The 57,224-nt window shown below is 64.1% G+C and carries 56 protein-coding genes; 21 read left to right on the plus strand and 35 right to left on the minus strand.

Translation table 11 applies throughout. The features are described 5' to 3' along the window. Positions 1–27 precede the first annotated feature (27 nt). The 4 genes from LBW94_RS25030 to LBW94_RS25045 all read right to left on the minus strand — a co-directional run bounded on the left by LBW94_RS25030 (position 28) and on the right by LBW94_RS25045 (position 4,372). Positions 28–825, minus strand: a complete 798-nt coding sequence (locus LBW94_RS25030) for an enoyl-CoA hydratase-related protein (RefSeq protein ID WP_225061518.1) — start codon at positions 823–825, stop codon at positions 28–30. Beyond that, positions 822–1,586 (minus strand): SDR family NAD(P)-dependent oxidoreductase, encoded by a 765-nt coding sequence (locus tag LBW94_RS25035; protein ID WP_225061517.1) that lies wholly within the window; start codon positions 1,584–1,586, stop codon positions 822–824. The genes LBW94_RS25030 and LBW94_RS25035 overlap by 4 nt, the downstream gene beginning before the upstream one ends. 38 nt (positions 1,587–1,624) lie before the next feature. Continuing rightward, a complete protein-coding gene (locus LBW94_RS25040) occupies positions 1,625–2,812 on the minus strand; it encodes a thiolase family protein (protein ID WP_225061516.1) in 1,188 nt (395 codons plus the stop codon). 159 nt (positions 2,813–2,971) lie between these two features. Further along, on the minus strand, positions 2,972–4,372 hold the full coding sequence (locus LBW94_RS25045) for an aldehyde dehydrogenase family protein (protein ID WP_225061515.1): 1,401 nt from the start codon (positions 4,370–4,372) through the stop codon (positions 2,972–2,974). Positions 4,373–4,661: 289 nt separating this feature from the next. Between LBW94_RS25045 and LBW94_RS25050 the strand changes: the two genes are divergently transcribed. Then, positions 4,662–5,396: a GntR family transcriptional regulator gene (locus tag LBW94_RS25050; protein WP_225061514.1), complete on the plus strand. Its 735-nt coding sequence runs from the start codon at positions 4,662–4,664 to the stop codon at positions 5,394–5,396. Between the two features lie 30 nt (positions 5,397–5,426). Here the strand turns inward: LBW94_RS25050 and LBW94_RS25055 are convergent, their stop codons facing one another. The 6 genes from LBW94_RS25055 to LBW94_RS25080 all read right to left on the minus strand — a co-directional run bounded on the left by LBW94_RS25055 (position 5,427) and on the right by LBW94_RS25080 (position 12,844). Next, positions 5,427–5,969: a carboxymuconolactone decarboxylase family protein gene (locus LBW94_RS25055; RefSeq protein WP_225061513.1), complete on the minus strand. Its 543-nt coding sequence runs from the start codon at positions 5,967–5,969 to the stop codon at positions 5,427–5,429. Positions 5,970–6,017: 48 nt separating this feature from the next. After that, positions 6,018–7,502, minus strand: a complete 1,485-nt coding sequence (locus tag LBW94_RS25060) for an aldehyde dehydrogenase family protein (protein ID WP_225061512.1) — start codon at positions 7,500–7,502, stop codon at positions 6,018–6,020. A gap of 55 nt (positions 7,503–7,557) precedes the next feature. Next, on the minus strand, positions 7,558–9,126 hold the full coding sequence (locus LBW94_RS25065) for an AMP-binding protein (RefSeq protein ID WP_225061511.1): 1,569 nt from the start codon (positions 9,124–9,126) through the stop codon (positions 7,558–7,560). Between the two features lie 51 nt (positions 9,127–9,177). Then, positions 9,178–10,437 carry an acyl-CoA dehydrogenase family protein gene (locus tag LBW94_RS25070; RefSeq protein ID WP_225061510.1) on the minus strand — a complete coding sequence of 420 codons (1,260 nt, stop codon included), beginning with the start codon at positions 10,435–10,437 and terminating at the stop codon, positions 9,178–9,180. 41 nt (positions 10,438–10,478) lie between these two features. Continuing rightward, positions 10,479–11,819, minus strand: coding sequence for an acyclic terpene utilization AtuA family protein (locus LBW94_RS25075; RefSeq protein ID WP_225061509.1), 1,341 nt, complete (start codon positions 11,817–11,819; stop codon positions 10,479–10,481). Between the two features lie 146 nt (positions 11,820–11,965). Beyond that, on the minus strand, positions 11,966–12,844 hold the full coding sequence (locus tag LBW94_RS25080) for an SDR family NAD(P)-dependent oxidoreductase (RefSeq protein WP_225061508.1): 879 nt from the start codon (positions 12,842–12,844) through the stop codon (positions 11,966–11,968). A gap of 46 nt (positions 12,845–12,890) precedes the next feature. Between LBW94_RS25080 and LBW94_RS25085 the strand changes: the two genes are divergently transcribed. From LBW94_RS25085 to LBW94_RS25120, 8 genes are all read left to right on the plus strand, one after another. Further along, positions 12,891–13,754, plus strand: a complete 864-nt coding sequence (locus tag LBW94_RS25085) for a sugar phosphate isomerase/epimerase family protein (protein WP_225061507.1) — start codon at positions 12,891–12,893, stop codon at positions 13,752–13,754. Then, positions 13,751–14,746, plus strand: coding sequence for a TIGR03621 family F420-dependent LLM class oxidoreductase (locus LBW94_RS25090; protein WP_225061506.1), 996 nt, complete (start codon positions 13,751–13,753; stop codon positions 14,744–14,746). The genes LBW94_RS25085 and LBW94_RS25090 overlap by 4 nt, the downstream gene beginning before the upstream one ends. Before the next feature lie 34 nt (positions 14,747–14,780). Continuing rightward, positions 14,781–15,257 (plus strand): carboxymuconolactone decarboxylase family protein, encoded by a 477-nt coding sequence (locus LBW94_RS25095; RefSeq protein WP_225061505.1) that lies wholly within the window; start codon positions 14,781–14,783, stop codon positions 15,255–15,257. A gap of 29 nt (positions 15,258–15,286) precedes the next feature. Continuing rightward, entirely contained in the window at positions 15,287–16,285 is a 999-nt protein-coding gene (locus LBW94_RS25100; protein WP_225061504.1) for an aldo/keto reductase, read from the plus strand. Between the two features lie 37 nt (positions 16,286–16,322). Next, positions 16,323–17,315, plus strand: coding sequence for a PDR/VanB family oxidoreductase (locus LBW94_RS25105; protein ID WP_225061503.1), 993 nt, complete (start codon positions 16,323–16,325; stop codon positions 17,313–17,315). A 32-nt stretch (positions 17,316–17,347) separates the two neighbouring features. Further along, positions 17,348–17,797 carry a VOC family protein gene (locus LBW94_RS25110; protein WP_225061502.1) on the plus strand — a complete coding sequence of 150 codons (450 nt, stop codon included), beginning with the start codon at positions 17,348–17,350 and terminating at the stop codon, positions 17,795–17,797. Between the two features lie 42 nt (positions 17,798–17,839). Next, entirely contained in the window at positions 17,840–18,640 is an 801-nt protein-coding gene (locus tag LBW94_RS25115; RefSeq protein ID WP_225061501.1) for an SDR family oxidoreductase, read from the plus strand. Between the two features lie 141 nt (positions 18,641–18,781). Continuing rightward, positions 18,782–19,408, plus strand: coding sequence for a TetR/AcrR family transcriptional regulator (locus tag LBW94_RS25120; RefSeq protein WP_225061500.1), 627 nt, complete (start codon positions 18,782–18,784; stop codon positions 19,406–19,408). Here LBW94_RS25120 and LBW94_RS25125 read toward each other — a convergent pair whose 3' ends face one another. From LBW94_RS25125 to LBW94_RS25140, 4 genes are read right to left on the minus strand one after another with little or no spacing between them, the layout of a single operon-like run. After that, positions 19,409–20,011, minus strand: a complete 603-nt coding sequence (locus tag LBW94_RS25125; RefSeq protein ID WP_225061499.1) for a GTP-binding protein — start codon at positions 20,009–20,011, stop codon at positions 19,409–19,411. Continuing rightward, a complete protein-coding gene (locus LBW94_RS25130; RefSeq protein WP_225061498.1) occupies positions 19,992–20,360 on the minus strand; it encodes a DUF742 domain-containing protein in 369 nt (122 codons plus the stop codon). The genes LBW94_RS25125 and LBW94_RS25130 overlap by 20 nt, the downstream gene beginning before the upstream one ends. Further along, positions 20,357–20,782 (minus strand): roadblock/LC7 domain-containing protein, encoded by a 426-nt coding sequence (locus LBW94_RS25135; RefSeq protein WP_225061497.1) that lies wholly within the window; start codon positions 20,780–20,782, stop codon positions 20,357–20,359. The genes LBW94_RS25130 and LBW94_RS25135 overlap by 4 nt, the downstream gene beginning before the upstream one ends. Beyond that, positions 20,760–23,186, minus strand: coding sequence for a nitrate- and nitrite sensing domain-containing protein (locus LBW94_RS25140; RefSeq protein ID WP_225061496.1), 2,427 nt, complete (start codon positions 23,184–23,186; stop codon positions 20,760–20,762). Before LBW94_RS25140 ends, LBW94_RS25135 begins: the two co-directional genes overlap by 23 nt. Positions 23,187–23,418: 232 nt before the next feature. Here LBW94_RS25140 and LBW94_RS25145 point away from each other — a divergent pair, with 232 nt between their 5' ends. From LBW94_RS25145 to LBW94_RS25155, 3 genes are read left to right on the plus strand one after another with little or no spacing between them, the layout of a single operon-like run. After that, on the plus strand, positions 23,419–23,889 hold the full coding sequence (locus tag LBW94_RS25145; RefSeq protein WP_225061495.1) for an acyl-CoA thioesterase: 471 nt from the start codon (positions 23,419–23,421) through the stop codon (positions 23,887–23,889). Positions 23,890–23,939: 50 nt separating this feature from the next. Continuing rightward, on the plus strand, positions 23,940–25,517 hold the full coding sequence (locus LBW94_RS25150; RefSeq protein ID WP_225061494.1) for a class I adenylate-forming enzyme family protein: 1,578 nt from the start codon (positions 23,940–23,942) through the stop codon (positions 25,515–25,517). Continuing rightward, positions 25,514–26,626: an alcohol dehydrogenase catalytic domain-containing protein gene (locus LBW94_RS25155; RefSeq protein ID WP_225061525.1), complete on the plus strand. Its 1,113-nt coding sequence runs from the start codon at positions 25,514–25,516 to the stop codon at positions 26,624–26,626. Before LBW94_RS25150 ends, LBW94_RS25155 begins: the two co-directional genes overlap by 4 nt. A 3-nt stretch (positions 26,627–26,629) precedes the next feature. Here the strand turns inward: LBW94_RS25155 and LBW94_RS25160 are convergent, their stop codons facing one another. From LBW94_RS25160 to LBW94_RS25175, 4 genes are all read right to left on the minus strand, one after another. Beyond that, a complete protein-coding gene (locus tag LBW94_RS25160; protein ID WP_225061493.1) occupies positions 26,630–27,277 on the minus strand; it encodes a TetR/AcrR family transcriptional regulator in 648 nt (215 codons plus the stop codon). 854 nt (positions 27,278–28,131) lie between these two features. Further along, on the minus strand, positions 28,132–29,652 hold the full coding sequence (locus LBW94_RS25165; protein WP_225061492.1) for a class I adenylate-forming enzyme family protein: 1,521 nt from the start codon (positions 29,650–29,652) through the stop codon (positions 28,132–28,134). 52 nt (positions 29,653–29,704) lie between these two features. After that, the gene (locus LBW94_RS25170) at positions 29,705–31,219 is read right to left on the minus strand and encodes a flavin-containing monooxygenase (protein WP_225061491.1); all 1,515 of its coding nucleotides are present in this window, start codon (positions 31,217–31,219) and stop codon (positions 29,705–29,707) included. Between the two features lie 46 nt (positions 31,220–31,265). After that, positions 31,266–32,054, minus strand: a complete 789-nt coding sequence (locus LBW94_RS25175) for an alpha/beta fold hydrolase (protein ID WP_266272019.1) — start codon at positions 32,052–32,054, stop codon at positions 31,266–31,268. Between the two features lie 295 nt (positions 32,055–32,349). Between LBW94_RS25175 and LBW94_RS25180 the strand changes: the two genes are divergently transcribed. Next, on the plus strand, positions 32,350–33,183 hold the full coding sequence (locus LBW94_RS25180; RefSeq protein ID WP_225061489.1) for an IclR family transcriptional regulator: 834 nt from the start codon (positions 32,350–32,352) through the stop codon (positions 33,181–33,183). Here LBW94_RS25180 and LBW94_RS25185 read toward each other — a convergent pair. The 8 genes from LBW94_RS25185 to LBW94_RS25220 all read right to left on the minus strand — a co-directional run bounded on the left by LBW94_RS25185 (position 33,168) and on the right by LBW94_RS25220 (position 40,390). After that, positions 33,168–33,674, minus strand: coding sequence for a DoxX family protein (locus LBW94_RS25185; RefSeq protein WP_225061488.1), 507 nt, complete (start codon positions 33,672–33,674; stop codon positions 33,168–33,170). The genes LBW94_RS25180 and LBW94_RS25185 overlap by 16 nt on opposite strands. 59 nt (positions 33,675–33,733) lie before the next feature. Continuing rightward, on the minus strand, positions 33,734–34,225 hold the full coding sequence (locus tag LBW94_RS25190) for a (2Fe-2S)-binding protein (RefSeq protein ID WP_225061487.1): 492 nt from the start codon (positions 34,223–34,225) through the stop codon (positions 33,734–33,736). Beyond that, entirely contained in the window at positions 34,222–35,061 is an 840-nt protein-coding gene (locus LBW94_RS25195; protein WP_225061486.1) for an FAD binding domain-containing protein, read from the minus strand. Before LBW94_RS25195 ends, LBW94_RS25190 begins: the two co-directional genes overlap by 4 nt. Before the next feature lie 10 nt (positions 35,062–35,071). Next, positions 35,072–35,800: an enoyl-CoA hydratase gene (locus tag LBW94_RS25200; RefSeq protein WP_225061485.1), complete on the minus strand. Its 729-nt coding sequence runs from the start codon at positions 35,798–35,800 to the stop codon at positions 35,072–35,074. Next, on the minus strand, positions 35,797–38,181 hold the full coding sequence (locus LBW94_RS25205; RefSeq protein WP_225061484.1) for a xanthine dehydrogenase family protein molybdopterin-binding subunit: 2,385 nt from the start codon (positions 38,179–38,181) through the stop codon (positions 35,797–35,799). Before LBW94_RS25205 ends, LBW94_RS25200 begins: the two co-directional genes overlap by 4 nt. Beyond that, positions 38,130–38,897, minus strand: a complete 768-nt coding sequence (locus LBW94_RS25210; RefSeq protein WP_225061483.1) for an SDR family NAD(P)-dependent oxidoreductase — start codon at positions 38,895–38,897, stop codon at positions 38,130–38,132. Before LBW94_RS25210 ends, LBW94_RS25205 begins: the two co-directional genes overlap by 52 nt. Positions 38,898–38,899: 2 nt before the next feature. Continuing rightward, entirely contained in the window at positions 38,900–39,712 is an 813-nt protein-coding gene (locus tag LBW94_RS25215; RefSeq protein ID WP_225061482.1) for an MBL fold metallo-hydrolase, read from the minus strand. A 75-nt stretch (positions 39,713–39,787) separates the two neighbouring features. Beyond that, complete coding sequence (locus LBW94_RS25220) at positions 39,788–40,390, minus strand: SRPBCC family protein (protein ID WP_225061481.1); 603 nt, start codon at positions 40,388–40,390, stop codon at positions 39,788–39,790. A 612-nt stretch (positions 40,391–41,002) separates the two neighbouring features. Here LBW94_RS25220 and LBW94_RS25225 point away from each other — a divergent pair. Then, positions 41,003–44,311 carry a serine/threonine-protein kinase gene (locus LBW94_RS25225; protein ID WP_225061480.1) on the plus strand — a complete coding sequence of 1,103 codons (3,309 nt, stop codon included), beginning with the start codon at positions 41,003–41,005 and terminating at the stop codon, positions 44,309–44,311. 103 nt (positions 44,312–44,414) lie between these two features. Here LBW94_RS25225 and LBW94_RS25230 read toward each other — a convergent pair whose 3' ends face one another. From LBW94_RS25230 to LBW94_RS25245, 4 genes are all read right to left on the minus strand, one after another. Then, positions 44,415–45,533, minus strand: coding sequence for an acyl-CoA dehydrogenase family protein (locus tag LBW94_RS25230; protein WP_323137924.1), 1,119 nt, complete (start codon positions 45,531–45,533; stop codon positions 44,415–44,417). 36 nt (positions 45,534–45,569) lie between these two features. Next, the gene (locus LBW94_RS25235) at positions 45,570–45,875 is read right to left on the minus strand and encodes a hypothetical protein (RefSeq protein ID WP_225061479.1); all 306 of its coding nucleotides are present in this window, start codon (positions 45,873–45,875) and stop codon (positions 45,570–45,572) included. Positions 45,876–45,924: 49 nt separating this feature from the next. Then, positions 45,925–46,743, minus strand: coding sequence for an enoyl-CoA hydratase/isomerase family protein (locus LBW94_RS25240; protein WP_225061478.1), 819 nt, complete (start codon positions 46,741–46,743; stop codon positions 45,925–45,927). An 86-nt stretch (positions 46,744–46,829) separates the two neighbouring features. Next, a complete protein-coding gene (locus tag LBW94_RS25245) occupies positions 46,830–48,098 on the minus strand; it encodes an amidohydrolase family protein (protein ID WP_225061477.1) in 1,269 nt (422 codons plus the stop codon). Between the two features lie 250 nt (positions 48,099–48,348). On the opposite strand from LBW94_RS25245, the gene LBW94_RS25250 reads away from it, so the two are divergent. The 5 genes from LBW94_RS25250 (at position 48,349) to LBW94_RS25270 (ending at position 51,973) form a co-directional block, all read left to right on the plus strand. Next, on the plus strand, positions 48,349–48,801 hold the full coding sequence (locus LBW94_RS25250; RefSeq protein WP_225061476.1) for a limonene-1,2-epoxide hydrolase family protein: 453 nt from the start codon (positions 48,349–48,351) through the stop codon (positions 48,799–48,801). 5 nt (positions 48,802–48,806) lie between these two features. After that, positions 48,807–49,676, plus strand: coding sequence for an SDR family NAD(P)-dependent oxidoreductase (locus LBW94_RS25255; protein ID WP_225061523.1), 870 nt, complete (start codon positions 48,807–48,809; stop codon positions 49,674–49,676). Between the two features lie 115 nt (positions 49,677–49,791). Then, positions 49,792–50,241: a cupin domain-containing protein gene (locus tag LBW94_RS25260; protein ID WP_225061475.1), complete on the plus strand. Its 450-nt coding sequence runs from the start codon at positions 49,792–49,794 to the stop codon at positions 50,239–50,241. 29 nt (positions 50,242–50,270) lie between these two features. Then, on the plus strand, positions 50,271–51,479 hold the full coding sequence (locus LBW94_RS25265) for a cytochrome P450 (protein ID WP_225061474.1): 1,209 nt from the start codon (positions 50,271–50,273) through the stop codon (positions 51,477–51,479). A gap of 89 nt (positions 51,480–51,568) precedes the next feature. Next, positions 51,569–51,973 carry a cupin domain-containing protein gene (locus LBW94_RS25270; protein ID WP_225061473.1) on the plus strand — a complete coding sequence of 135 codons (405 nt, stop codon included), beginning with the start codon at positions 51,569–51,571 and terminating at the stop codon, positions 51,971–51,973. A 61-nt stretch (positions 51,974–52,034) separates the two neighbouring features. Here the strand turns inward: LBW94_RS25270 and LBW94_RS25275 are convergent, their stop codons facing one another. Continuing rightward, positions 52,035–52,304: a hypothetical protein gene (locus tag LBW94_RS25275; RefSeq protein WP_225061472.1), complete on the minus strand. Its 270-nt coding sequence runs from the start codon at positions 52,302–52,304 to the stop codon at positions 52,035–52,037. 19 nt (positions 52,305–52,323) lie between these two features. Between LBW94_RS25275 and LBW94_RS25280 the strand changes: the two genes are divergently transcribed. Then, the gene (locus LBW94_RS25280; protein WP_225061471.1) at positions 52,324–52,827 is read left to right on the plus strand and encodes an NUDIX domain-containing protein; all 504 of its coding nucleotides are present in this window, start codon (positions 52,324–52,326) and stop codon (positions 52,825–52,827) included. A 33-nt stretch (positions 52,828–52,860) separates the two neighbouring features. Here the strand turns inward: LBW94_RS25280 and LBW94_RS25285 are convergent, their stop codons facing one another. After that, positions 52,861–52,995: a hypothetical protein gene (locus LBW94_RS25285; RefSeq protein WP_255635072.1), complete on the minus strand. Its 135-nt coding sequence runs from the start codon at positions 52,993–52,995 to the stop codon at positions 52,861–52,863. 155 nt (positions 52,996–53,150) lie between these two features. Here LBW94_RS25285 and LBW94_RS25290 point away from each other — a divergent pair, with 155 nt between their 5' ends. Continuing rightward, positions 53,151–54,335: an ISAs1 family transposase gene (locus tag LBW94_RS25290; RefSeq protein WP_266272027.1), complete on the plus strand. Its 1,185-nt coding sequence runs from the start codon at positions 53,151–53,153 to the stop codon at positions 54,333–54,335. A gap of 84 nt (positions 54,336–54,419) precedes the next feature. Here LBW94_RS25290 and LBW94_RS25295 read toward each other — a convergent pair whose 3' ends face one another. From LBW94_RS25295 to LBW94_RS25305, 3 genes are all read right to left on the minus strand, one after another. Continuing rightward, positions 54,420–56,291 (minus strand): M20 family metallopeptidase, encoded by a 1,872-nt coding sequence (locus LBW94_RS25295; RefSeq protein WP_225060561.1) that lies wholly within the window; start codon positions 56,289–56,291, stop codon positions 54,420–54,422. 195 nt (positions 56,292–56,486) lie between these two features. After that, positions 56,487–56,846: a hypothetical protein gene (locus LBW94_RS25300; protein WP_225060560.1), complete on the minus strand. Its 360-nt coding sequence runs from the start codon at positions 56,844–56,846 to the stop codon at positions 56,487–56,489. Between the two features lie 27 nt (positions 56,847–56,873). Then, positions 56,874–57,005 (minus strand): hypothetical protein, encoded by a 132-nt coding sequence (locus tag LBW94_RS25305; RefSeq protein ID WP_255634854.1) that lies wholly within the window; start codon positions 57,003–57,005, stop codon positions 56,874–56,876. Between the last annotated feature and the right edge of the window lie 219 nt (positions 57,006–57,224).

Below are 57,224 nucleotides of genomic sequence, written 5' to 3' on the forward strand. Positions count from 1 at the left end.
ACCGGGAAGCGTCTCGACGTGCTGCGGTCAGCGACCGGACCAGACGGCGGGGCGTTTCTCGGCGAACGCCGTCGCCCCCTCCTTGGCGTCCGCACTGGTGAAGACCCGTCTCATCGCTGCGGCATTGAGGTCCCAGACCTCGGCATCCCACGACGACCGGTGTGCCGTCCGGTGCAGCAGTGCCTTGGATTCCCGAACCGCCATCGGTGCATTTCCCGCGATGGCGTCGGCCAGCTCCAAGGCCACGTCGAGTGCCGTGCCCGCGGGTGCGACGCGATTGATCAGGCCGAGTCGCTCCGCCTCGGACGCTGCGATCGGTTTTCCGGTGAACACCAGCTCTGCGGCCAGTTTCGGTGAGATCTGGGACTGCAACCGCAGAACTCCGCCGCCCGCCGCGAACAGGCCACGAGATACCTCCGGTAGGCCGAGTTTCGCGGACTCGTCGACTACAGCGAGATCGCTTGCGAGCACCAGTTCGGTGCCACCACCCAGGGCGAATCCGTTGACCGCGGCGATCGTCGGCTTGTCGATCCAATGCCGCACATACCCCGCGAAACCCCATTCGGGGTGGTCGGGGGCATCCAGGGGAAGTCCTGCCGCGACCGCCTTCAGATCGGCACCGGCACAGAATGCCCGCCCGGTGCCAGTGAGCACGACGACCCGGACGTCGGGATCGGTAGCAGCTTCCTCGAGCAGGGCGCCGACCGCAGCCGACAGGTCCGCGTTGACAGAATTCAGCGCTGCGGGCCGGTTCAGTCGAATGATCGCCACAGGGCCACGCCGCTCCCCGACCGCAGGCGGTTCCGGCGCGGACGCGGCGGTCATCGGGGGGCCATCCGCAGCGCTCCGTCGAGCCGGATCGTCTCGCCGTTCAGGTAGTCCTGGCCGATGATCGCCAGCACCAGGCCGGCGAATTCGTCGGCTGTGGCGAGCCGCTTGGGGAACGGCACCGATTCGCTGAGAGCCGCGCGGAACTCCGGTCCGACAGTGGCCAGCATCGGGGTGTCGACGATTCCGGGTGCGATCGTGTTGACCCGAATTCCGAACTGCGCCAGATCACGAGCGGCCGGAACCGTCATCGAGTGCACGCCACCCTTCGATGCCGCGTACGCGATCTGGCCGATCTGGCCTTCGAAGGCCGCCACCGACGCGGTGTTGACGATCACCCCGCGCTGACCGAGGGCGTCGACCGTCTCGGTACGGGCCATCACGTCGGCGGCCAGGCGCAGCACGTTGAACGTGCCGAGCAGGTTGATCCGCAGCACCGTCGCGAACAGGTCCAGATCGTGCGGCCCCTTGCGGCTCAGCACCCGTTGAGAGGGCCCGATTCCGGCACAGTTCACCACCACTCGTAAGGGCACGCCGGCCGCCTCGATCTCCACGATCGCGGCGGCGACCTGATCGGGATCGGTCACGTCGGCGGCCAAGAAGGTGATCGCGGCATTGGGTTCCTCGATCTTCTCGATGGCGTTCGGCAGATCCAGGCCGAACACGGTGGCGCCGGCGCGAGCCAGCGCTGCGGCTGTCTCCGCTCCGAGACCCGAGGCCGCGCCGGTGACCAGCGCGGCTGTTCCATTGACATCCATGTGTTGCCTTCAGCTCCTTGTTTCGATGAGTCGATCAGTCAGTCGCGGACGCGAATCACCAGCGCGCCGGCGGTGTCCCCGGCAGCACAGCCGGTGAACAGGCCGGTGCCGCCCCCGCGGCGGGTCAGTTCGGTGACCAGTTCGGCGATCGCGCGAATCCCGGTCGGAGCTTGCGGATGTCCCCAGATCAGACTGCACCCGTATGCGTTCATCCTGGACAGATTCCAACCGGTCTGCCGGGCGAACAAAACGTCGTTGACCGCGAACGGATTGTGTGTGGTCACCGCATCCACCTGGTCGAGGCCCAGGCCCGCGTCGGCCAGAGCAGCCATTGCGGCCGGCACAGGAGCCTCCGGCATATGGCTCGCGGCGACCCGCGCGAATCCGGTGGCCAGAATCTCGATGACACCGGACCCCGACAGTTCTCGTGCCCGCTGGGTCGTCGTCACGATCGCGCCGGCCGTTCCGTCGGCGGGATGGGTCTGGGTAGCACCGGTATGCACGGCGCCGACGCCGGCCGTCGGCAATTTGGCGATTCGATCGCGGTCGATCGGGCGGATCCCGTCGTCTTCGCTCACGGTGACGGACTTCTTGCCACCTCCCACCACGACGTCCACCAGATACTCACGCTGGAATGCGCGGTCATCGGCGAGAGCTCGCTGGTACTGCTCGTACCGCAGTGCCGCGATATCGTCGAGTTCGGTCCGCTCCACACCCTGCTCGGCCGCGACGATTTCCGCCGCGTCCAGCATGGATGTGCAGGCCCATGGATCCCGGGCGAAGTTGTCCTGCACGACATTCTCGATGGTCGGTGACCCGCCGGTAGCCCTCGTCGACGGATACACCAGGTTGGGGCCGTTGCTCGTCCGGTCCGTGGTGACCACCAGCTTCACCCCGTTGCCCGCGCACTGTACCGAGGTCGCGGCAGCATGGAGTGCGGCGACGCCGGTCGCGCAGGCCTGACTGACCATCGGGCCGGTCACTCCCTGCATGCCGAGACGCGCCGCGAGCGTCGGCGGGGCGAAGAACGAGCCCTGCTGCGGAATGGTGATCCCGAGTACCAATTCGTCGATGATGTCGAGCTCGATCGATCGGCCGGCCAAGGCACGGTCGGTCACGGCTTCGGCGAGATCGATGCTCGATACGTCGGCCAGGGCACCTTGCCAGCGGACGAAGGGCGAGGACCAGACCGCGCCGATCGGAACGGCGACATTGTCGTATTTCATCGCAGTTCCCTCACAGCCGAATTCGCCGACCCGGCTTCGCACCGGCGAAGCGGCATCGAGCCACCATTGACAGCACTCACGTCCAATCGTCCTTTCATTCGCTCAGAATCGGGACGGCCGACGTCGGCCGTACCGGCAGTTGCGTCCGCGACGCGGGCCTCACAGCTGTACCGCCTTCACCTGAAGCATCCGGTCGATGCCGTAATCACCCATCTCCCGCCCCAGACCGGACTGCTTGTAACCGCCGAACGGCGCGCGCGGATTGAATGGCGCGGCGTTGACATGAACCTGCCCGGTCCGGATGCGCGCGGCCCAGTCCAGGGCGCGGTCGTCATCGCCCACCCACAGCGCACCGCTGAGGCCGTAGATCGAGTTGTTCGCCAATTCGATGGCATGGTCATCGGACTCGGCCGCGAGTATCGAGAGCACGGGTCCGAAGATCTCGTCCTGCGCCAGCCGGGAGTCGGGTTCGACCTCGCTGTAGACCGTCGGAGTGACGTAATAGCCGGTCCGGGGAAGCTCGAGCGGCGCACTGACAACCCGTGCCGTCGCCTGCTCCAGATAGCTCTCCACCGCAAAGCGGCGACCCGCGGAGATCAGCGGGCCGAGCCGTTCACCCGGCACGTACTCCGCGGCCGCGGCGGCGGCCAATTTCTCGACCTGGCCCAGTCGCGCTCGGGGCACGATGAGCCGCGAGAGAGCACTACAGGTCTGACCGCCGTTCAGAAAGCAGTTGGCCACCGTCGCCTGCACCGCGCGAGCCAGAAGTTCGTCGGAAACGTCGGACAACACCACACTCGCCGACTTGCCGCTGAGTTCCAGCGTCACGCCCTTCACCGTCTCCGCCGCCGCGGCGGCGACCCGGCGGCCGACAGCGGTGGATCCGGTGAACGAGACGTGATCCACCAGTTCGTGCCGGACCAGGCATTCGCCCACGTCACGTCCGCCGCCGGTCACCACATTGAAGACACCCGGTGGAAATCCGGCCGCCTCGACCGCGCGTGCGAATTCGAAGGCGGTCAGGGGGGTCAACGTGGCCGGCTTGAGTACGACCGTGCATCCGGCGGCGAGGGCCGGCACCACCTTCGCCACGATCTGATAGAGCGGCAGATTCCAGGGCATGATGGCAGCTACGACTCCGACAGGTTCCCGCAGGATGACCGAATCTCCCTGCCGCCCACGGAAAGCGAAACCCGCCAGGGCGTCCACCGTACTGGCGATGACCCTCAGTGGCAGATCGACGTGCAACTTCCGCGCGAGGTATGGGGGTGAACCCTGTTCCCGGGTGATCAGCGCGGCGAAGCGGTACGCACGGCCGGTCACAGCGTCGTACAGTCGTCGGAGGGCATCGATCCGGGCGGCGACCGGGGTCGATGCCCAGCTGTCGAATGCTCCACGAGCGGCAGCGACCGCTCGGTCGATTTCCGCATCGGCCGCCTGCGTCACGACACCGGTCGTCTGCTCCGTCGCTGGGTTCTCGACCGCACATTCGCCGCCGCTCCCGGCGATCCAGTCGCCGCCGATGTAGAGCGCCGGCTCACGGATCAACGCGCTCACCATCGCTCGACCTCCTCGTTGTCGGACCGGAACGGGCACGATCGGGAGGACGTTCGCTTACGCGTTTCGAAGCCGACGCTACGGCTGGGAAGTTGTCGTCACCACCCGGATCTGTCGGCGAGCCCTGTGCCTCCCCCGGCAAAATTCCAGGTGGGGGCCAGTGGACAATCCCGACCACCGAACCTTATTAATGTTAGTTCGTAGCGTATGGGCGCCCGAATCCAGAGTCAACAGGCCCTTCGAAATAGGATCCTGGGTACACCATCCTGGCCACAGCCCTTATACTCGGCGTATGGAGGATCCTGTATCCGCAGTCAAACCTGTCGGGCGCGCACGATTGGTGGACACTGTCGTCGACCATCTGCGCACTCTGATCCTGTGCGGCGACCTTCCACCGGGCCAGACCTTGCTGCAGATCGAACTTTCGCAACGGCTCGGCGTGAGCCGTACTCCGCTTCGCGAAGCATTCCGAATCCTCGAGCACGAGGGCCTCGTCCGCGTATCGAACGGCAACAAGACCCTGGAAGTCGTCGATCTGTCGGTCAAGGACATGCTTGAGCTGTACGAAATCCGCGAAGTGGTCGATGGTCTGGCTGCACGCCTCGCCGCAAAACATCGAGACGAGAGCAGGTTCGACGAGTTGGCGTCGATCCTCCGCGAGATGAACCTGGCGGATATGGCCAATGACGTGCCTCGGCGAACGACGCTGCACGCCGATTTCCACGCCGCTATCGCGGAGCTGTCGGGTAACAAGCACGTCATCGCACAGGTGCCGATGATTCGACTGACAGCTCAGATGTTGTCGCACAAGATGCGCACGATGCGGATCGAGTTGCCCACCGTTCGCGCAGAGCTGATCGAACAAGGGGAACAGGACCACCGGGAAATTCTGGAAGCCTTGCGATCCGGCGACGAACGCCGGGCCGAGAACGCGGCACGCCGGCATATTCGAAAGACCATGCGTTCCGAGTTGCTCAAGCCTGATCGGCATGTCGAGTACTCGATGCCGGAGGAAGCGGCGGGGTAACACTCCGCCGCTTCCTCCGGGGAGCGCTGGTCACATACCGGCGTCGTCATCCGGCACGATGTCCAGCGTGGTCGTGGTAGAAGCGACCATCTGATAGAACGCGATCGTCAAGATCAGCTCGAGGGCTTGTTCCGCTCCGAATCTCCGCTGGATTCCGTCGACGATTTCGGCCGTCGCTTCCTGCCCGAGCATCGATTCCGCGAGCTCCAGAACCAGACGCTGATCGGTGTCGAACAGTTCGGACGTCGCCCATTGTGGTACCGCTTCGACCTGCTCGGCGGACAATCCCTCTTCGAGCGCCATACGTGTATGCGCGGACAGACAGTAGGGTGCCTTCAGCCGGTGTCCCACGACGAGGATCGCCAATTCTCTCAGTCCTCGCGACGATTGGCAGTCATGGCGTAAGGACCATGCGAAATCGAGCCAGCTCGAGAGCATCGGGGGTGAGTTCCCCAATACGCCATACAGCAACGGCAACTGCCCTTCGGCCCGCAGCGAGAAGGCGCCGTCCCGAAATCGAGAAGTCACCTTCGGATACAGGTCGTTCGCCGCGACCGGGTCCAGTCTGGCCACAACAGCCTTCCTTCGTCTGTCAGTTGATCACAACCACCGCACCGACCCTCATCGGATCGAGGCGACAGAGGGCACACCGCTCAATTCGAGCTCGCGCGCCATTTCCTCCGAAATGAGAATCGCCTTCGGCGACAAGAATTCCAGAAATCCTTCGGGACCATGCTCCTGTCCGATTCCCGAAGATTTGACTCCACCGCACGGAGCACAGGACCGCGCACCGTGCAAATTTACCCCCGTAGTCCCGGTCTCCACCCGGAGTGCGATGTCCAGTCCCCGCCGCTCATCTTTGGTGAAGACCGCACCGGACAAACCGTATTCGGAGTCGTTCGCGATCGCCACCGCTTCGTCGACGCTGTCGTACGGAATTACCGCGACCACCGGTCCGAAGATTTCCTCACGAACGAACGTCATGTCGTTCGTGGCATCCGCGATCACCGTCGGTTCGTAGAAATAGCCCTTCGTCAGGCCCTCGGGTCGCCGACCGCCGCACACTACCCGCGCCCCCTCCGCAACGGCAATGTCCACATACGACTGGACGCGATCGCGCTGAGCCGCACTGATCAGCGCGGGCATGTTGGTGCCCGGTTCCGCCGGGTCCCCCGGCACGACCGATTTCGCGGTTCGCACCAGGGCCTCGACGACCTCGTCGTAGCGCCGACGCGGCGCGAGCACCCGGGTGAGCGCGCGGCAATATTGGCCGGCACTGGTGAAAGCCGATCCGATCACTCGGGCAGCCAGATCGAGGTCGGCGTCCTCGAGGACGATCCCGGCCGACTTTCCACCGAGTTCCATCGAGATCCGCTTCAACCGCTCGCCTGCGGCCGCGGCGATCTTCCGCCCGACCGCGGTACTGCCGGTGAACGACACCATGTCCACCGTGGAGTGCGATACCAACATGGCACCCGCCTCGGCTCCACCGGTGATCAGATTGAACATCCCGGGTGGCAACCCCGCTGCCGCGAGCGCGTCAGCCAGGACGAACGCACCCAACGGTGCGAGCTCCGAAGGTTTGAGTACCACCGGACACCCCGCGAGCAGCGCCGGGGCTGTCTTGAGGATCGCGATGGTCAGCGGTCCGTTGAAGGGAACCAACGCCGCGACCACACCGATCGGCTCCTCGGCGACCAGCACGGCGCCCGCGCTGTCCCGGCGCACCTGACGCTGCGGAATCGACCTCGCACAGTCGATCGCGGTTCGGATCATCCTGGCTGCTGTCGGTACCAGCGCTTTCCGGGCATTCTCCAGCGGCGTGCCCATATCGGCCGACAGAACCGGGGCGATCTCAGACGCCCCGGCCTCGATATACGCCGCCGCCGCTTCCAGCACTGCCGCCCGGGCCTCGAAGTCCATCGCCGCCCACGGCCCGGTCCGGGCGGCACCGGCCGCCCGGACAGCAGCGGCCACATCATCCGCGCCGGCCGCCGGGACGGTGCCTATGACCTGCTCGGTCGAGGGTGAGAGAATTTCGATCACTGCATCGGACACCGGGGGCACCCATTCGCCACCGATGAAGAACTCGTGCCGTCCGTACACGTCTACCTCCAAATTCCGGGTTCGAACCACAGCCGGGACGATCCGGGCCACCTGGTCAGATGCTCCGGTCGCGGTTCTGCCAGTAACCGTCCCGGATCCGGCGCTTGTAGAGTTTGCCGTTCTCCGCTCTGGGCAACGCCTCCACGAAATCGATCGAGCGTGGCACCTTGAAGCGAGCCACCCGGTCGCGCACGTAGTCGATCAGTTCCTGACCGACCTGTTCGTCGCCCGCAATACCGTCCCGCAATTGCACGACGGCCTTGACTTCTTCACCCCACTCTGCATTCGGCACACCGATGACCGCCACATCGTGCACGAGTGGATGGCTGCTCAACGCGGCCTCGATCTCCGCAGGGTAGATGTTGACACCCCCCGAGATGATCGTGTCGGCGGAGCGGTCACAGAGAAACAGATATCCGTCGTCATCGACGTAACCGATATCGCCGACTGTGAAATAGCCGTCCGAGATCGCCGAAGCAGTTTTGTCCTTGTCCCCCAAATATTCGAAGGGCCGGTTCAGCTTCATGAAGACACGTCCGGGCTCATTCGGTGGCAGCACGGTGCCTTCGTCGTCGAGGATGCGGATACCACCGGTGGTGGTCGGCCGGCCGACAGTGCCGGGCCGTTGTAGCCATTCCTCGCTGGTCACCCTCGTGCCACCGCCTTCGCTGGCAGCGTAATACTCGTTCAGTATCGGACCCAGCCACTCGATCATGGCCCGTTTGGTCCCGGGCGCGCAGGGTGCGCCCGCATGCGTCACCGATTGCAACGACGAGACGTCGTAGGACTTCCGGACGTCTTCCGGCAGCTTGAGAAGGCGCTCGAACATGGTCGGCACCATGGTCGTGGACGTCACCCGATAGCGGCTGACCGAATCCAGAAAGCCTTCCGGCGTCCACTTACCCATGAGCACCACAGTCTGGCCCAGATGCAACGCGCCGACCGCGGACCCGAGCGGTGCGCCGTGATAGAGGGGGCCGGGTACCAGGACCGCACCGCTGCCGTCCGGGAAACGGCCGGTGTCGGCGAACAGCTTCTTCGCTGCGGCAACGGCAGCTGTGTCCACGTCGTCGGCGGTCGGCATGGGGCGCAGCACACCTTTCGGGCGGCCTGTCGTCCCCGATGTGTAGTACATTTTTTCGCCGGGCATCAACCGATGAGGCCGGTCCTTCGATTGCGCCGCGAGGAGTTCCTCGTGCGCCGAGTAACCATCCATCTCGCCGATCGCGACCAGGGCGTTACCCGACAGACCCGAAACCTCGGCGACATGCGAACCGACCTCGGCCAGCTCTTGGTGCACGATCAGCATCGCGGCGGCCGAATCCGAGACAATGTACGCGATCTCTTCCCCGGTCAGGTGAAAGTTCACAGGAACGCACCGGACCCCGATCTGCAGGCAGGCGCCGACGACCGCGAGCCATTCGAAGCAATTGGGCGACGCCAAGGCCACGCGAGCACCCGGTGGCACTCCCACCTCGAGAATCGCATTCGACCACTGGTTGATCCGCTGCTGCAGATCACCGTAGGTGAAGACCTTGCCGTCCGGTTCCACCACCGCGCGCCGCTCGGGTTCGAACGATCCACGCTGCCACATGGACGCGTCTCGTGTCGCCGTGACCGTCACCGTGCCTTCTCCTTCACGCCTTGTTCTCCTACTTCTTCACGAAAGGCCGTTTCAGCCACGGGGCAGATCCCGGAACGGGATTCCCGTGTCGGCCGCGGGCTCGCGGGCGAGGCCGAGAATGCGCTCCCCGACGATCGATCGCTGTACCTCGTCGGTGCCGCCGCCGATGCTCGCCGCGGGCGAGGCCAGGCAGGCGCCCGCAGCATGGGCGGCAACCAGATCGTCGTCGTCCCAGGCAATCGCCCGCATCCCGATCAGCCGCATGCGAGCGTCGGCCACGCCCTTCTGCAGGCGGGTGTTCAACAACTTCGCCACAGAACCCTCGGGTCCCGGCGGCAACCCGGCCTCGCGCGCCGCACGAGCGGTGGCCTGCAATTCCTGCAGAGCGAGGTCCCAGCTGTAGAGCCGGACGAGCAGATCGCGTAGCAGCGGATCTCGCACGCCACCCATTTTCTTGGCCAGCTCGATCAGCGGCACGACGATGCTGGTGTTGCCTTGACGACCACCTGCGACGGCCAAGCGCTCGTTGGACAATGTGGTCCTCGCGACGGCCCAGCCTTCATCGACGTTACCGACGAGAGCCTCTGCCGGCAGGCGCACGTCGGTCAGGAACACCTCGTTGAAGTTCGCCCCACCGTCCATCTGCCGTAGCGGGCGAATTTCCACGCCGGGCGCGTTCATCGGGACGATGAGCATGCTCATTCCCGCATGTTTGGGCACACCGGTGTTCGACCGCCCGAGGAGAAGCCCGAATTGGGCGTGATGAGCGACCGACGACCATACTTTCTGACCGTCGACCACCCAGCCGTCACCCTCCCGCCGGATTCGGGTCCTGACCGAGGCGATATCCGAACCCGCGGCGGGCTCCGAAAACAATTGGCACCAGATCTCGTCACCACGCAACAGTGGCGGAAGATAGCGAGCCTTCTGCGCGTCGGTACCGTGAGCCAGAATGGCCGGACCGCACATACCGAGACCGATACCCACGATCCTGCTCGTGACCTCGAATTCGGCCGCTTCCTCGTTGAAGACCCGCTGATAGACCGCGCCCAGTCCCTGGCCACCGTATTCGACTGGCCAGGTCAGGCCGGCAAGGCCCGCGTCGAACAACTTGGCTTGGTACGACTTCACTGCGGTGACGAAATCCGCGGTGGAGGAATGTACCCCACCGGTCGCCACCCCTTCGTCCTCCGGAGCGGGAGCGCGGCGAGGCACGTTGGATACCAGGAACTCACGCACCCGACTTCGGAAGCGTTCGACCGGCTCGGGTGGCCGAACGGCCTCTCCGACGGATTGCGTAGCGACTGACACTCGATTCCCCTTGGCGTAGAACGACTTCGGCCCGACCCGGATCAGACCGTGATGACCTCGGCGGTCAACTTGAACTGATCGCGCGGGAGGTACACCGGGGTCGGAGCGATATGGCGGGAGTTCTGGGTCAGACCGGTCCCTCCCTGCCCGACCGTCAGCCAGACGACCTGTTTGCCGACCTCCTCCGCGATCGCGTCGGCAGCCTCCTTGTCCCGCACCAGAACCGAAGCGCGCAACATGATTTCGGCAGGCTCGACAGTCGTGAAAGCATCGCCGTACAGGGCGTTGTACCCGATATAGCCGAAATGGGTCGCCAAGATCGCATCCCCGTAGCGCTCGAACCGCTTGCGAAGAATTTCCTCGGTGAACTTCGCCCGTGCCAGGGCGTTCGGCCCACCCATCATGGTGTGTCCGATCACTCGGTATCCCCAGTCGACACCGACGAGCACCTTCAACAGGTCGGGGCGTTGGGTACCGGAGATCCCGCTGACCCGTACTCGGTCGTCGCCCAGATCTTCGATGACCGCTTCCCGCAGATTCGCGGTGACGTCGGGAGTGAGGTATCGAGCCGGATCGTGGATCTCGTAGCTGAGCTGGGCCCGCACGGTATCGCGTGTCACGCCGCCACCGGTATTCGGCGTCTTGGAGACGATGAACGTCCCGTCCTGCGATACCGTCGCGTACGGGAAGCCCAGCTTCTCCATGCCGGGCAGCATGCGTTTGCCCGGATCGACGAAGTTGCCTCCCGTGACATGCTGGCCACACTCCAGGAGATGGCCCACCGCGGTCGCGATGCCCACCTTCTCCCAATCGTCCAGGGCCCAGCCCAGTTCGTGACAAATCGGGCCGACATAGCAGGACGGGTCGGCGAGACGTCCGCCGATGACCCAATCCGCACCCTGCTGGAGCGCCTCGACCACCGGCTCAGCTCCGATGTACGCGTAAGCGCCCACCACACGATCGCCCAGTTCGCCCACAGTGGAGCCGATCTCGGGAAGCTCCAGGTCCTGACTTCGCACCAGATCCAGACAGTCGTCGCCGCGAACGATCCCGACCTTGATTCCTTCGTAGCCGAGCTTGCGCAACTCGTCGACGATCATATTTCCGGCCGCTTCGGGATTCGCACCACCCTGGTTGGTGACAATCCGGCCGCCGCGCGATACATACGGACCGAACGCCGGGATGGTCCTCGGCAGATACTCGTTGTAACCGGCGGCTGGGTTGGCCATTTTCCGGGCATGGGCGAAGGCCATGGTCCGCTCGGCCAGCGAATCGAAGCCCATGTACGACACCAAACCGGATTCGGCCAGCTCCACGGGCCAATCGAGCCGCTCGGCGGCGTCCGCCGACCCACATCCGATGCTGATGGACTCAACAGCCATGTTGTCTCCTCGGGTTGCGGCAGCCCGCCGCGTAAGCGTGAATTCTGGATACGAAATCTGGGTTCGCGGAGCCGTCCGCGAGCGGTAGGGAAGTATCCTGAATCCAGGATATCACGGCCGATCGCGCCTGAGCAGCCCCGATGGTGTCACTTGGCCGGAGCCGGGCGCCAATGCCCTGCCGCCATCCCGCCATCCACGGTGATCACTTCACCGTTGATGAACGAGGCGGCGTCGGAGACGAGCCACCCGACGGCGTCGGCCATGTCATCGGCTGTAGCCAGTCGGCCCAACGGCACCTGGGTGGCGGCACGCGCGAGAAATTCCGGATCCGAGGCGAGATGCGCGACCCGCTCGGTCGGCACAAACGACGGCCGGATCGCGTTGACACGCACGCCACGCGGCCCCAGTTCCAGGGCGGCCACCCTGGTCACCACTTCGAGGCCGGCCTTGGCGGCGGCATACGGGGCCGCAAACGGAGCGGCATCTCGCACCGACATGGACGAAATATTCACGATGGCGCCGCTGCCGCGTTCGGCCATCTGCCTGCCGATCGGCTGGATCAGCCGCACCGCTCCGCGCAGGATGATGTCCAGTTGCAGATCCCAGGCCGCATCCGTGGTAGCGAGGAACGAATCGCGTCCCTGACCGGGTGCGGCATTGTTGACGAGGATGTCCACCACGCCGGCGGTCGCGGCGAACTGCGCGATCGCTTCCGCGTCGAGCAGATCGATCAGCGCATGGTCGGCTTTGCCACCGTCCTGCTCGATGGCCGCCGCGACTCGCTGCATTCCCGGCTCGTCGTTCGAGGCCAGAAGTATCGACGCACCCATCGCAGCGAGCCTCCGCGCGATCGCCTCACCGATACCGCGACTGCCGCCGGTGACCAGAGCCCGCCGGCCGATCAGGGCGTCGTTCCGATATGTCGACATAGCTTCCCTTCCGTCAGATTCTTGCATCCTGCATCCTGCCTTATTACGATCCGGAGGGAAAGGCCCTGGCTGATCAGCACATCCAACGGGCGACATCGGCTCCCTCGGACGCAGAGGCAGCGCAGTAGAAACGATGGACGATATGACGACACAACCGCCGCTGGGTCGTAACGACCTTCTGGCCTCGTTCTACACACTGTCAGGAGCACCGAACGGCGAGCGGGCGCGACACTCCTTCGACGACCGGATCCGGGCGGCGAGCGCGGCCGGCTACGCGGCGATCGGGATGACCTTGTTCGACGTCGAGGCATCGACCGCGGACGGCCGCAGTCTCGAGGACCTCGCGACGGTCGCCGCAGGGCACGGCATCTCCGTCGCCGAGATCGAGACCCTCGGTGTGAGTCCCGTACTCACCGACACCGAACGCATGGCAGCACGCTCGATGTTCGAGGCAGGCGAACGGCTCCGGGCCCGGCACGCAAACGTCGTGATCGCCCGGCCACCGGGGACGGACATCGACCTCGACGCGGCCGCGGCCACCTTTGCCGAACTGTGCGACATGGCGGCTGACCACGACCTGCGCGTCGCCTTCGAATTCATGCCGTTCATGGCGGTCGCCACGATCGATCAGGCATCCGCCATCGTCGACCGGGCCGATCGGCCGAACGGCGGCCTGGTGGTCGACGCCTATCATTTCTTCCGCGGCGGATCCCGCTTGGCGGACCTCGAGAAGGTTTCGGCGGATCGCTTCGTGACCCTGCAGATTTCCGATGCCGTCGCCGAGCCCGCGACCGATCTGATCGTCGAGACACGCACCGCCCGACGCGTGCCGGGCCGGGGCGCGCTGCCGCTCGAATCCCTGCTACGCGCGATCGATGCCACCGGGTCCGACGCGACGATCGGTGTCGAGATCCTGTCCGATGAACTTCGCGCCCTGCCTCTGGACGAAGCGGCGGCTACCACGGCGGCGGCGACCCGTGAGCTACTTCGGCAGGCTCGTCGATGACATCGCGACCGAACAGTACGACCCAGCCGTTCAGATTCGGTGTCCGGGCCGGAAGCGCTTCCACGGCAAACGAACTCGTCGACGGAGCGCGCCGTGCCGAGGACCTCGGTTACTCGTCGCTGCTGTACACGGACCACTACCCGGGGCCGGGAGCGGCCATGTCAGCGGCGAACCACCCGGCCCAGCCGCTGGCGGCAATTCCCGCCGTGACGGCGGCCGCCATGTCGACATCCACGCTCCGAATCGGATTTCGCGTGCTGTGCGTCGACTACCACAATCCGGTGGTATTGGCCAAGGAAATGGCGACGATCGATGTGCTGTCCGGCGGCCGGCTCGAGGTAGGCCTCGGTGCGGGCTGGATCGAGTCCGAATATCGGGCGATGGGGGTCACTTTCGATCGGCCGGGGGTACGTATCCGCCGTCTCGGTGAGGTGATCGACCTGATGCACGCATGCTTCGCGGGCGGAGCCGTCGGCGTGAACGGGACGGCCGGCGTGCACGCCGACGGATTCGAAGCGCTACCCGCCCCGGTACAGCGGCCACGGCCGCCCATCGCGATCGGCGGCGGCGGCAGAAAAGTACTGTCACTCGCTGGTAGCAAAGCCGACATCGTGGCCTTCAATTTCAACAACGGCTCGGGCCGACTCGACAGCGCCGGTCCGCGCTCGTCGACGGCCGACCTGACCGATGAACGCGTCCGCTGGGTGCGACAGGCCGCCGCTGATCGTGCCGACCAGCCCACTCTGGAAATCGGCATCGCAGCCCTGAACGTCACCGCGTCCAGGCTGGCCGGCGCCGAACGATTCAGTGATTTCTTCGGGCTCGGGCCCAGCGACATTATCGACCATCCGCATGCCCTCGTCGGAGACGTCGACGCGATCTGCGACGACTTGCAGAAGCGGCGAGAGCGCTACGGGTTCAGCTACATCACCGTCCGCGATCAGGCGATCGCTGAGTTCGCACCGGTCGTCGCCCGACTGGCCGGAACCTGACCGGACAACCCGACCCACCCACAGAGGAGGAACAATGGATTTCGATCTCGACTCGGATGAGCTGCGCAAGTGGATCTTCGGTGACGAGGTATCGCTGCGGCGATTCCTGGCCCGGCGGGCCTCGCCGCTGTCCGTGCCGCACAGCGAAATCATGAACGACCCGAATCAGAAGATCTGGGCCAGGGACGAGGTGCTCGATTTCCCGACCAAAGCCCTGGTCAATCTGGCTATCATGTCGGCGCTCAATCGGCCGCACGAGCTGGAGACCCGGGTGCGCGGACTGCTCCGCGGTGGAATGCGGCCGGAGGTCATCGCGGAAGTCTTCTTGCAGACCGCGTTCTACTGTGGGAACCCGGCGGGTGTCGAGGCGCTCATCATCCTGGTGAACGCTGTCAACGACATGCGTGAGCGCGGCACCCTTGTTCATGAGCCGACCGGCCCGCTACCTGTGGTCGCGCCGAGTTCCCTGCCCGGAGACCCACAGGACCCGCCGAGTCGAGCGGACGTCTAGTGCGGTATCGCCCGCTGGGCCGTACCGGCATGCTGATCTCCGAGCTCGTACTCGGCACCGCGACATTCGGGGACACCGTCGATGCCGCAACCGCGGCGGACATCATCGCCGCCGCGTCCGATTCCGGAATCACGGCCATCGATACCGCCGACGTCTACGCGCAGGGTCGCAGCGAGGAAATCCTCGGATCAGCGCTGGGTGCCAAACGCGATCGGTTCGTGCTGTGCACGAAAGTCGGATCCCGCGTCGGCGATACCGAAAGCGCGCTGCGGACAGCGGCGAATCCGCACCTCATCGATCATTCCGCGCGGTGGCAGAACGGAATCGCCCCGACCGATCGTGGACTGTCCCGTAAACACATCGTGGCCGGCATCGAGAGCAGCCTCCGCCGATTGCGAACCGACTACGTCGACCTGTACCAGGTTCATCTCTTCGACCCGATCACACCGATCGAGGAAACCCTCGCGGCCGTCGATGATCTGGTGCGCTCCGGCAAGGTTCGCGCCGTGGGCTGCTCGGGCTGGGCAGCCTGGCAGCTGTATCGTTCGCTGTGGCTGTCGGATGCTCGGGGATTGGTACGGTTCCAGTCCCAGCAGATCCCGTACAGCGTGCTCAGTCGTGGGGCCGAGAGCGAGTTGCTTCCGGCGGCCGAGGCCGCCGGCGTCGGAGTACTGGCGTTTCAAACCTTGGCCGGTGGGCTGTTGTCCGGACGCTATCAGGACGGCGTCGCCCCTGACGCCTCGAGTCGCATGGGCTCGCGAGCCGTCTATCGCGAACGGTTCTTCAACACACCGATGCGCGAGGGTGCGAGCGTCGTCGTCGAGGAGGCAGCCCGCCGCGATATCAGCGCCACCACATTGAGCATTGCGTGGGTTCTCGCCCAGCCGGCGATTACCGCCGTCCTCGTCGGTACATCGCGCGTCGCGCAATTGCAGGATGCGGTAGACGCCACCGAACACCCCTTGGCAAGCGACGAGGCCACCGGCCTCGCGCGCCGGGTTCGAGAGCGCGTCGAAGCGACGCATTGAACTCCGGCCCGACAATTCGATGTACTCGGAGCACGATATGCAAAGTTCTCAGGCCGTTCAGGAAGATCCCGCCGCCGGGTTCGGAACGGAATACGAAATCGATCTCGTTGTCACCACGCGTGACGACACCACCGAGGACGTGTCCGTCCTCGAATTACGGGATCCCCAGGGCAACGAGCTCCCCTCGTGGGAACCGGGTGCACACGTGGACTTGATCCTCGGCGATGAGCTGGTGCGACAGTATTCCCTCTGCGGGGATCCCGCCGATCGGTCGGTCTGGCGAGTCGCAGTCCTTCGTGAACCGGCGAGCCGCGGCGGGTCGATCGCCGTGCACGAAAACTTGCATCCCGGCCGGACCGTGCGAATTCGCGGGCCGCGCAATCACTTCGAGCTCGTTCCTGCGCCTCGATACCTGCTGATCGCGGGTGGCATCGGTATCACTCCCATTCTCGCAATGGTTCGGGAGCTCGATCGATCGGGCGCGGACTGGCAGCTGTTCTATGGCGGGCGGCGGCGGGCGACCATGGCCTTCCTCGCCGAACTCGAGCAGTACGGGTCGCGAGTCACGGTGCAGCCGCAGGACGAGTCCGGAATTCTGGACCTCGATTCGATCCTCGGCACGCCGCAGCCGGAAACTCTCATTTATTGCTGTGGCCCCGAAAATCTACTCACAGCCGTCGAACAGCGCTGCGATTTCTGGCCCGGCGACGTGCTACACCTGGAGCGCTTCACAGCCAAGCCGCTCACCGAGCCGATTCGCAGCGATTCGTTCGAGATCCATCTCGAACAGAGCAATCTGACCTTGACGGTACCTCCGGGCAAATCGATCCTCCAGGTTGTGGAGGCCGCAGGCCTGGACGCACTTTCCTCCTGCGAGGAGGGGGTCTGTGGTACCTGCGAGACGGTTGTGCTCGAGGGGGAGCCCGATCACCGTGACTCCATCCTCAGCGACGCGGAAAAGGCACGCAACGACTGCATGATGATCTGCGTGTCACGCTCACGTGGGCCACGCCTCGTCCTGGACCTCTGATTTCGCTATCCCGCCTACCGGAAGAGAACGACATGGCCGTTACCGGCGTCTCCCACATTGCCATCGGTGTCCGCGACATGGAGAAATCCTTGGCGTTCTACCGCGATGCGCTCGGATTGAGCCTCACGGTCGACCGACGCGAACAGAGCGGCGGCGAGCATCCGAAGGACCGTCGCGCCTGCTACCTACGATGGTCCGAAGGGCCCGGCTCCTCCTACATCGTGCTGGATTCCCACTTGGATCGCGCCCCGTTCGGGCAGCCGGCCGAACTCTTCCAGGTCGGGGTTCACCATTTTTCCTTCCTCACCGACGATCTGCCGGACATGGTCCGTCGTATCCGCGACGCCGGCTACGAGGTCTGGGGCGACGGTAGCCTCCGCGACGGACAGGCCAACGCCGAGCCCGAGGGCGATCACGAGGTTCTCACCGTCATGAGCGTCGACCCGGACGGCAACATCGTCCAGTTCGATCAGTGGCTGTGAGGTACCGAGTGCCGACGACCACCAGCGGAGACAAGGGCGAAAATGTCGTCTGATCATATCGAACGGCCGACCCCGGCCGATGCGTTCGTACCCGGACTTCTCGCCGGCCGCGTTGCGTTCGTCGCCGGCGGTTCGAGCGGTATCAACCTCGCCATCGCGCAACGCTTCGCCGAGAAGGGTGCGCGGGTGATGCTCATGAGCCGCTCGGCGGAGAAGCTCGACGAGGCGACCCGTAGCATCACCGAAGCAGGCGGCGTCGCCGATTTCGCAGCGGGGGACGTGCGAGACCCGGCCGCCGTGGCTGCGGCACTTGCGGCCTGCCGGGAGCGCTTCGGCACGATCGATATCGTGCTGTCGGGTGCGGCCGGAAACTTTCTCGCTCCCGCGAGTGAGCTTTCGCCGAACGGATTCCGGACGGTCATCGAGATCGACCTCATCGGTACGTTCAATGTCCTCCGGCACGCACACGAGCACTTGCGAACGCCCGGCGCGTCGATTATTTCGATCACGGCACCTCAAGCGGTCAAGCCGATGGTCGAACAGGTGCACGCCGGCGCGGCCAAGGCCGGTGTCAACATGCTCACGAAGGTTCTGGCAGCGGAGTGGGGACAGCACGGAGTGCGGGTCAATGCCATTTCGCCGGGCTTCATCGCCGGCACCGAGGGAACCCACAGGTTGATCGACACGGCCGCCAAGAAGGAGAGCCTGCTAGCGACGATCCCACTCGGCCGCCTCGGTCAGCTTCGTGAGATCGCTGATGTCGCGCTGTTTCTGGCGAGTGATCACTCTTCCTACGTCACCGGGTCGATCTTCGAGTGTGACGGCGGACTTCTCGTCGGCTGACCGCGGCGTCGAGGGCTGCCGGGTCGGAACCGCCTGCGAAACAGTGCGGTTCGGGCCCGGCGCCGCGCTGCCTTACCATGTCCCGAGCGAACGCCGAATCCGGCATGAAGTGACAGTTTCGGCATCGGATACCCTGAAGCAGTGGACTCCGACGAACCGATGGGCCTCCGCGCCCGCACCCGCAACGCAGTGCGCGAGGAATTGATGGCCGCCGCTTTGGATGTGTTCGCTGCCAAAGGTTACGACTCCGCGACAGTCGAGGAGATCGCTGCGACGGTCGGGCTGTCGAAGCGGAGCTTCTTCCGCTACTTCGGTTCCAAGGAAGATGTCGTTCTCGGCAATCTGGAAGCGATGGGGCAGTCGCTGGCAGCACGTCTAGCCGAGCGGCCTCCGCACGAAAATCCGTGGCGCGCATTGCGTGAGACATTCGCCATCATCGTCGAGCACAACGATCGCGATCCGCAACGCACACTTCCTCTTCTCCGCATGCTCGAGGAGGCCCCGGCCCTCAAGGCCCGCCATCTCGAAAAGCAATCACGATGGTGTGAGCTTCTGGCGCCGGCCATCGCTTCGAGACTGCCCGCCTGGACCGATTCGGGGCCTGATCCGCGGCCGGTCGCGTTGGCCGGCGCGGCCCTCGCCTGCCTCGACTCGGCGCAGGCCGCCTGGCTTGCGCAGGGCGGAACCACCGCTCTGTCGCCGATACTGAACCGGACGATGGCCGCCGTGGCACCGCTGGAACCAGCCGCACCCGAATCACGTGCCTGATCAGCGGCGAGCCGAATCGGGAATCTGAACGCGGCTGATCAAGTACTCCATCAACGTGATGAGGATCGATTTTGCTGAGTTCCGGTCTCGCACGTCGCACAGTTGTACGGGTACGTGCGGATCGAGGTCGAGTACCTCCCGGACCTCCTCAGCCATGTAACGGGGTGCACCCTCGAAGCAGTTCACCCCCACGACAAATGCCAGACCGCGACGTTCGAAATAGTCGATGGCCGCGAAAGACGAGGGAAGACGCCTCGTGTCCACCAGCACGACCGCTCCGAGGGCGCCGGTGGACAATTCGTCCCAGAGAAACCAGAACCGCTCCTGCCCAGGAGTACCGAACAGGTAGAGAACCAGTTCCCGATCGAGGGTGATACGACCGAAATCGAACGCGACGGTTGTGGTCGACTTTTCCTGCACACCGGTCAGATCGTCGACACCTTCGCTCAACTCGCTGATGATCTCCTCGGTGCGTAGCGGGGTAACCTCGCTTACTTCGGCGACCATTGTCGTCTTGCCGACCCCGAAACCTCCGGCGACGAGGATTTTCACCGACACTGCCGGCACCGCGGGTGCGGCAGGGTCATAGTTTTCTGATGCCATTCAACACTGCCCACAACATATCGATATCGGTACTGGGGTCCTCTGCCGCGGTCCGGAAAACCAGGTAACCATCAGCGATCAGGTCCCCGACGAGGATTTTTGCCACCATCAGGACCAGATGTAATCGCGCGGAAATTTCGGCTATCGACTGCGGGCGCTCACACAAACGGACTATCTCACGATATTCGGGTTCCAGCCGGCGCAGATCCGGCTCGACCTGAGTCGTCATCACCTGTGTCAGCATCCCGAGATCCGGTCGTACACTGCGAGTGCGCCCGCGGGTCACGGCAAACGGCCGTACCAGCGGGCCGGCCGCCTCGTCGAACCATGGTTTGCGCGGATCGATCATGGCACACCCGAGCCCGGGTGCCGGTCCGCCGGAACACGCGAGGCTGTGGCCAGGACCGCACCCACCCGCTTCACCGTCTGATTCAACTCGTACGCGATCATGCCGAGGTCCGCGGAATCATCGGCCAATAGCGCCAGGCAGGCATTGGTCCCCGCCGTGGTGACGAACAACATCGCATCGTCGAGCTCGACGACTGTCTGCCGGACCGCTCCACCGCCGAATCGACGGCTCGTACTGCGCGCAAGTCCCTGCAGCGCGGAAGCCAGAGCACACAGATGTTCGGCATCCTCGCGGGACATCGCGGTGGATTGCCCGAGCAGCAGTCCATCGGTGGACAGCACAACCGTGTGCCGAACGCCGGCGAGCTGCCGCACCAGTTCGTTCAGTAGCCAATCGAGATTAGTGCCGCGGGAAGAAGTCACCGTTGTTCTTTCGCTCGTCGCTGTTGCCGACTTGATGCCCGCGCTGCCCCGGCGTCTGGGGATGGCGGCCCTGTTTGGTCCCGGTAGCGATTGCAGACCACCGATTGCGCGCGTCATCCGGCGACCGATCTTCGGCCTGTCCGGTCGGCTCGAGCATGGACGGCGGTTCGGAATCGGCCAGTTGCGGTGCGAGGCTTGCCTGCCGACGGCGCCGCGGAAGCGGCGGCCGGCCGTCGCCGGGAAGCCAATCCGGCTGGTCCGGCGGCTCGGTCTGCCCGCGGGTCCGATGCTGCGCGGGCGGTTCGAACACCGGTTCGGCGGGGATTGCACGGCGGGCGTCCTCGAGGGCGAGCGAACGCGTACGGCTGGGCCCCGGGTCCGCGGCGTGCCCGTAATCGTGGTCGTCGGGACGGATACCGGCGGGTGGAGACCATCTCACAGCCGTCGGGGTGGGATCATCGAAGCGCTGTTCGGGTGCATCCGTTTGGACGACCAAAGGGGTGGGGATCAACACGATCGCGCGAATACCACCATAGTCGGATTCAGCGAGACGAACTCCGACGCCGTGGCGGGCAGCCAGTCGGGCGACGACGAACATGCCGAGCCGGGAATCGCTGGACAGTTCGGCGATGCCGAAATCCGGCGGGCGGCTGAGCATTGCGTTGATGCGATCGAGATCGTCCTGAGGCATGCCCAGCCCTTGGTCCATGATCTCCAGGGCCACACCCCGGCCGACGAGACTGCCGGAGATCTCGACGCGAGAATTGGGTGGTGAAAAAGACGTCGCATTGTCGATGAGCTCGGCGAGAAGGTGAATCAGATCGGCCACCGCCGTACCGGCCAGGCGCACCTCCGGCACCCGGCCGAAGCGAACGCGGGCAAATCCCTCGGTCTCGCCGACCGCACTGCGAGCGATCTCGAGCAGGGCCACCGGATTACGCCATTGCCGTCCCGGCCGTTCGCCACCCAGGATGATCAGATTTTCCGCATTGCGTCGTCCACGGGTTGCCAGCTGGTCGAGCTGGAACAGGACGTCGAGGATGACCGGGTCCTCTTGCTGGTTCTCCGCGCCGTCGAGCAGAGCGAGTTGCTGATGGACGATCAACTGGCTGCGATGAGCGATGTTGAGGAATACTGCTCGTACCCCCTCGCGTGTCTTGGCTTCAGCCACCGCGGCGGCCACCGCCGCCCGATGAGCCCGACTGAACGCATTTGCGACCTGGCCGATCTCGTCGCGGCCGAAATCCAGTTCGGCAACCTCGGCATCGAGATCGATCGGCTTGCCCGTCCCGGCACGCCGCATCAGATCCGGCAGTTCGTCCTCCGCCAGCGCCAATGTACGGTTCCGCAGTCGGCGTAGCCTGCGAACCAGTCGATCCGACAACCAGAGCGCGATTCCGAAGGCGAAGGTCGCCAGGATCACGATCACGCCACCGCCGAGCAGTGAATTGTTCATCGTCCGGGTGCCCGAATCATTGGCGAATCGCATCGCGTATTTCACGTGCGATTTCCATAGTTCCAACAGTCCGGAGTTCACTGTTTCGGCCGCACTCTGCCATTCGGCGGTGGTGATCGGTAGCTCGACGGGCTTCCCCCCGGCACCGTGCTGCAGCAAGGCATCCTCGACCTGGCTCAATTGCTGCCAGGATGTTTCGGTTTCGAGCTTTTCGAGCTGCCTGTGCTCATCGGCTGTGAGTTGACCGGAGAGGCTGTCCACCTCGGCGTGGTAGTAGTCCACCAGGCGGCTGTACCTGGAGAACTGCGGCGCCGAGAGCGGCCCGTTCAACGTGCCGGCGGCCGCCAATGCATTGCTGTGCGACATCGCTTCGACGACATTCGCCAGCCCCGTCGCTGTGGTCAGATGCACAGCTGTCGCCGGGTCCGGAGCAATCAGTTCGATGGACTCGGTCGCCGCGATCGAGATGCCGACCAGTTGCGTGTAGAACTGGTCAGCCGCATCGATCGACAAGCCGTTGGTATCGATCTGAGTTCGTACGTTTGCGAGTCTGTCTCGGGCAGCGATATAGGACGAATTTGCGTCCTCCGCGGCTCCCGGTTCGATCTCCGCTACAGCGGCCCGGGTGGATTCGATCGCGGACAGCACGCCGTCGAGCCGATGGCGCTGCGACTGGAGGTCGTTCCGATCCACCGCGCCACCACTGAGCAACAACAACGACAATGAGCGTTCACGCTGGGCGGCGTTGATGAACTCCAGCCCGGGCTGAATCCCGCGCTCGATGTCGCCGGACCAGTCTCGCGCATGCAGGCCGCGTTCGACCAGGATCCACGCACCGGCGACACCCAGGCCGAACAGCGCCAGACTCGGAATCAACACGATGACCAGGACACGCGCCCGAACGGTGAGCAAGGCCCTCGACCAGACCTCGAGTCTGGTGATGTTCACGGTTCAGTCCCGTCCTTTCGAGGTGGTTCGACGTCGTTCGGCGAGGCGGCGGGATGTCGTTCGCACGAGGGTCCACGACGTTCCGAGCTCGCGGCTCGGTCGCGGGATCGCCTCGGGAACGTGTTGTGCGGTTCCACAGCTGGACCTAACTAATAATCGTTAGGATGCGACCGTACGTCGCGTCGAGACGACGTGTCAACAGGTCGGAACGAGCAGATGGATGGGTGAGAACATGACCTCCGAAGTGCGCAATGGAGAGCGCGGCGACAGCCTGGCCGACTTCGCCGTGGCTCAGTCCATGACCACACGATGGTCCGATTACGACATGTACGGCCACCTCAACAACGCCGTGTACTACGAACTCTTCGACGCGGCCATCAATCGGAACTTGGTGATCGAGCAGACCGGCTTCGACCCCGTGGCCGGTGACGTAGCCGGGGTCGTGGCCGAATCCTGCTGCCGCTACCTGCGACAGGTCACCTTCCCCGACGATGTGCTCGTCGGACTACGCGTCGAACGCTTGGGCAACTCGAGCGTGACATACGATCTCGGCCTGTTCGATGTCGAAGATCCGCTGCGCCCCGATCTCGCACAGATCGCGGCACGCTGCCGGTGGGTGCATGTCTACGTCGACCGGGAGAGCGGCCGGCCGACGCCGATTCCGCCCGGCATCCGAACGGCTCTCGAACGTTATGACCACTGAACCAACACTTCGCCTTTACGAACAAACTATAGTTAGTAAGAGGATCCACGGTGTTTCGTTCCGACGTCATCGAGCCGATCTCGACTCTGTTGGCGCAGCGCGCTGAGCAGCATCCCCACGTCACAGCTTTCTGTGACGACCGCACCACGATCAGCTATGAACAGCTCCTCCACCGAACGGCGGCCGTGGCTTCGCAACTGGCGGACCGAGGCCTCCACGTGGGAGATCGGATCACGATGTTTCTCGACAACTGTGTCGAGGCAGTCGAGGGCTATCTAGTCGCACCTCGTGCAGGCATCGTCACCGTATGTGCCGATCCGAACATGACCGCACCGGAGCTTGCGCATGTTCTGCGCGACTCCTCCTCGCGGGCGGTGCTCACAGATGCGTCACACCTGGATGCCACCCTGTCCGTCATAAACGCCGAGCACCTGGCCGTGGCGCTGGTCATCGTCGTCGGCGGGCACGACCACTCTTCGGCTCCGGTCGACGCCCGGATAGTCCGATACAGCGACCTGCTGGTCCCGATCGCCGGCCTCGCACCTCGTGACCACACAGATCTGGACGAGTGGTGCTGGATGCTGTATACATCGGGCACGACCGGCCGGCCGAAAGGGGTTCGGCTGTCCCAGCGAAGCTGCCTGTGGGTGGTCGCCGCCTGCTGGAAACCGATTATCGACCTGCGCACAGGGGACACCGTGCTGTCCGCGCTGCCACTGTTCCACTCCTACACACTCGTTCTGTGCGTGCTGGCTGTCGTCGCGACCGGAGCGACCACTCGATTGATGACCCGGTTCTCGACCTCGCAGGTTCTCGATCGCCTCGAAGATGCGGCCGTGACACTGTTTCCCGGTGTCCCGACCATGTTCCGGTATCTACTCGACGCCAACGGGCCGAGGAAACTCCACGCGCCCGGGTTGCGGCTCTGTATATCTGCCGGCGCGGTCTTGACTGCGCCACTGAACAGGGAATTCGAAAGTTTTTCTGGCGTTCGGCTACTCGATGGCTACGGCATCACCGAAACCTCCACCATGGTAACCATGAGCCCGCCGGACAGCGAAAGTCCCGCAGGGTCGTGTGGCCTGCCGCTTCCCGGGGTGTGTGTCCGGCTCGTCGACCCGGCTACCGGCCGAGATGTCGACGGCGACGCCGAGGGCGAGCTCTGGACACGAGGGCCGAATCTGATGCTCGGCTATCACGATCTGCCCGAGGCCACAGCCGCGGTGCTCCACGAAGGCTGGTACCGGACCGGCGATCTCGCCCGCCGCGACCGGAACGGATTCCTGTTCATCAGCGGCCGTACGAAAGAACTCATCATCCGAGGCGGCGAGAACATCTATCCGGCCGAGATCGAAGGTGCACTGAGCACTGCGGCGTCCGTCGCCGACGTGGCAGTGGTCGGCGTGCCCCACCCTGCACTCGGGGAGGTCCCGATCGCCTTTGTCGTGCCTGCCTCCGGCACGAACATCGTGCCTGACGACCTCCGCGATCATTGCCTGCAGCAACTAGCTCGCTACAAAATTCCGGTCGATTTCGTCGAAATATCGGAGATCCCCCGGACCGGATCCGGAAAAATCCGCAGGCATTTGCTGAAATCATCCCGAGAGAATATGTCGGAGCAGAAATGAAGATCTCAGGCGCCGTCCTCCAGGACATGGGACGCGAACGACCCTACGCCCAATCCCGGCCCCTTACCGTTGTGGAGCTCGAACTGGACCCGCCGGGACCGGGGGAAGTGCTGATCCGCATGGAATGTGCCGGCATCTGCCATTCGGATCTTTCAGTGGTCGACGGGAACCGTCGCCGCCAGGTCCCCATGCTGCTCGGTCACGAGGCGGCCGGCCGTGTCGAGGAGATCGGCCCGAACGTGTCCGACCTCGATGTGGGTCAGCGCGTCGTGATGACCTTCCTGCCGCGGTGCGGGGTATGTCCTGCGTGCCTGACGGACGGGCGACTTCCATGCGTCCTGGGCACTGCGGCGAACAATGCCGGAACGCTACTCGGTGGCGGATCCAGATTGCATCGCGACAACATCGCGGTGCACCACCATCTGGGCGTCTCCGGATTCGCCACGCACGCGGTGGTCGATCGAAGGTCGATCGTTCCGATCGACGACGACGTCCCGCCCGACGTGGCCGCGGTACTCGGCTGTGCGGTTCTGACCGGCGGCGGGGCGGTCATCAACGCCGGCAAACCGAACCCGGGCGATACTGTCATGATCGTCGGCCTCGGTGGCGTGGGTATGGCCGCACTGATCACCGCCCTGGCATTACGAACCGGCGAGGTGATCGGCGTCGACGCGCTTCCGGACAAACTTGCCCACGCTCGGGCGGCGGGTGCGAAAGCATATTCGCCACAGGAGATCTCCGATCAAGGCATCACCGCACCGGTGGTCATCGAAGCAGCGGGCAACGTTCGTGCCTTCGAGACGGCGGTGGCCGCGACGGCCGCAGGTGGAACGACAGTGACTGTCGGACTCCCAGCGCCTGCCGCCGTGGCGAAGATCTCTCCACTGGGCCTGGTCGCCGGCGCACGTACCATCGTCGGAAGCTATCTGGGTTCCGCCGTGCCGGAACGGGACATACCGCTGTATGTCCAGATGTGGCGGGACGGGTTGTTACCCGTCGAAAAGCTGATCACCTCACGTATCGGCCTGTCGGACATCAATCTCGCGATGGACGAACTCGCCGACGGACAGTCCGTCCGCCAGGTGATCATGTTCGACAGGGACCGGTAGTCGTCATGGGAGCGACGGCAGTTGACGCTCCGATGGCTGTATCCCGATGGCACCGACGAGGTTCACGGCATAGAGGCCGTATTGTCTTGCCACCTGTTCCGGACTCATCTCGCCGTCCTCCCGAAACCATCGGGCGATGCTCACACACATCTCCCGGATCGCGAAGGAAGCCAGTTTGGGCGAATCCACCGTGAACACGCCCTCGCGCCGACCATCGACGATGATCTGCCGAAATGCCTTCTCGTGGCGACGACGGATATCCTGAGCGACGCTCCGATCGGGCTCCTCCAGATGCACCGTGTCCTGATTGACGACGAGTGCCTCACGGCGGTACGTGGCGTGGTGAAGTGCGTACACCTCTGTCGCGGTGCGCAGCTTGGCGACGTGACCGTCCGCATTGGCCATCGCCCTGTTGTAGTCGTTCACCACATGCTCGAGCGTTCCGAGCACGATCTCGCTCAGCAGAGCGCTCTTGGATTCCATGTGGTTATACAGGCTGGGCGTGCGAAGTCCCAGCCGTTGGGCCACTTCCTTGAGGCTGGTCCCGTGATATCCTTTTTCCGCAAAAAGGGTTAGCGCCGCATCGCGAACGTCTTCGCGAGTAATCGCCGGAAGATCAGCGGTACGCCTGTCGATGTGCCGAGTCACCATGGGATCTTCTCAGGAGCAGTCGAAATCCGGGAAGACACCCGACTCCGTGAAGAGGTCGATGACTCCGCACCGGCTTCGGCCAGCCTCTGGACATACGTGCACCATATGTATGATTGTACTGGTCCACGGATCCGGGTAAGGCGCCGACACCTCTCCAACTGTGCGGAACTATGCCGCTCGGAGTAGTCGCGCCCGCCGAAACTGTTGCCTTTCGGCAGCACCGGGCCCGGTATCCGCAACGCCGGGAGGCTGCTGGACCCGTCCCGAGTTCGCCGTAGTTCAGCCGCTGTGAGTGCCGGAGTACATGGAAGTCCCAGCCAGTCCGGGCCCGCTGGTGGCGGTAGCAGCGTCGAGCAGGTCGCGGCCTGGTCGTAGGACAGCGAGGTTCGGCACTACGACCTACTGAACCTGAACCAGCACGGATGCTCGTCGACACATCTCTTGCCAACTCCTGGCGTTCGCAAACCGCAGTAATGATCGAGGCGGTCCGGGTCAGGCCGAAGCGAGTGTCGCGGACACGAAGCGGTCGGCAGCCGGTGGGGCCGAGGCGACAACCGATCTACCCGACTCCGTCCCGCCACCCGGTAGTTGATCAACGAGGGTGCTTGTGCGATGCCGGTGGCCGCACTCTGCGTGACGCCGCTGGATCACCGATCAAGCAGACATGGTCGTGATGACGTACGAATTTGCCGGGGATGAACGCGATCGCGGGTTGACCGCACTCGCCGCAGGCCAATCCCCCGATCGGTATCTCGGTATCCGGTGAGCATTCTTCTCGGTCCATCGGCCACTTCTTTCCATCGAGTGGAGTCCGCCCGCTTGATGCCGCTCTGCTGGTTCCGGCTCGCCGCAGCTCAGAGCCGGACGATCCTTCCCCAGTCCCGGTCCTTCACACGAGCCTTCACCACCTTGCCGCCGGGGTTACGAGGCAACTGCTCGTCGGTGACCGAAATGAACTCTGGCAGTTTGTATTTCGCCAATCGCTCGGCTGCATGACGCAGGATACCCAAGGCATCGATATCGCGCTCTGGCCCGGTGACGACAACTGCACCGACACGCTCACCCATGACCTCGTCGGGCACACCGACGACGGCTGCTTCCAATACCGCAGGGTGGCTTACCAGTACGTTCTCCACCTCGACGCAATAGACGTTCTCGCCGCCGCGGATGATCATGTCTTTCCGGCGATCCACGATCTCGCAGAATCCTTGGTCATCGATCCGGGCGAGGTCTCCTGTATGCAGCCAGCCATCAGCGAAATTGCGGGCCAGGTCGGGCCGGTTCCAGTACCCTCGGCTGACGTTCTCACCGCGGATCAGCAACTCACCTACACCGTGCTCGTCCGGTTCCAGTAGATCCAGTTCCACCACCGGCGTCGCGAACCCGACCGTTTCGGGCCTCTCATCGCACCATTGGTCCGGCAGGAAGGTGGACACGGACGCCGTCTCCGTCAGGCCGAACCCATTACCGAGCGCGCAGCCGGGCAGTGCCGCACGAAGCTTGCTGATCAACGCTGGCGACATGGGTGCACCGCCGTACAGAGCGCTTTCGAGCGTCGACAGATCTCGGGTGGATGTGATCGGGTCTGCGAGCACCATCGCATAGATCGCCGGCACCGCGATCGCGGCCGTCACCGCATACTGTTCCACCGCATCCAAGAATCCACGCACATCGAACTTGGGCATGATGACGACGGTGCCGCCCGCCCGGAGGGTGGCGATCATCTGCGCATTGCATCCAGTGACATGGAAAAGGGGGACACTGATCAGGTTCACCAGGTCGACGGCATCCCGATAGCCGGTCACCCGGCCTTGGGTCTCCGATATCGAGACGATATTGCGATGCTCGGCGATCACACCTTTCGGCTCGCCGGTGGTGCCGCTGGTGTAGAGCAACGCGGCGATCTCGGTAGGTTCCAGGTCGTCCACTGTCCAGGCAGGACCTGTCGGCAATCGACCGGAATCGAGGCTCGCGGACACTCCCGCATCAGCACAGATGCTGTCGCGCTCGACAGTGGACAGCCGCGTGTTGATCGGAACCACCACGCCACCAGCCATTTGTACCGCGAAGTAGGCGATCACCCATGCCGCGTCGTTCGAGCGGTACAAGGCAACACGATCGCCCCGGCCGATCCCCTGAGCGCGCAAGCCGCCCGCGACCGCAGCCGCTTCCTTCCACAGCTCGTCGTAGGAATAGCTCGCGCCGTTCAGGTCTGTGACGGCGCACCGAGAACCGTATCGCTCCCGGCTCGTTCGCAGCATGGCAACGAGCGACGGCGGCAGATCCGAATAGGCCAGTACACCGTCCGGCCGGCGCACCACGCCGCTTTCATCGAAGGGGCGCAGCCGTTTCGCTGTCACCGAAGAGGAAGCCATGTCTCCAACCTACTGCCAAATCTAGAATTTTGGATCCGGAATCCAGGATTTTCTACTGTGCCGTCCCGACCGGCTCGGCGGCGGTCGTCACGTAGACAGAGGGATCGAAGTCGGCACAGCGGTCACGGAAGGCATGCGCGAAGCCCGGCCACGAGAGTGTGGCTTTACCGTTGCGCGGATCGATGTACCAACTGCTGCATCCACCGTTGAGCAGAACGGTCTGCTGGGCTTGTCCGTGCAGATAGTCCGCGTAGGCCCGCTCGGCAGCCTCGTCGACTTCGACGGTGGTGATGCCCGCGCGCTCCATCCAGGTCAGTGCTCCGAGCACATAGTCGATCTGGGTCTCGATCATGTAAATGAGCGAGTTGTGCCCCAGGCTCGTCGCCGGTCCGTTCAGGATGAACAGGTTGGGAAATCCCGCAACCGTTGTCGAGTTGTAGGCACGCATGCCTTCCGACCAGTGATCGGCGAGTGATCGACCGTTCCGGCCGAAGACGAGATGGGAAGACGGCAGATCCCAAGTTTCGAAACCGGTCGCGAAGATCAGCACGTCGAGATCGAACGTATTGCCGGCGGCACTGACCGCACGACCACCTTCGATGCGGGCGAGCGCCGACCCTTCGACGGTCACGTCGGGACGGGTCAGCGCCGGGTAGAAGTCGTCCGAGCGCAGAACCCGCTTGCACCCGATCTCGTAGTCGGGAGTCATGATCTCGCGTAGCGCCGGATCGACCACCTGGGCAGCAAGATGGTTCGATGCGACCGCGCGCGCCTCCTCGAGGAAACCGGGCACCATTCTGCGAGCGGCGAAGTTGTATTCACCGGTCCAGAAGATGCGCTGCCGAAGTTCATCCATGGACGCCGCGTCCCGCCTGAACCGGCTTTTCTCCGCTTCGGTGAATTCGCGATCGTTGCGAGGCATCACATAGGGAGCACTGCGCTGGAACATGACCAGACGATCGGTGATCGGTGCCAGAGCGGGCACGATCTGCGCCGCGGATGCACCCGACCCGATGACACCTACCGCCGCGCCCTCCAGCTCGAGTTCGGCGTCCCAGCGCGAGGAGTGGATGATCGCGCCCCGGAAGGTTTCCAGATTCGGAATATCGGGAAATTTCGGATCTGTGAGGTGCCCCGTCGCGGTGATGAGATAGCGACCGCAAAATCGGCTGCGCGGCGTTTCGACCGTCCACAGCGCCGTTTCCGGATCCCATCGCGCCGACAGCATCTCCGCCCCGTACCGCAGGTGAGGACCCAGCCCCGCTTCGACGGCCACCTGCTGGATGTATCGATGGATTTCGGCTCCGGGTGAGTACAGCCTGGTCCATTCGGGATTTGTTCGAAACGAGTACGAATACAGCGGTGACGGGACATCGCAAGCGACGCCGGGATAAATATTGTCACGCCAGGATCCGCCCAGATCCTCGGCTCGTTCCAAAATGACGAACGAGCGCATATCACGCTGCGTCAGGCGAACGCCCATCCCGATACCGGAAAAGCCGGCGCCGACGATGATGATGTCGACGAGGGACAGTGGATCGTTTTCTGTACCATGGTTGACAGTCACAATTATCCTTCGGAGCTCGGGGGATGTATCGACTTCGAATCAAGACTCATGGCTGAGCGGCCGACAAGATCGCCCCCGCGGGATAACGCTCGGTATCGGCGTTGAACGCACCGATCCAGTGCACCAGTTCGGCCGGTCGTTCGAAAACAACAGCATGCCCCGAGGTGATCTCGGTGTACCGAGCGTCCGGCATCGCGCCGAACAGCATTCGAGAATGACGCGCCGGTACCATGTAGTCGTCCCGGCATCCGATGACCAGCGCCTTCGCCCGAATATTTCGTACCGATTCGGTGATGTCGATCCTTCGGTTGAGATCCATCTGGCGATATTGGAACTGCGTGAACTCGACCGAATTGATGAGGGCCTCGAGTTCGCCGCTCTTGCGCTCTCCGAGGAAATCCCCACCGAAGCCGGCGAAAACCGTGAACTTCCGAGCCGATTCGGATCCGCTGTCCCGGAGCTCGCGCCAGATATCGTTGCGCAATCGCTGCTGCGCATCCGTTCGCATCCATCCCGCGATGGTCACCAGGCGATCCACCGGCGCACCGTGCCGCCCTGCCAGCGACGAGGCGACAACGGCACCCAAGGAGTAACCGACGAGGGTAACGGGTACGGTCACGGCGTCCCGAATCACCGCCGCCACCTGCGCCTCGAGATCACTCAACGCCAGAACCTCGTGCCGGGTGTCGGCCAAGTCGACCGAAATCACACGCTGATGCGCCGCGAGCATCGGAAATACGAACGAATAGTGCGACGAGGTCGTACCGCCGGTGCCGTGCACCAGCACTACCGGCGGCAGGTCCGATTTCGCGGGACCGGAGTCGAAGTAGCGCACCCGGACGCCTTCGACGACAACGCTCCGTTCGACGGACAGCGGTACTGCAGCGGATGGCGGCATGTGATTTCTCCTCACCGGTAAGTCCATTCAACGGACTTTTGAGCGCTCCCGAGAGGCAGACTCCGTGTCCGGAAGCGCCGATTCGTACAAGAGTTCCACAGCAGCAACCTTCGAGTCAACTGTAATGATGTTGTGGCTCAATGGCTACGGGACTATTGTCGAGTAATTCCATCCAGCTGAACTACGACTGACCATAGTCTGCTCAGTGGACTCGAATCGGGAGGAGACTCGGATGAGGACCAGCGCTCAAGGGGCGAGCGTCGTGGGCAGGGTCGCGCATATCGTGCGCGCGGTCGCCGACCGAGAACCGGTGGGCGCACGGTTGATCGATGTCGCGACAATCACCGGCCTCCCGCGACCGACTGCCCACAGAATTCTGGCGGAACTGATCGATACCGGAATGATCGAACAACGAACGGGCCGCCGCTACGGGCTCGGGCCCGCCGCATACGGGCTGGGTGTGGTCGCACCGAACCCGTTCGGGAGCGTGGTCGAGCACATCGCGGCGATCACCGAACAACTGGCCGACCGCAGCACGGTGACGGCGTATGCGGGCGCACTCATCCACCGTCGGGTGCACTATCTCGCGAGAAGCCAGGGATCTTCCCCAGTCCACGTCCACACGGTGGGGGTCGGTGACACGAAGCCCTTGCCGGCCACCCATGCGGGAATAGCCCTGATGAGCACTATGCCGAACTCGATGCAGGAGCAGATCATGGCGGATGCCCGGGACGAACGGGCCCGCCGTGTCACCGACATTCCGGCGCTTCTCGATGAGGATCGGATTCGCTCCGCCATGCACGCGATTTCGATGGCCGGCTTCTTCTGCATGCGCGATCTGACCATCGAAGGCATCTGCGGTATGGCTGTCCTGGTCCCGCTGCCTTCCGACCGGCCGCGGATGGCGTTGACTCTCGCCGCGGTGGGAGACCAGCTGCTGTCGGGGCGGTCGTCACAGTACAGCGATATGCTGACCGAAGCCGCGCACGCGGTGGGCGTCGCAGTAGCAGCGGCGGTGCCGGGTACGCGTCGGCCGGATGACGCCCCACCCTACTTCGGCTCTTGATTCGGTCTCCATGACGTTGCCAGGAGAACCGCGCCGCCGAGTCCCCCCGCAAGGACCGCAGTCAGCAATCCGGCTACACCGGACATCGATGAACTGATCCCGATGAGCGCGTCCAGCGACGCCCGACCCGGCCCGATCAGCGATATGACCGCGGCAACGACAGCCAGCACCAGTACGTACTCGTAGCCGTCCTTGAATACGAAGAATCCGTTGGCACGGTGGGCTGTCACCGCGGCGACCGCCATCGTGCCGACCACGAACGCCGCAGCCAGCGCGGTGAACAGACCGGCGGCCAATGCCAGCCCGCAGCACAATTCGCCGGCGCCGCTGACCAGGGCATGCAACCTCGGCGGCCGCAGTCCGATAGAGGCAAACCACCGTGCCGTGCCGGACAGGCCTCCGGAACCGAAAAGATGGTTCCAGCCGTGGGCAGCGAGAGTGAGCCCGACTGTCAAGCGGAGAAGCAAGCTCGCTGTATCGGCGACGGTCATGATGTGATTCCTGTTCTGGGACGGGTTGGGACACCGGCAAAGCGCCAGCCGTACCGGCGCTATTCGTCGATGTCGGCCGACGCCGACGCCAGGGTCTTCGCTGCGGCTCGGACGGCATCGACGATGCCGGTGTAGCCGGTGCATCGACAGATATTGCCGGACAGTTCTTCTCTGATACGTTCGCGAGTCGGATGGGGATCCCGGTGCAGCAGATCAAGCGCCGACATCAACATTCCGGGCGTACAGAATCCACACTGCAGGCCGTGGTGGTCGCAGAACGCCTCCTGGAGAGGATGCTTCGTGCCATCGTCGCCGGCCATCCCCTCGACCGTTGTGATCGAGGCCCCGTCCGCCTGTACCGCGAACATCAGGCAGGCGCGAACCGCTCCCCCGTCGACCAGCACGGTGCACGCACCACACACGCCGTGCTCGCACCCGAGGTGGGTGCCGGTCAATCCGAGGTCTTCGCGTAGAGCATCGGCGAGCGTCCGGCGCGGCTCGACCTCGACCGTCTCCCGCTGACCGTTGACCGTGAATTCGACTCGCATCATCCGGCGTCCTTTGCGGCACTGAGGGTCAGACCGAGAAGCGCACGGCGGGTGAACTCCTTGGTCATCGCGATCCGATAATTTGCTGTGCCATGTATGTCGGAATTCGGAGTGATCGCGGCGGCGGAGAGCGCCGCCGCCTCTTCGATCACCGATCCGGACAGCGGCGCATTGTTCAGAACCTGCTCGGCCTCTCGGGGCCGCACCGGCACCGGACCGACACCACCGACCGCGAGTTGCACCTTCCCCTCGACCTCGACTGCCACCACGGTGACAAGACCGAAATCGCCGTGACGACGTGACAATTCCGCGAATCCCCACCTGGACGGCATCGGGTACGTGACGCCGACGATGATCTCGGTCTCCGCGAGCGAATTCTCGAGGGGACCGACCAACAGGTCCGTTATTCCCACCGTCCGCTCGCCTTCGGGTCCGACGACGTGCACAGTCGCTTCCAGCGCCGCGGCCACTACCGGAAGCTCCGCAGCCGGATCGGCGTGCGCGATACTTCCCCCCGTGGTGCCGCGTGTCCGGATCGCGGTGTGCCCGATCCATGCTGCCGCTTCGGCGAGTAGCGGCATGTCTTGCTGTTCGGCGATGGCCTGGTGTCGCGCGAGCGCACCGACGAAGAGACTGTCCTCGTGCCGACTGATCGAAGCGAGACCCGGAATTCGATTGATGTCGACGAGCAGCCCCGCGCGACCGAGACGCATCGCCAACACAGGAATCAGACTCTGGCCACCGGCAATGATCTTGGCGTCACCGGCCGAGGAGGCAAGGGCGTCGATGGCTTCGGAGATACTCGCCGGTCGCGCGTATTCGAACGGTGCGGGTTTCATTCGGCCTCTCTCACTTTCCGATGAATTTCGGCGTCCGCCGTTCCACGCGTGCGATTTGTGCCTCGGCGAAGTCCGCACTGCCCCAGCACTCTTCGAAGAGCGCCACCAGATGTTCGTCTCTGGCCTCGGGCTCCAGTAACCGCTGCAGAGCTCGTTTCGAGTACGACAGCGACAGAGGTGCGAAAGTCGCGAGCTCGTCGGCCAGCCGGAGTGCGGCGTCGAGGTCACCGACGCGGTCGGCGAGGCCCCGCTGAACGGCCGCATGTACATCGAAGATCTCGCAGGCCAACAGCATCGCGGATGCTGTTGCTCCGCCGGCCAACGTCGCCAGGCGACGTACCGTCCACGGATCCACTGCGAGACCGTTCTTGGCGGTGGGCACGGCGAAACTGGCGGTGACATCGGCGACTCGCAGGTCGCAGGCAATCGCCAATTGCGTCCCCGCACCGATCGCCGGACCGTTCACCGCCGCGATCACCGGAATCGAGGCCGCGGTGATCGCTTGGAGCGCGCGGTACAGCGCCTCACGAAAATCACTGGTGTAAACCTGTCCGAGGTCGGCGCCTGCGGAGAAGCATTGCCCTTCACCCGTGACGACGACCGTACGTACCCCTCGGTCGAGGGTGCCGCTGAAGGTCTCGGTGAATTCGTTCAAATGTGGGATGTCGAGCGCGTTTCGCTTCTCCGGTCGGCGCAGGGTGATCACCGCGACGCCGTCCCGCATCGTCGCGGTGATCATTGCAGCGCCCCCCATACCCGGTTCGGAGTGATCGGCAGATCCGTGACCTCGACACCCACTGCGTCGAAGACCGCGCCGGCGAGTACCGCATTCGGCCCCAAGGTGGCTCCTTCGCCGACACCCCGGACGCCGAGCGGATTGTCCGCGGGCCGGGACACGTGCTCGATCGTCAACTCGGGGATCTCATGGCTACTGGGCATGAGGTAGTCCATCAGGGTTCCGGTCGACAGATTTCCCCCCTCGTCGTAGATCAGATGCTCGTAGAGGGCCCCTCCTATTCCCTGCGCGAAAGCCCCCATGATCTGCCCGTCGACCACCTGGGGATTGATCACCCGGCCGGCGTCCTCAGCACAGACATAGTTCAAGATCCTGAGTTCTCCGGTGCTCCGGTCGATCTCGACAACGGCCATTTGCACCCCCGCGGCGAAGGCTCCTCGAATCGGATCGAAGAAAGTCGTCGCCTGCAGGCCCGGCTCGATGCCCTCGGGAAGCCGGTTCGATTCGAGGTAGGCGATCCTCGCCAGCTCCGACAGGGTCCCGATCGGTTTCTCGGTGTCCGATCCCCACACTTCACCCGCGACAAGAGTCGGATCTGCGGTCTCGTACACCAGCGCTGCCAACTTCAGGATCTGCTCCCGTACCATCTGCCCGGCGCGGTGCGCGGCACCACCGCCGATCACCGCCTGCCGCGAAGAGAACGCACCGAAACCCCAGAGCGACTCGTTGGTGTCTCCGATCCGGACGTTGACGTCGTCGTAGCCGACTCCTACTGCGTCCGCGACGATCTGCGCGATCGTGGTCTCGAGACCTTGCCCCTGCGTGGTCACCCCGCTCAGGACCGTAACCGTGCCATCCGGCTCCACTCGAACGGTGCAGGCGTCATGGCCGGTACGGAACGGCATTCGGGGGCCTGCCGCGGCGGCTCGCCCGAGCCCCGTCAGTTCGTTGTAGCAAGCAACACCGATACCGAGAGGGTTCTCGCCGGTCGTCCGCCGACGTCGTTGTTCGACCCGAACGGCGTCGTAATCGATCGCGACGACACACTTGGCCAGGCACTCCAGATATGTGCCGGAATCATCGACGAGCCGACTCGGCATCCGATACGGTACGTCCTCGGGCCGGATCAGGTTACGCCGACGGATATCGAGGTCGGAGATTCCGAGTTGCGCGGCGGCGGCGTTGAACATCGTCTCCATGGCGAAAACCGTTGCCGGCCTCGCGACGCCCCGATACGGACCCGCACAGGCCGTGTTCGTCGCCACACCACGCACCGAGCAGCGGTAGTTCTCGAGCCGGTACGGGCCCGACAACAGTCCGCCGGCCATCAGCGGCTCGATACCGGCCGTCCACGGATACACCGAATATGCACCCACATTGCAGGTGACCGCCGCATCCAGTGCGAGCAGTGTCCCATCCGGCCCGAATCCGGCCTTCATACGATAGTGGTGATCACGGGCATGCGCCGCGGCCAGGAGGTGCTCGGCACGATCTTCGACCCATTTGAGGGGAACGCCCGGCATGGCGCGAGCCATGAGACACAGCGCGACATCCTCGGGGTACAGGACAGCCTTGGTACCGAAGCCTCCACCAACGTCGGGTGCCACGACTCGAACGTTGCCTTCGGCCAGTCCGAGCAGCTCCGCCAGCATGTTCCGTACGAGATGCGGAATCTGAGTACCCAGGTACAGGACCAACTTGTCCTCGTGAGCGTCCCACAACGCGACGCCCGCCCGGCATTCCATCGGGTTGCCGGCGTGCCGGTTCGTGGTCAGCTCACGTTCGATGACGACAGCCGAACCCGCGAAGGCTTCATCGACATCGCCCGCGGTGAAGGTTCTCGCGAGCAGGACATTGTCCGGAGCTTCAGCGTGCACCGGAACCTCCGGATACACCATGGCGTCGACGCTGGGTGGCAACACCTCGTAATCCACCCGAATGCGCTCCAGTGCATCCTCGGCCAGGTACCGGCTGTCGGCCACAACGGCGGCGACCGCTTCGCCTGCGAACCGCACCTTTTCGTTCGCGAGAACAGGCTGCGCCGTCTCCACATATGTCGGGAGAGCCGATTGCGCGATCAGATGTACCGACCGGAAATCCGGCCTGTCACCTGTGAAAACCTTCCGGACGCCGGGCAGAGCCGCAGCCTCGGAAACATCGACCGATCCGATGTTCGCGTGCGCCAGCGGGCTGCGCAGAAACGCGACGTGGCGCATGCGTGGAAATTCGAGGTCCGAGACGAACCGCCCGTGGCCCGTGACCAGCCGACTGTCTTCCTTACGCCGGACCCGCTTTCCGACGACTCCCTCGTAGGCGCCTGTACCGAGTTCTTTCATGGCATCGAATACCCGCCGTTCACCGACAAGACCTGGCCTGTCGTCCACGACGAGCGAGGCGAGGCCAGCAACAGGATCGCCGGCGTGATGTCGGCGGGCCGCCCGAAGCGCCGGAGCGGGTATGCGGACAGGATCCGCTTCATCTTTTCGTCGTCTGCATTGCCGGTGTGCTCGTCGAGGCTGCCGGTCTGTACGAGGGCGATGGAAACCGCGTTGGCCCGGATCTTGTACCGCGCCAGCTCTTTCGCCAGGGACTTCGTCAATCCGAGGGTCGTCGACCTGGTCGTCGCCGTCACCAGCAGGCGCGACTCGCCGACCCGGCCGGAATCTCCCATCAGGCTGACGATCGACCCCTCCACCTGATGCTCCACCATCTGCCGGGATACGGCCTGGGTGATCCGAAGGGTTCCGGTCACGGTGATATCGACCTGCGGAGCCCAATCTTCCTCGGTAGATTCCAGGAACGGCTTGTTCTGGGTGACCGCGGCGTTGTTGACCAGGACATCGATGGGACCCAAGCTGTCCTTGACCAGATCGACCGCACCGAGGACCGCTTCCCTGTCGGCCAGGTTCGCTCCGACCGCGATCGCTTTCACTCCCAGAGCTATCGCCTCCTCGGCCGCGTTTTCGGCGCCTTGCGCGGAGGAACCGTAGTGAAACGCCACATTCGCACCCTCGGCAGCGAAGGCCAGCCCGATCTCCTTACCCAGCCCGCGGCCGGCCCCCGTCACGAGAACCGTCTTGCCGAGTAGATTCATATCCATTGTCAGAATGTCTCTTTCTTTTCGTAAGTCCATTCCGTACGACCGTCCCGAGTAGTGAGGTAGCCGGGGCGGAGATCCGGAAAGTGAGCTGCGAATACAGCGGTGCCGGTATCGGAGAATTCAGACACGAAATCTGACCGGGACGCTCGCGCTCGATCCCGCGAGAAATCGAAGAAGAATTCCCAATCAGGCTGGGTGAACTCCAGCGGGGTATGGGCGAGATCACCGACGAGAGCAGCCGTCCGACCCTCCGACGACACGATGAAGACGGTGGTGCCGGGAGTATGTCCCGGGAAGTGCCGGGCCACAACGCCGGGAGCGATCGTCACATCGCTGTCGAACAGCTCCAACCGAGGCACCACAGGATTCAGCTTTCGCTTCGCACCCGGTTCGGCATCGGAACTCTCGACGAAATGTTCCCAATCCAGCCGATGGACCCGGTACGTGGCGTTCTCGAAGACTATGTTGCCTTTTCTGGTCGCCCAGCCGACATGATCGAAGTGCAGGTGAGTGAAAATAACGTCCGTGACGTCGCCGGGTTCGATACCGTACCCGGCGAGGCTGTTCAGTAGCTCGCCGCCCCGATATCTGCCGTTGTCGATCGACCCGACACCGGCATCGACGAGTATTGTACGATCCGAGGTCCGCAAAAGATAACCACCGACCGCAAGCTCCAGATTCCCCTCGGTGTCGAGCAGTCCGGAATTTTCGTCCCACGGATCTCCGTCGAAACCTTTTCGACACAAAACTTCCCGGGCATTCTCCCGCCCGATGCCGTCGTAGACAGGGTCGAGTTCGATCGCTCCCAATCGCATAAGCCCTCCGTTCACAATACTGCCGGCAGTCCGAAGCACGTCGCCAGGACATCGAGACGCCGAGAGGCGCCCAAATCAGGATGCGAGCCTTTTTCGGCGAAGTCGACGGAAGGCCAACGCGACCGAGAAGACAGCCACGACAGAAATCCCGGCCGCAGCGGCGAACTTCATCAGTGTCGGCCCTGCCACCGCGCCCAGATCGAGCGCTTCGATTCTTTCCGGATCAGCATCACTGTCGACCTCGAGATACTTTTCCAAGTTGCGGACGAATTGCATGAGGATCCGACTGGAGATATCAGCGACCACACCTCGGCCGAACTGCGCGGCCCGGCCCGACAACGCCAGATCCGTTTGGACGTGAGCTTCGGTACTCGCTCCTCGCGGATCGAGGTTCATGGTGATCGTCACCGACAAGTTTCCCTGACCGGCGACATCTCGGCCGGAAGCCTGAATAACCACCAGACGGTTTGCCTCGTCCCTCTTCAGGAACCGCCCTTCGCCGGTGAACAGCAGTGACACCGGGCCGAACTTCACTTTGATCACGCCCTCGAAGCGGTCGCCATCGACAGCCTGAAGCGCCGCGCCGGGCAGGCACGGAATCACTTGTTCGGCGTCGGTCAAGACTGCCCAGGCCCGGTCGACGGGAACATCCACCGAGAAGGTATTGAGTAGCTCCACCGCCAAAACCTAACTAATAGTAGTTAGTAAGTCAATTTACGACCCGGCCTCTGCGGTGTCAACACTGCAATGCGCTCACACCCATGACCTGATCAGCACTGCAGTGGGAACGAACCCATTTGTTCGTCGCCTCGGCAGTGCAGCAGCTACCGATCATTCGTTTGGTCAGGTGGTTAGCCGTGGTACGACGGAACCGGTGACACGGCGACGAGCCCGGACTCCAGGTGGACAGCCCGGCACCTCGCCGACGCACGGGCGTCCCCTATACGAGATCCATCCTGCATCCAAGCATGCTAGGACCAGATAGTACAAGAGTCCAGGATCCAGGATGTGGGGTGGGCTCGAATCCTGGACCTCGCCCGCACGGCTGCCACCTACACGCGTGGCGGGAATCGCGGCCCATCCACCGGTACGGCAGACCACCGTCATACAGCTACGTTTCAGCAACTATCGAGGTATCGTGGCAGCAGGTCAGGATGTTTCGACCGTCCAGGAGGTGACCGGCATGGGTCCGGTGGTACTGCGCGCGTCTCACGACCTCGTGACGGTGTGCGACATGAGCGGCGTCCCGTCGCTATGAACAGGCACGCCGATACACCGACACTACGAGACATGGCGGCAGGTATCGTCGCAGAGTTGACAGCCGCCGGTTTCGATGATCCGCAGCCGATCGGCCGAGGTGGATTCGGCGTGGTCTACTGCTGCTACGACCACGCCCTCGAACGTCACGTTGCGATCAAGCTGCTGCTGGCGGAGGTCGATGACGACGATCGCGCCCGATTCATACACGAGCAGCACATCTTGGGGCGGCTGTCCGGGCACCCCCATATCGTCCCGGCGATGTCTGCCGACATCACCGTAACCGGCCGACCGTACATAGTGATGCCGTACTACCCGCGCCGCTCGCTCGACAATCTGATCCGACAGTATGGACCCTTGAGCTGGCCGGATGTCGCTTCCATCGGAGTGAAATTGGCGGGGGCGTTGGCGACAGCGCACGGTTTCGGCATCGTGCACCGAGATGTGAAGCCGGCCAATATCCTGCTCACCGAATACCATGAACCTCAGTTGTCCGATTTCGGAGTGGCGCAACTCGGCGAGCACATGTCGTCGGCGACGATCCACGGGACACCGGCGTATACGGCCCCCGAAATCTTGTGCGGTGCGAGCGCCTCGCCTGCGTCCGACATCTACAGCCTCGGTGCAACGCTGTTCAGCCTGCTCACGGGCAATTCTCCTTTCGCTCGGCGCCGAGACGAATCGATCGAATCCCAGCTGGCCCGGATCTCCTCCGCGCGCCTGCCGGATCTCCGCGAGCATGACGTACCGAAGAAGATTTGTGCGGCGATCGAGGAGTCCATGGCACTCGAGCCGACCGCTCGGCCCACATCCGCTGCCGCGTTCGGAGAGAACCTACGAGACGCCCAGCGCGCCACCGGGCAGCCGGTGGATACGCTGACCGTGCTGCGACGCGACAGCGAGACCGGATCCGAATCCTCCCCCGAGAGGATGTCGATGCTCCCACCGTATTCACCGTCCGGTTCCATCACTTCACCGCCTCCCCCGATGGCGGCGACGAAGTTTCGGCCGCCGACCACGGCGCGGACGCTGATAGGACGTGAGCGCCTGCTGCACATCCTCCGTAACAGCGGTCGCCGGAAGCTGCTCCTGGTGAACGGCCCCGCCGGGTTCGGCAAGACCACGCTGGCGGCTCAATGGGCACGTGAACTCGAAAATAGTGGCACGACCGTTGCGTGGCTGACCGTCGACCGCGACGACGATAACGTCGTCTGGTTTCTCGCTCATCTTGTCGCGGCGATCCGCCGTGTTCGTCCTGATATTTCCCGAGAATTGGCGGCACTATTGGAGCAGCGATCATCCGACGTAGTCCGATCAGTATTGTCGGCGCTGATCGACGAGATCCATGATTACGGACAGGATATCGTGCTGGTGGTCGATGATTGGCATCGCGTTCACAACGACGATGCCATCGCCGCCATGAATTTCTTACTGCAGCACAGCTGCCACCACCTGCGAATCATGATCGTAGGTCGGAGCGGCAAGGGATTGGCCTCCACGAAGCTTTTGGTGGAGGACGAGGTGATCGACATAGACGTCGACGCTTTGCGGTTCGACAGAAAAGAAACCGACGCGTTCTTGGTAGAAGCCAGTCGCCTACCGTTGTCCGTCGACGACATCACAAAGATACAGGCCTCGACCGAAGGGTGGCCTGCAGCCCTCCAACTGGCCCAGTTGTCATTGACCGGGCGTGACGATCCCAAGGGTTTCATCGACAACTTGACCGGACGACACCATGTCATCGGCGACTACTTGGCAGAAAACGTACTCGACTCACTCGAGCCGACACTGCTGGAGTTTCTCATGACGACGTCCATAACTACCAAGATATGCGCAGGTCTCGCAACGGCGTTGTCGAATCGTGCCGATAGCCCGGACCTGCTCAACCAGATAGCGGATCGAAATCTCTTCCTGCAGCGCATGGACGATGAAGGAGAATGGTTTCGCTATCACAGACTGTTCGCCGATTACCTACAACGCCGGAGCGCACAATGGGATCCCGACCGTGTGACGGCTCTGCATCTGCGTGCTTCCGAATGGTTTTCGGAGCATCGGTTGATCGTCGAGGCGCTGGACCACGCACTCGCGGCGGACGCAGTCGACCGGGCGATAGAACTTGTGGAGGCCAATGCAACAGACCTGGTACTGGCTGGTCGCACAGCCACTTTTCTGGGACTGATGGACAAGCTTCCGGTTTCGTGGACCGACATGCGGCCACGATTGCAACTATGCGTGGCATGGGCCGATAGCGGATTACACCGAGGTAATCGGGTCACGAGCGCTGTACGGAAAGCTCTCGCCGCCGTCGACGCATCGGACCTGACCGACCACGAGGTTGCCTCGTTTCGCACGGAGGCAATGCTGGTTACCGGCCTCGAACAATATGTGTCCGATAACTTGGACGGCATCCAACTAATCGATGTAGATCAGCTGAAAGATTTGGCGAACCCGATCATGTCGATTGCTGCCGCGGATCTGGCGGCAGCTGATGCCCTCAATCGATTCGACTACGCCGCAGTGTACAGGTGGCAACAAACAGCCAGTCGATTCGCGCTGGGATCGGACCCTATCGCGACCCTGCAGAGCCATTGCATTGCCGGCTTGGCGGCATTGGACCAACTGGATGTAGCGACAGCCGAGCACCATTTCACCGCAGCTCTGGGTTTGGCGTGCGAAACCGAGTTGGCACCACGCGCCGCGGTACTGGCCGGCGCCCTGCTCGGCGAACTTCGTTACGAGCAGGGTCGAATCGACGAGGCATGCGAACTTCTCGGTGCCAATGTCAGAGAGCAATGGCAGCCTGATGCGGTGGACTTTCTTCTTCCAGTTTATGCCACCGGCGCCCGGGTGGCATACCTGCATGGCAACAGTAAACATGCCACGGAATTGTTGGATATCGGAGAGAAGATCAGCGAGGAGAAATCGCTGCCGCGGCTGAGCGCACGCTTGGTCAACGAGCGAATCCGCATCGGATTGCCGATTTCGAACGATCTCCGAAAATATCTGTCCGAGTTGCCGACATACCGGAGGCAGACAACGAGAATCCGGGCGATGACGCGAGAACTGGAACAGGATTCCGCGATCCGCCTGATGCTGGCCGAGGGATCGCCGTCCGCAGTCGAGATCGCCTGCCGACGAGCGGAAGCACTCGTGGAAGCGGTAGACGATCGGCGCCGGCCGCGCGCAGCGGCCTACCTCCGATTGCTGTATGCCGACACTCTGCGCGTCGCCGGACACTCCAGCGAGGCCGACAGAGTAGCTGCGCCCACGTTGGCGTTGATCGAACACAAGGGTTTGCACCAGGTCGCGTCCGACACGAGCAGTAAGTTTTGGAGAAATTGAAACAACGGTGAAATTTCGATCGATTCGGTCGTGGGGCCCGGTCGGGACCTGAGCCCCACGATCGTCTCACCGGCCGGGTCGGCAGCCGGCACGCGACGAAAAATCAGATGCCGATCAATTCGGCCGCGCGTGCCCGATGCGAATCGGGATCACCTGCGATCACACGAGTCGACATGGCTCGCCTGTAGTACAGGTGAGCCGGATGTTCCCAGGTGAAGCCGATGCCACCGTGGATCTGAATATTCTCCGCGGCGGCATGTACGTAGGCGTCGGAACAGTATGCCTTTGCAAGACTTGCGACGAGTCCGGCGGATTCGCTGTGCTCGGTCACCGACTGGACGGCAAGTTTAGCTGCTGCGGCGGCAGACTCGATTTCGACCAGCAAATCAGCACACTTGTGCTTGATCGCCTGGAACGAGCCGATGGTACGGCCGAACTGAACGCGTTGCCGCGCATAATCGACTGCCATTTGCAGGCATCTGCGGGCGCCGCCTACCTGTTCGACCGCGACAGCACTGGCTGTAAAAATCATTTGTTGCCGAATGATTGTTTCCGCGCCACCTTCGGTTCCGACCAATGTGGCCGGCACCCCGTCGAGTACAATTCTCGCCTGTTTACGGGTCGGATCCAGTACTGTGAGCGGAATCGTGTCGAAGCCCGGATCCGATGCGAGCACACAGAACAGACTGGTTCCCAGCGACGTCGGTGCGGTCACCAGGACGATATCCGCGATCGTGCCGTCGAGCACATGGGAGACGGTTCCGGACAAGACCCAGCCGCCGCCATCCTGGCGGGCGATGATCTCACCCCCCGTCCCGTCGCGTTGTTGTCCATCGACTTCCGGGAATCCGATCGTCGCGATCGAGGAGCCGTCTGCGATGCCGGGCAGGTACCGCGCCTGCGCGTCGGCATCCTCGGAGAACAGAAGGGCTGCGGTGGCCAGTGTCGTCGCCAGAAATGGGCTACAGATGAGGGCTCTGCCCATCTCCTCGAGGACGACCGCGAGTTCCGTGAAAGTCACTCCCGAACCACCGAACGCTTCCGGCACGATCAAGCCCTGCAAACCCAACTCGCGAGCCATACGAAGCCACACTTCGCGGTCAAAGCCCTCATCGGTACTCATCAGCCGCCGTACCTCGGACTCGGTTGAGGACGAGTCGAGGAACTGTCGCACCACCTGGCGTAGCTGTTCGCGCTCGTCATCCGAACTTCCACGCACCACTGATCTTGTTCCCTTCGCTGTTCCGATAACCGACGCTCAGTCGTCGAGCTCGATATCGAGGACGAGAGTCTGGTAAGCCTTGCCGTGCGGATCGGCCGTCAAACCCATACCGACTCCACCGCGGAGCGCGGCCGTCATCACGAAATTCAACGTGCAAATATTCGGAAGTTCGTAGCGAGTGATCGTGCCCTGGACCAAGGATCCGAACCGCTCGCGGATCTTTTCGACGGTAAGGTTTTCCCGGAGGTATTCCCAGTCCGCATCGTCGTACGGCCAGACCGCCACATTGCTTGTGTCCGTCTTGTCGCCCGAGCGCGCCATCGCGATGTCGTAGACCTTCATATGAAGTCCCTTCCCTAACTCTTGTCAGCCGTAATGAACGAGGATCGTATCAACGTCCGATGAAAACCGGTGGTGTCGAATCGGCAGTTCGCTCGAAAACGGCCGCTCGCGCAGTCCGAGCGTCCTCGGTGGTCTGTAGATAGTAGCCATAGGCGCGTTCCAGGTCGTAAAACTCGGTCACCGCCATGGCACGTTTGATCAACTCACGCGCGAACGAAACAGCGATCGGCGGCCGAGCTGCCAATTCCGCCGCCACCTCTCGGGCGCGATCGAAAGTTCGCTCGACCGGAACGACTTCGTTGACCAGCCCGAGCTCCAAAGCTCTGCTCGCATCTATGCGACGAGCGTTGAGGATCATATCCATCGCACGGTGCTTGCCTACCATACGCGGCAAGTAAACCGTGGATGTCGCGAATGGAATCAATCCGATGTCGGTCTCCACGGCACCGAATTTCGCCGACTCGCCAGCCACGATGAGGTCGCATGCGTGCGCCAGTTCCCAGCCGCCGCCGAGGCACCACCCGTTGACCGCGGCCACCAACGGCTTCTTGAAATTGTGCAGTGTGTCCCACACCTGCCCGTAGGCATAGCCGTACGCGAGACGCGAAGGCGCCGAGTCGTCGTCGTCCTGAGGATAGCGAGCGGGACGCTTGGCACCCAGGTTGGCACCAGCCGAGAAGGCCCGACCACGACCGAATATCACGACCGCCCGAGTTGAACGATCTCTGCCGAACTCGATGAGTACATCGTTGATCTCGGCGAGAACGGTGTGCGTATCGGTGGGGTTGAGCCGTTCCTCGTCATCGAGCTCGATCAATCCGACCGAACCTTCTCTCGACACCGCGATCGCATCATATTGGGCAGGCATTTCACTCCTGTCTGTGCCATCCCGCAAGATGACGACTCGTCCGGTGCTGCCGAATGTTCGAGGTAGATGTCCTCGAAGAACTCGGGTCAGTCCCAGAAGTTGAACAGGTTGCGAGCATTGGTTTCCGCGATCTGCCGCACTTCCTCGTCCGGGACATCGGCAACAGCCTCCGCCAGGAACTTCCGGCTGTTGGGCCACTCGGAGTCGTTGTGCGGGTAATCCGATTCCCACATCAACTTGTCCAAGCCGATCGAATGCCGACTCTCGATCGCGTGCCGGTCGGAGATGAAACAGGTCCAGAAATTGCGCCGGAAGATATCGGACGGCGAAATCGACCGATCGACACCGATCCGGGTCCGAGCCCACGTGTAGTCCATGCGCTCCAGCAGATAAGGCACCCAGCCGCTTCCGCCTTCGGACAGCGCGATCCGTACCCCCGGGAAGCGATGGAGCAATCCGGAAAAGGTCAGGTCGGCCAATGACATCATCGAGTTCAGCCCGCACAGCGAGATCGGCACAGCGTCGGAATTCGCCGCAGACTCGGGGGCCGGCGTCGGCAACGTACCCGACGTCCCCACGTGCATACACAGAACCAGTCCGGTCTCCTGCGCCGCCGCGAAGACAGGATTCCAGTATTCCGACCAGAATGACGGCAAGCCCAGAGGCGACGGGGACTCGATCATCGCCACCGCTCGCGAGCCCTTCGCCGCACAACGCCGGATCTCCGCCGCCGCCAGTTCCGGGTCCCACAACTGGATCAGCGTCATCGGGACGAAACGCTTCGGCGCGGTCCCACACCACTCATCGATCAGCCAGTCGTTCCACGCAACCACGCATGCCGAGGCCAATTCCTTGTCCTTGGCGGCCAGGAATCGGGTTCCACCGAAGCGCGGGAACGTCGGAAAGTTGATCGATGCCCAGACGCCGTCCTCGTCCATCGCGACCACACGAGCCGCGGGGTCGTACGCGCCAGGCACCATGTCGTCGTAATGCCGGGCATACAGGTCCTCACCGGTGCCATCCGTGCGGAACACCCGCGTCTGCGGACTGCCCAGCAGATTCAGCTTGTGCAGTTCGCCCTCGAACTGCCAGGCCTGCGTGTGCCCGGGCTGGTCGACGATTCTCGGACCCGCCTCCTGGAAACGCGCGGGCAACCGGTCGACCCACACGTTCGGGGGTTCGACGATGTGATCGTCCACCGAGATGAGCTTGACATCCTCGCGCAGCACTGCGTACCTCCTGCGTCCTCGCACTTGTGATTGGATCCAGGATACATGCTGAGGTGCCACGATGCCAGGACCCCCTGCACGGAGACCGGCGAATCGAGTAACTGTCCGGACGTGATCGCCGGACACGGCGCACCTCCCTTGTCCTGCGGTATCGCCCGCAGTAGCCTCCGTCCATGAGTTCAGCATCCTGGATTCAGCAATGCCAGCGAGTGTCCGTACGCCGGAGCTTTCGAGTTGTCGGAAGGCCGGTGGGAACCGGGCTCGGCTCCCGCGCCCGAACAGCAGCCACGCGGCACCGACGCGGCCGCGGCCGACATGCGCCACGCGTCGGCGCGGATACCGCACATCACCATCGAGCGAACACAGGAGTTCACCCATGGAAACAGCAGGGGACACAGTCCGGCGGTTCTGCGCCGCATTCGCCTCCAAGGATACGGCGCAGTTGCGGCCCTACCTGACGCCCTCAACTGTTTTCGAGAACATCCCGCTACCCGAGGAACATCGGCGAATTGTCGGCACTGACGACATCGTCGGGGTGCTGCAGGCCAAATTCGCGATCTGCGAAGAGGTCGATTTTCGACTACTTTCCCTCGCCGAGGAAGGGAATGTCGTCTTCACCGAGCGAGTCGACTACTTCCGATTCCCTGCGGGTACATTCCCCAAGTCGGACATCCAGGAGTGGTCCGTCTGCGCGCGCTGGGAAGTGACAGACGGCAAGATCACACTGTGGCGCGACTATTACGACGTCGGGTCCAACGAACAGCAGTTGGGTGTGTCTCTGCCGGAGTACTTGACCATCCTCGAGCGCGCTCGCGCCGGCAAGGCGTGACCGTGATGCACCTGCAAGGAAAGGTCGCACTGGTCACGGGGGCGGCAGGCGGTATCGGAGCGGCGACGGCAATCCGGCTCGCCGAGTGCGGGGCAACGGTGGTGGTGACCGACATCGATGAGGAGCACGGGCGCGAGGTGGCGGCCCGGCTGCCGACCGCGGGGTGTTGTCACCACCTCGACGTGTCCGATGCGGACAGCTGGACGCGGGTGATCGGAACGGTCGAGCGGACCTACGGCCGGCTCGATGTACTCGTACTCAATGCCGGGGTCAGGTTGCAGGGTGCCGGCGGGCCCGCCCACGCTCCCGCCCTGCCGGTGCTGACGGCCGACAGTTACCGGCGAGTGACCGGAGTGAACGGCGACGGGGTCGTATACGGCGTCCTGGCCGCCTACCCGCTGATCGAGGCGAGCGGCGGCGGAGCCATCATCGTCATCGGCTCAACCGCGGGGTTTGCGCACACACCGGGAGACCCCGCTTACGCCTACGCGAAAGCGGGGCTGCTGGCCTTCTCACGCTCGCTCGCACCGGAACTGGCAATGATCGGGATCAGGTTGTCCCTGGTCTGCCCCGGTGCTGTGGATACGGCCATCTTTCCCGAGGACGTCCGCGAGGAACTGACGCACATCGGATTACAACTGCCGAGCCCGTTCTTCGTCGCCAATGCCGTTCTGGTGGCGATCGAGCGGGCGTCCGCAGGCGACGTGTGGATCGCTCGTGGACAGGATGGAGGCTTCTTCACCACAGTGCCATCGGACCTTCCCGCACCACCCGTCACCGCGGATCCCGAAGCGGGCCGACGATTCGTGGCCGCATCTCTCGACGGCGCCACGGTCGAGAACCGTCCGGTCCACACGGCATTTTCACAGGGCTAGCACATGTTCGACGTCACGGTCGAAGACTGTTCGCCTGGTTTCGAGCAGGCCCTTACGACACCACACAGGCATCGACTTTCGCCATCGAATATGGGCCATTGAACAGGAGTCAGTAATGGAAACTACGCCCGAATACCAACGCGTGACCGATCTGAAGCAAAAGGCAGGCCCCATCACCCGTGCCGACCGAATGGCATTCTTCGACATGGGAGAAATATCCGAGACCGCTGTGCCGCTGCCGACCGGCGAACTGTCGGGCACATGGATTCAGGCCCTGGTCAACCCCCTGGAGCCGGGAGGGTTCAGCCTGCTCGGTGTTCGATACGAACCCAACTCCCGCGTCGAACGGCACAGGCACGACGTGCCGCAAATCGTCATCGTGCTGGAAGGCGAGATTCGGCAGGGCCGACGAGTGTTCGGACCGGGCAGCGGTTACTACACACCGGCCGACGTACCGTACAAGATCGTCGTCGGCCCCGACGGTGCCCGGTTGGTGGAATTTCGTGCCACACCGCTGACCTTCCGAACCGAGTGGCTCGACAAGAACGACGAAGCCGGCAGCTGAGGACCCGGCCCAGATCTAGGAGAACGTCAATGGATCACACGACAAACCGTGACCGGCTGGTCGCACATCTCGGAAAATCCGGGGATGATATCGAACCTCGGTACGCCGAATGGGCGCACGCCCGGCAAGAATGCCCGGTCGCTCGCCTGACCCGTGAAGAAGGTGCTACAGAGGGCGAGGACACGTTCATCGTCTATTCACATGAAGGCGTCCGGCGGGTGATGTTCGACGACCACAGCTTCATGAAGCCCGGGCCGATGTGGCGCACTACTCGCACGCTGCTGGCGATGAACGGCGACGAGCACCGGGCGCACCGAGCACTCGTGGCGGATCCCTTCGGACCACGTGCCATGAATCGGCTCGAGCAGACACTACTCATTCCACTGATGCACGATCTGATCGACAAGTTCGTCCACCTCGGTCGCGCGGATCTGGTTCTGGACTACACGAGTCACTACCCGTTCCAGGTCATCCGGACCATCATCGGCATCGATGCGGCCGACCACGACGAGTTCCTCGGACTCGCGTACCCGGCAGACGGACTGAACCCGGCCTGGGAGGTGAAAGCCCGAGAGTTCCTCGTGCCGCTGATCCATGCAGCGCGCGTCGAGCCGAAGGACGACCTGCTGGGCCTACTCGTCCGCTCCGAACTCGACGGTGTGTTGCTGACTGACGAGGACATCCTCGAGTACCTGCTTCTGCTGATACCGGCCGGCGCGGACACGACCGTCGCCGGGTCGAGCAACATGTTCGCGGGGCTGCTGCTCAACCCCGATCAACTGGAACTCGTCAGGTCCGACCCGCGCCTCGTCAACACCGCTGTGAACGAAGCACTCCGGTGGCAGAACCCGGCTGCGACAACCTTCCTCCGGCGTGCTCTTTGCCCCGTCGATCTCGACGGTATAGCCATCCCGGAGAACGCGGTTGTCCGCGCGCACCTGTCGGCGCACAACAGGGATGCGGAAACATACTCGGAGCCCGATCGTTTCACCGTAACCAGGTCCGGTCAGCCGACCGGCGTGTTCGGATACGGGCCACACGTCTGTCTCGGCCAGCATCTCGCCAGAGCCGAGATGCGGGCCGCGCTCACCGTCGCACTCGACCGTCTGCCCGGACTACGGCTGGACCCGGACGCGCCGCGGCCCATCGTCCACTCTGCTTCGGGCCCGCAGGCGGCCGGCAGCGTCTCGATGGCAGCCGCCACCTCGTTGCCCGTGGTATTCGATTCCCCAGCCTGACGACACGACCGAAAGACGAAGAGCCCATGACAAGTACACCCGCACCCAGGAATGCTCTGGTGCACAGCAACGACAAACTGTGCACAACGATGGCAGAACGCGGTATCCACCTGTTCGACGTCGAGAACATGCCGTTCGAACCAGCCAAGCGTCGGCCCACGACAACCGTGACCGACGAGGAGCACCGCGCACAGTCCGCAGGGGTCGAGCACAAATGGCTGATCTTCCCGGAGCCGGGAGCGGACCGGCCGCCGGTCGTCATCGTGAAGTTCCCACCGAACTATCGTTTCCCGCAACACTGGCACAGCGAGGGCGAGTTCATCGTCGTACTCGAGGGCACAATGACGATCGGCGGCCACGAAGCCGGTCCCGGCGCGATGGCATGGACCGATGCCAACACGGTGTACGGAGCGGAGGCAGCCGGCCCCGACGGTGTCGAATTTCTACTGTTCCGCCGCGCTTTCGCGACAACCACCCTGGTCGAAGAACAGTAAGGATCGAACCAGAACAGGACCTGTTCGCGGCCTTGATAATTCGGCTGCGTCTCGATCATCATCAGCTCGGATCTGTCGGGGGGTGGTCGTGCGGGGTGTGCTCGGGGTCGAACAGCCCGCTCTGGACGGGAACGTTGTATTTGGCGGTGCGCCCGGCGACCTTGACCTGGCTCGCGAGATCGCCGAGCGCGAAGCTGCCGGTGGCGTCGTCGATGAGCCGGGTGAAGACCTGCGCGGTGACGTCGACCCCGGCCCGGTGGCGGTTCGCGGGCATCGGGATCGCGAAGTGCGCCAGCAGGGTGTCGAGCCGGTAATTCGGTAGACCGGGCACGAGGTGTTTGGCCAGCGGGATGGTCGACCCGGGCCAGCGCCGGGCAGTGTTGGCGCTGGTTGTGGATCAGGTTGGCCTCGGTCGCGGCATGGTGGGCCACCAGCAGGTACGGGGTGCCCGGACGCAGTGGCCGGTCCAGCGCGCCCAGCGCCTCGGCCGGCGATGGTGCCTGGCGGACCTGCTCGGCGGTGGGGAAGATCCCCGCGACACGGTCTTGCGGGAAGCGGGTGAGGAGTTGGCGATCGACGCCCGGTTCCATCCGCAATTCGGCTGTGACCCTTTGTTTTTGTCGGTGACCGAAACCCGCGGTGCGCACAGTCACACTGATGTGACGTTCTGGTTCGTGCTGGAGGGGAAGGAGGGGATGCCGGTGGAAGTGGATGCGCGCGAGGCGAATTCTGTTCGCTGGTTCGCCCTCGATGATCCGGCCGTATGGGCCGGCGATCGTTTCGATCCCCATATGACACGTTTCCGGCACAAGCTGCTGACCTGGCAGGGGTATCCCCCGCCGGTGAACAACTGAGACGGCGCGGCCTCCCGGCTCCTGATCCGCCTTTCAGGGTGCGATGGTCGTGAGTAGCGCGGCGTGGTCGCTGAGTTGGTCGAGGCGGGGGGTGTGGTCGTAACCGCAGGTCCGGATCGAGCCGGCATGTGGTGCGACGAGGGTGTGGTCGAGGCGGCCAGCACCCATCAGGTAGGTCGGTGCCCAGGGCCTCGGCGTAGTCGGGTACCGATCCGCTGATCTGGGGAAACTGGTTGCGTGACACACGGTTTGAGATGCTGGGCGGACACGAGTGACTCGAGGAAGATGAAGGTTCCTACGCCTGACATCACTCTCGGAGACCCGTGCCCGCCGTACAAGTATGCCCTGCCGCGCCCACCACGATCGAGCTGGACAACGTTCCGCTCGAACAGGATCCGGCCAACGCTGCCGGCAGTTTGCTCGATGTCCTCCGACAGGTCCCCGATCCCCGCGACGCCCGCGGCCGCCGCTACGACCTGACCTCGGTCCTGCTGCTCGCTCTGGCCGCTACCGCCGCCGGCGCTCGCTCGTTCACCGCGATCGGCGAGTGGGCTGCCGACGCGTCCACCGCGGTGTCGGCCCGGCTCGGGTTCACCCGTCGCGCGCCGAGCGAGTCCGCGATCCGGCGGTTGCTGCAGCGCCTGGACACCGACCAGCTCGACCAGCTGATCGGCGCGTGGATGTGGTTGCGGGTCAGCGTGATCGGCGGCGCGAAAGTCATCTCCTTCGACGGGAAAGCCCTGCGTGGTGCCCGTGACGCCGCCGGGCATCTGACCTATCTGTTGTCGGGGATCTGCCAGGCCACCGGCGTGGTCGTGGCGCAGGTCGCGGTAGCGGACAAGACCAGCGAGGTGCCGATGCTGCGGAAGCTGTTGTCCGCGTTGAACATCGCCGGATGCGTCATCACCGCTGATGCCGCCCATACCTGCCGTGAGACGGCGCATTCGATCGTCGAAGCGGGCGCCCACTACATCCTCTGCGTGAAGGGAAATCAGCCCAACCTGCGTAAACAGTTGAAGCAGCTGCCGTGGGACGACGTGCCGGTGCTCGACAAGTCGACCGGCAAGCCCGCGCACGGCCGCCGGGAGACCCGCACGGTGAAAGCGACCGGGATCGCGTCGGGGATCGGATTCCCCGGTGCGGCACAGGTTCTGCGGATCCACCGCACTCGCACCGTGATGTCGAAGCATCGAAAGATGCGGCGCCAGACCCGGGAGACGGTGTTCGTGGTGACGAGCCTGACCGTCGGTGACGCCGCTCATCACGTGATCGCCGACTATTTGCGGCGGCACTGGTCGATCGAGAACCGAGTGCATCACGTCAGGGACGTGACGTTCGACGAGGACCGGCACCAGGCCCGCACCGGTGCCGCCGGGCATGTCATGGCGATCCTGCGGAACACGACGATGTCGCTGCTGCGGCTGGCCGGACACCGCCACGTCGCGCCGGCGTTGCGGTACTACGGCCGGGACTACAACAGGCCGGTGCAATTACTGCTGGCCTGCTGAAACCCGACTACGCCGAGGCCCTGGGTCGGTGCCGATCCCGATCATGGATCGGCGGTGCGGGGATCACCGGTGGTCCTGTCCGGGTCAGTGGTGCAGCGCCCAGGTGGGGGTGTGGGCCTCGGTTGCGGACAGCAGGGTGCAGATCGCGTGGTGGTAGGCGGCGTGGACGAGGGGGATGCTGTCGAGGCGGATGCGTTCGTCGGTGCTGTGCTCGCCGATGTGCGCGACGCCGAACCCGGCGGTGACGGCGATCCCGTGCCCGGCGAGGAGGTTGCCGATGTTGGAGGGGCCGGCGATTTTCGCGGTGACGTCCAGGCCGAGGCCGCGGGCGGCGGTGAACAGCGCGACCGCGGGCGGGGAGTCCGGCAGCGCGTACGGGGGCCATCGCAGGACCTGCTCGATCAGGGTCGGCTGGGTACCCGGCCACGCGCGGTCGATAGTGTCGGTGACCCGGCGCAGCAGCTGTTCGGCGGCGTGATCGTCGAAGGCCGGGGTGGTGCGGAGGTCGATCCCGATGCTGCACAGGTCCGGGGTGATCGAAAAGCTGGCTCCGGCATGGATTTCGGTGACGGTGAGTTTCGCGGCCGGGAATCCGTGGCCGGCGCCGGGCAGTTCGGTGGCGTCGAGCGCGGTGACGAGCTGGGTGGCTTTGCTGATGGCGTTGGGGGTGGATGTGCGGCCGCCGGAATGGGAGGCGACGCCGTGGACGTGCAGGCGGGCCCGGTGGACGCCGCGGCCGCCGACGACGATGTGGTCCAGGCCGGGGTAGCCGATCATCACCCCCGCGACCTCGCCGGCGTCGGCGAGGAAGGCCTGGGCGCCGTGGAATCCGCCGGTGTGCTCGTCGAGGTCGAACAGCAGGGTCAGGGTGCCGGTGAGCTGGTCCCGGATCGCGGCGATGCGCGCGGCGAGGTGGCAGAAGATCGCGACCGCGGCCTTGCTGTCGGCCGAACCGCGGCCGTACAACCACCCCGCGTGGATGGCGGGGGTGGTCGGGGGGTGGGTCCAGGCGTGTTCGTCGCCGAAGGCTGCGGTGTCGAGGCAGGCGTCGAGGACCCAGCGTGGGCCGCGGTGGCGGCCGTGGATGTCGGTGACCAGTGCGACCGCGGTGCCGGTGGGGTCGCGCAGGATCCGGACCGGCAACCGGCGGCTGGTGAGCCAGGCGGTGGTGTGGTCGAGGATCGGCTGGCCGGGGTCGATGCCGCCGCGGCTGGGGATGGCGATCAGCTCGCGGGTGAGGGCGAGGACGGAGTGGTGGTCGTCGCGGGCGGCGGCGAGCATGTCGACGGTGGTGATGGGTGCCTCCTGCGGCCGGGATGTGCTGGCGGTCAGCGCGGTCAGCGCGGTGAGGGCCGGGACGGTGTCGGCTCTACGGCCGGCGAGGTAGAGCTGGCGGGCGTGTTCGAGGTAGCGGGCGCCGGCGGCGGCGTCGAGGACGATGCCGGTGTCGAACGCCTCGGCGCTGGTCAGCGATGGGAGGGTGACGACGGCGGCGTGTTCGGTGGCGACGAAGTGCCGTTCGGGATAGTCGGGGCTGGTGATCATGCTGATGTGCAGGGTTTTCACCCCGTGGGAGCGATCGCCGGGGTCGCGCAGGGCGATCAGGCGGTGCAGGTGCTCGGTGAGCAGCGGATGGCGGGGCGGGCCGAACAGGACCCGGTAGTGGACCAGTTCGGGCCGGGTGGCGAGAGTGTGCTCGATGGCGTCGAGGTAGCCGCGGTCGCGGGAGCGGGACCCGACGCTGACGAGGTGCTCGTGAGCGCCGTCGACGAGACCGAGCATCGCTTGCTGGAGGTCGCGGTGGGTGACGACCAGCTGCGGCGCCACCGGATCCAGCGCGTGGTCTGGCGGGTGTTCGGGGAACAGGGCCGCGGCCGGGAGCTGGAAGTAGCGGCAGAGTAGGTCCTGGTAGTACGGCGAGGGGCGGTGCCGGCCGGTTTCCCATTTCGACAGCATGCCGGGGTGGATGCCGGTGGGTTCCGGTGCGAGTGCGTCGATGCCGTCGCAGATCTGCTGCTGGGTTTCACCACGGTCGAGGCGTGCCTGCCGCAGAGGCGAGATCCGGTGGTCGACGGCCAGGGGCGGGGGCCGGTGGTGTGGTGTGGTGTGGTGTGGTCATCGGCGCGGCCCCCTGCTGCTGTTGCCTGGATTTCAGGGTACGGCCGAGACCTGCCGGATTCTCACCTCTCGGCGGATCGGCTGGGCGGCGAGGTCGTCGCAGACGGCCGCCAGAGCCGGGTGGCGGTCGATGAGCATGTAGCCCTGCGGAGGATGCCAGTCACCGAGGCGCGCGGCGAGCGCGGTGGCGGGGAAGCCGGGTTCGTGCTCGCGCACTTCGAGGATCGGCAGGGCGACACCACGACCGGCTGGTTGCAGGTAGGTGAGCACGGAGTCGCCGTTGCCGGGGCGGGCGCGTTCGGCGAGGGCAGCGATCTCGGCGGGGGTGCCGGGGATCGGGGCGGCGAGGTCGATGATCGCGGCGAGCCGGCTGACGGGTGCATTGAGGTACACGTACCAGGTCGACGGGCCGTCGACGGGCTACCGTTTGCGGAATTCGTGGAATTTGAGGTCGTTCCACATGAGGTCGTAGTACTGGGCGTGCAGCGACATCAGCACCCGCGGTACCGGGATCGGGGTATCGGTGCCGTCGAACAGATCCCGCACTGCCACAGTATTCTTCCCTTCGGCCGGTCGCCCGCCCGCAACAGCATGAGGCGCGGGCGCGGGTGTCTCGGCCGGGCAGTCTAGCGGCCGGGCCGCTACCGGCGGCGGTTGTCCTGGCACGCTGGGGTTTTCGCGGTGATCGTGAAGATTGTGCACCCGGGTGTGCAACGTTGCGATGCGCGCGTGACCTGGCCTGTTTCTTCTCGATGCCCGATTCTCGAGGCA

It is taken from the genome of Nocardia sp. alder85J, from assembly GCF_020176955.2.
Classification (GTDB): Bacteria; Actinomycetota; Actinomycetes; order Mycobacteriales; family Mycobacteriaceae; genus Nocardia.

Bases quoted from the DNA above. Each gene is read 5' to 3' on its own strand.
- LBW94_RS25160 (WP_225061493.1), bottom strand. From the start codon at position 27,277: ATGGTGACTCGGCACATCGACAGGCGTACCGCTGATCTTCCGGCGATT.
- LBW94_RS25210 (WP_225061483.1), bottom strand. From the start codon at position 38,897: ATGGATATGAATCTACTCGGCAAGACGGTTCTCGTGACGGGGGCCGGC.
- LBW94_RS25295 (WP_225060561.1), bottom strand. From the start codon at position 56,291: ATGCTGTCGAAATGGGAAACCGGCCGGCACCGCCCCTCGCCGTACTAC.
- LBW94_RS25125 (WP_225061499.1), bottom strand. From the start codon at position 20,011: ATGGCATCAGAAAACTATGACCCTGCCGCACCCGCGGTGCCGGCAGTG.
- LBW94_RS25270 (WP_225061473.1), top strand. From the start codon at position 51,569: ATGGCAGAACGCGGTATCCACCTGTTCGACGTCGAGAACATGCCGTTC.
- LBW94_RS25085 (WP_225061507.1), top strand. From the start codon at position 12,891: ATGACGACACAACCGCCGCTGGGTCGTAACGACCTTCTGGCCTCGTTC.
- LBW94_RS25165 (WP_225061492.1), bottom strand. From the start codon at position 29,652: ATGGCTTCCTCTTCGGTGACAGCGAAACGGCTGCGCCCCTTCGATGAA.
- LBW94_RS25250 (WP_225061476.1), top strand. From the start codon at position 48,349: ATGGAAACAGCAGGGGACACAGTCCGGCGGTTCTGCGCCGCATTCGCC.
- LBW94_RS25190 (WP_225061487.1), bottom strand. From the start codon at position 34,225: ATGATGCGAGTCGAATTCACGGTCAACGGTCAGCGGGAGACGGTCGAG.
- LBW94_RS25145 (WP_225061495.1), top strand. From the start codon at position 23,419: ATGACCTCCGAAGTGCGCAATGGAGAGCGCGGCGACAGCCTGGCCGAC.
- LBW94_RS25155 (WP_225061525.1), top strand. From the start codon at position 25,514: ATGAAGATCTCAGGCGCCGTCCTCCAGGACATGGGACGCGAACGACCC.
- LBW94_RS25100 (WP_225061504.1), top strand. From the start codon at position 15,287: ATGCTGATCTCCGAGCTCGTACTCGGCACCGCGACATTCGGGGACACC.
- LBW94_RS25240 (WP_225061478.1), bottom strand. From the start codon at position 46,743: ATGCCTGCCCAATATGATGCGATCGCGGTGTCGAGAGAAGGTTCGGTC.
- LBW94_RS25040 (WP_225061516.1), bottom strand. From the start codon at position 2,812: ATGAAATACGACAATGTCGCCGTTCCGATCGGCGCGGTCTGGTCCTCG.
- LBW94_RS25050 (WP_225061514.1), top strand. From the start codon at position 4,662: ATGGAGGATCCTGTATCCGCAGTCAAACCTGTCGGGCGCGCACGATTG.
- LBW94_RS25260 (WP_225061475.1), top strand. From the start codon at position 49,792: ATGGAAACTACGCCCGAATACCAACGCGTGACCGATCTGAAGCAAAAG.
- LBW94_RS25035 (WP_225061517.1), bottom strand. From the start codon at position 1,586: ATGGATGTCAATGGAACAGCCGCGCTGGTCACCGGCGCGGCCTCGGGT.
- LBW94_RS25185 (WP_225061488.1), bottom strand. From the start codon at position 33,674: ATGACCGTCGCCGATACAGCGAGCTTGCTTCTCCGCTTGACAGTCGGG.
- LBW94_RS25180 (WP_225061489.1), top strand. From the start codon at position 32,350: ATGAGGACCAGCGCTCAAGGGGCGAGCGTCGTGGGCAGGGTCGCGCAT.
- LBW94_RS25090 (WP_225061506.1), top strand. From the start codon at position 13,751: ATGACATCGCGACCGAACAGTACGACCCAGCCGTTCAGATTCGGTGTC.
- LBW94_RS25110 (WP_225061502.1), top strand. From the start codon at position 17,348: ATGGCCGTTACCGGCGTCTCCCACATTGCCATCGGTGTCCGCGACATG.
- LBW94_RS25200 (WP_225061485.1), bottom strand. From the start codon at position 35,800: ATGATCACCGCGACGATGCGGGACGGCGTCGCGGTGATCACCCTGCGC.
- LBW94_RS25285 (WP_255635072.1), bottom strand. From the start codon at position 52,995: ATGGGTGCTGGCCGCCTCGACCACACCCTCGTCGCACCACATGCCGGC.
- LBW94_RS25265 (WP_225061474.1), top strand. From the start codon at position 50,271: ATGGATCACACGACAAACCGTGACCGGCTGGTCGCACATCTCGGAAAA.
- LBW94_RS25045 (WP_225061515.1), bottom strand. From the start codon at position 4,372: ATGGTGAGCGCGTTGATCCGTGAGCCGGCGCTCTACATCGGCGGCGAC.
- LBW94_RS25115 (WP_225061501.1), top strand. From the start codon at position 17,840: ATGTCGTCTGATCATATCGAACGGCCGACCCCGGCCGATGCGTTCGTA.
- LBW94_RS25030 (WP_225061518.1), bottom strand. From the start codon at position 825: ATGACCGCCGCGTCCGCGCCGGAACCGCCTGCGGTCGGGGAGCGGCGT.
- LBW94_RS25255 (WP_225061523.1), top strand. From the start codon at position 48,807: ATGCACCTGCAAGGAAAGGTCGCACTGGTCACGGGGGCGGCAGGCGGT.
- LBW94_RS25095 (WP_225061505.1), top strand. From the start codon at position 14,781: ATGGATTTCGATCTCGACTCGGATGAGCTGCGCAAGTGGATCTTCGGT.
- LBW94_RS25080 (WP_225061508.1), bottom strand. From the start codon at position 12,844: ATGTCGCCCGTTGGATGTGCTGATCAGCCAGGGCCTTTCCCTCCGGAT.
- LBW94_RS25075 (WP_225061509.1), bottom strand. From the start codon at position 11,819: ATGGCTGTTGAGTCCATCAGCATCGGATGTGGGTCGGCGGACGCCGCC.
- LBW94_RS25280 (WP_225061471.1), top strand. From the start codon at position 52,324: ATGGTCGACCCGGGCCAGCGCCGGGCAGTGTTGGCGCTGGTTGTGGAT.
- LBW94_RS25215 (WP_225061482.1), bottom strand. From the start codon at position 39,712: ATGCGATTGGGAGCGATCGAACTCGACCCTGTCTACGACGGCATCGGG.
- LBW94_RS25195 (WP_225061486.1), bottom strand. From the start codon at position 35,061: ATGAAACCCGCACCGTTCGAATACGCGCGACCGGCGAGTATCTCCGAA.
- LBW94_RS25105 (WP_225061503.1), top strand. From the start codon at position 16,323: ATGCAAAGTTCTCAGGCCGTTCAGGAAGATCCCGCCGCCGGGTTCGGA.
- LBW94_RS25225 (WP_225061480.1), top strand. From the start codon at position 41,003: ATGGCGGCAGGTATCGTCGCAGAGTTGACAGCCGCCGGTTTCGATGAT.
- LBW94_RS25235 (WP_225061479.1), bottom strand. From the start codon at position 45,875: ATGAAGGTCTACGACATCGCGATGGCGCGCTCGGGCGACAAGACGGAC.
- LBW94_RS25130 (WP_225061498.1), bottom strand. From the start codon at position 20,360: ATGATCGATCCGCGCAAACCATGGTTCGACGAGGCGGCCGGCCCGCTG.